This window comes from Amycolatopsis sp. NPDC059235 (genome assembly GCF_042754125.1).
In the GTDB taxonomy this organism is placed as follows: domain Bacteria; phylum Actinomycetota; class Actinomycetes; order Mycobacteriales; family Pseudonocardiaceae; genus Amycolatopsis; species Amycolatopsis albidoflava.
Genome location: NZ_JBHZAG010000039.1, coordinates 1 through 57671 on the forward strand (window position 1 = coordinate 1; position 57671 = coordinate 57671).

At 70.7% G+C, this 57671-nt stretch carries 49 protein-coding genes (1 of these 49 running past the window's edge); 13 read left to right on the forward strand and 36 right to left on the reverse strand.

The window, feature by feature from the left end; genetic code table 11:
- Positions 1-193 precede the first annotated feature (193 nt).
- Entirely contained in the window at positions 194-1222 is a 1029-nt protein-coding gene (locus tag ACFXI3_RS24355) for a quinone-dependent dihydroorotate dehydrogenase (protein ID WP_378402359.1), read from the forward strand.
- A 171-nt stretch (positions 1223-1393) separates the two neighbouring features.
- Here ACFXI3_RS24355 and ACFXI3_RS24360 read toward each other — a convergent pair whose 3' ends face one another.
- The 9 genes from ACFXI3_RS24360 to ACFXI3_RS24400 all read right to left on the reverse strand — a co-directional run bounded on the left by ACFXI3_RS24360 (position 1394) and on the right by ACFXI3_RS24400 (position 15056).
- On the reverse strand, positions 1394-2695 hold the full coding sequence (locus tag ACFXI3_RS24360) for a hypothetical protein (RefSeq protein WP_378402361.1): 1302 nt from the start codon (positions 2693-2695) through the stop codon (positions 1394-1396).
- Between the two features lie 530 nt (positions 2696-3225).
- On the reverse strand, positions 3226-4209 hold the full coding sequence (locus ACFXI3_RS24365) for a hypothetical protein (protein WP_344284767.1): 984 nt from the start codon (positions 4207-4209) through the stop codon (positions 3226-3228).
- A 35-nt stretch (positions 4210-4244) separates the two neighbouring features.
- Positions 4245-5093, reverse strand: a complete 849-nt coding sequence (locus tag ACFXI3_RS24370) for a PspA/IM30 family protein (protein WP_182893389.1) — start codon at positions 5091-5093, stop codon at positions 4245-4247.
- A 254-nt stretch (positions 5094-5347) separates the two neighbouring features.
- The gene (locus tag ACFXI3_RS24375) at positions 5348-5797 is read right to left on the reverse strand and encodes a helix-turn-helix domain-containing protein (RefSeq protein ID WP_162834710.1); all 450 of its coding nucleotides are present in this window, start codon (positions 5795-5797) and stop codon (positions 5348-5350) included.
- Positions 5798-5897: 100 nt separating this feature from the next.
- Complete coding sequence (locus tag ACFXI3_RS24380; RefSeq protein ID WP_378402364.1) at positions 5898-6362, reverse strand: CinA family protein; 465 nt, start codon at positions 6360-6362, stop codon at positions 5898-5900.
- Entirely contained in the window at positions 6362-7009 is a 648-nt protein-coding gene (pgsA, locus tag ACFXI3_RS24385; protein ID WP_344284753.1) for a CDP-diacylglycerol--glycerol-3-phosphate 3-phosphatidyltransferase, read from the reverse strand. Before pgsA ends, ACFXI3_RS24380 begins: the two co-directional genes overlap by 1 nt.
- Positions 7006-8454, reverse strand: coding sequence for a 30S ribosomal protein S12 methylthiotransferase RimO (rimO, locus tag ACFXI3_RS24390; RefSeq protein ID WP_378402366.1), 1449 nt, complete (start codon positions 8452-8454; stop codon positions 7006-7008). The genes pgsA and rimO overlap by 4 nt, the downstream gene beginning before the upstream one ends.
- A gap of 168 nt (positions 8455-8622) precedes the next feature.
- Complete coding sequence (locus ACFXI3_RS24395; protein WP_378402368.1) at positions 8623-12888, reverse strand: AAA family ATPase; 4266 nt, start codon at positions 12886-12888, stop codon at positions 8623-8625.
- Positions 12889-13007: 119 nt separating this feature from the next.
- Positions 13008-15056, reverse strand: coding sequence for an acyltransferase family protein (locus ACFXI3_RS24400; RefSeq protein ID WP_344284744.1), 2049 nt, complete (start codon positions 15054-15056; stop codon positions 13008-13010).
- Positions 15057-15214: 158 nt separating this feature from the next.
- On the opposite strand from ACFXI3_RS24400, the gene ACFXI3_RS24405 reads away from it, so the two are divergent.
- Complete coding sequence (locus ACFXI3_RS24405; protein ID WP_378402371.1) at positions 15215-15733, forward strand: amino-acid N-acetyltransferase; 519 nt, start codon at positions 15215-15217, stop codon at positions 15731-15733.
- Between the two features lie 4 nt (positions 15734-15737).
- Here the strand turns inward: ACFXI3_RS24405 and ACFXI3_RS24410 are convergent, their stop codons facing one another.
- Together ACFXI3_RS24410 and ACFXI3_RS24415 are read right to left on the reverse strand one after the other, a co-directional pair.
- Positions 15738-16145, reverse strand: a complete 408-nt coding sequence (locus ACFXI3_RS24410) for a hypothetical protein (protein WP_378402373.1) — start codon at positions 16143-16145, stop codon at positions 15738-15740.
- 44 nt (positions 16146-16189) lie between these two features.
- A complete protein-coding gene (locus tag ACFXI3_RS24415) occupies positions 16190-18538 on the reverse strand; it encodes a DNA translocase FtsK (RefSeq protein ID WP_378402375.1) in 2349 nt (782 codons plus the stop codon).
- On the opposite strand from ACFXI3_RS24415, the gene ACFXI3_RS24420 reads away from it, so the two are divergent.
- The 5 genes from ACFXI3_RS24420 to ACFXI3_RS24440 all read left to right on the forward strand — a co-directional run bounded on the left by ACFXI3_RS24420 (position 18528) and on the right by ACFXI3_RS24440 (position 22533).
- On the forward strand, positions 18528-18761 hold the full coding sequence (locus ACFXI3_RS24420) for a hypothetical protein (RefSeq protein ID WP_344284733.1): 234 nt from the start codon (positions 18528-18530) through the stop codon (positions 18759-18761). The two genes, ACFXI3_RS24415 and ACFXI3_RS24420, sit on opposite strands and share 11 nt — an antisense overlap.
- Before the next feature lie 127 nt (positions 18762-18888).
- Positions 18889-19539, forward strand: coding sequence for a hypothetical protein (locus ACFXI3_RS24425; protein WP_378402377.1), 651 nt, complete (start codon positions 18889-18891; stop codon positions 19537-19539).
- A gap of 536 nt (positions 19540-20075) precedes the next feature.
- Complete coding sequence (locus tag ACFXI3_RS24430; protein WP_344284727.1) at positions 20076-20885, forward strand: lysophospholipid acyltransferase family protein; 810 nt, start codon at positions 20076-20078, stop codon at positions 20883-20885.
- Between the two features lie 47 nt (positions 20886-20932).
- Positions 20933-21547 carry an NAD(P)H:quinone oxidoreductase gene (wrbA, locus tag ACFXI3_RS24435; protein ID WP_378402379.1) on the forward strand — a complete coding sequence of 205 codons (615 nt, stop codon included), beginning with the start codon at positions 20933-20935 and terminating at the stop codon, positions 21545-21547.
- Positions 21548-21588: 41 nt separating this feature from the next.
- Positions 21589-22533, forward strand: a complete 945-nt coding sequence (locus ACFXI3_RS24440; protein ID WP_378402381.1) for a DMT family transporter — start codon at positions 21589-21591, stop codon at positions 22531-22533.
- Between the two features lie 234 nt (positions 22534-22767).
- Here ACFXI3_RS24440 and ACFXI3_RS24445 read toward each other — a convergent pair whose 3' ends face one another.
- The 6 genes from ACFXI3_RS24445 to thyX all read right to left on the reverse strand — a co-directional run bounded on the left by ACFXI3_RS24445 (position 22768) and on the right by thyX (position 29739).
- Positions 22768-24465, reverse strand: a complete 1698-nt coding sequence (locus ACFXI3_RS24445) for a ribonuclease J (protein WP_344284718.1) — start codon at positions 24463-24465, stop codon at positions 22768-22770.
- The gene (dapA, locus tag ACFXI3_RS24450; protein WP_378402383.1) at positions 24462-25475 is read right to left on the reverse strand and encodes a 4-hydroxy-tetrahydrodipicolinate synthase; all 1014 of its coding nucleotides are present in this window, start codon (positions 25473-25475) and stop codon (positions 24462-24464) included. The genes ACFXI3_RS24445 and dapA overlap by 4 nt, the downstream gene beginning before the upstream one ends.
- A gap of 112 nt (positions 25476-25587) precedes the next feature.
- Positions 25588-27090 (reverse strand): serine/threonine-protein kinase, encoded by a 1503-nt coding sequence (locus ACFXI3_RS24455; protein ID WP_378402385.1) that lies wholly within the window; start codon positions 27088-27090, stop codon positions 25588-25590.
- A gap of 84 nt (positions 27091-27174) precedes the next feature.
- Positions 27175-28416 (reverse strand): Nramp family divalent metal transporter, encoded by a 1242-nt coding sequence (locus tag ACFXI3_RS24460; protein WP_378402387.1) that lies wholly within the window; start codon positions 28414-28416, stop codon positions 27175-27177.
- Between the two features lie 155 nt (positions 28417-28571).
- Complete coding sequence (locus ACFXI3_RS24465) at positions 28572-28970, reverse strand: ACT domain-containing protein (RefSeq protein WP_344284707.1); 399 nt, start codon at positions 28968-28970, stop codon at positions 28572-28574.
- 10 nt (positions 28971-28980) lie between these two features.
- Positions 28981-29739 carry an FAD-dependent thymidylate synthase gene (gene thyX, locus ACFXI3_RS24470; protein ID WP_378402389.1) on the reverse strand — a complete coding sequence of 253 codons (759 nt, stop codon included), beginning with the start codon at positions 29737-29739 and terminating at the stop codon, positions 28981-28983.
- Positions 29740-29823: 84 nt separating this feature from the next.
- On the opposite strand from thyX, the gene ACFXI3_RS24475 reads away from it, so the two are divergent.
- Both ACFXI3_RS24475 and ACFXI3_RS24480 read left to right on the forward strand, forming a co-directional pair.
- The gene (locus ACFXI3_RS24475; RefSeq protein WP_378402391.1) at positions 29824-30348 is read left to right on the forward strand and encodes a toxin-antitoxin system HicB family antitoxin; all 525 of its coding nucleotides are present in this window, start codon (positions 29824-29826) and stop codon (positions 30346-30348) included.
- A 311-nt stretch (positions 30349-30659) separates the two neighbouring features.
- Positions 30660-31535, forward strand: a complete 876-nt coding sequence (locus ACFXI3_RS24480; RefSeq protein WP_344285341.1) for a DUF4097 family beta strand repeat-containing protein — start codon at positions 30660-30662, stop codon at positions 31533-31535.
- A 572-nt stretch (positions 31536-32107) separates the two neighbouring features.
- Here ACFXI3_RS24480 and ACFXI3_RS24485 read toward each other — a convergent pair.
- Positions 32108-33322 (reverse strand): DNA glycosylase AlkZ-like family protein, encoded by a 1215-nt coding sequence (locus ACFXI3_RS24485; protein ID WP_344284698.1) that lies wholly within the window; start codon positions 33320-33322, stop codon positions 32108-32110.
- Positions 33323-33372: 50 nt separating this feature from the next.
- Between ACFXI3_RS24485 and ACFXI3_RS24490 the strand changes: the two genes are divergently transcribed.
- Positions 33373-33927 carry a GNAT family N-acetyltransferase gene (locus ACFXI3_RS24490; RefSeq protein ID WP_378402393.1) on the forward strand — a complete coding sequence of 185 codons (555 nt, stop codon included), beginning with the start codon at positions 33373-33375 and terminating at the stop codon, positions 33925-33927.
- On the opposite strand, the gene ACFXI3_RS24495 is transcribed toward ACFXI3_RS24490, so the two are convergent.
- Complete coding sequence (locus ACFXI3_RS24495) at positions 33917-34393, reverse strand: GtrA family protein (protein WP_378402395.1); 477 nt, start codon at positions 34391-34393, stop codon at positions 33917-33919. The genes ACFXI3_RS24490 and ACFXI3_RS24495 overlap by 11 nt on opposite strands.
- Positions 34394-34545: 152 nt before the next feature.
- On the opposite strand from ACFXI3_RS24495, the gene ACFXI3_RS24500 reads away from it, so the two are divergent.
- Positions 34546-35061, forward strand: a complete 516-nt coding sequence (locus ACFXI3_RS24500; RefSeq protein WP_344284689.1) for a hypothetical protein — start codon at positions 34546-34548, stop codon at positions 35059-35061.
- Positions 35062-35197: 136 nt separating this feature from the next.
- Here ACFXI3_RS24500 and ACFXI3_RS24505 read toward each other — a convergent pair whose 3' ends face one another.
- From ACFXI3_RS24505 to ACFXI3_RS24565, 13 genes are all read right to left on the reverse strand, one after another.
- Positions 35198-35647 carry a tetratricopeptide repeat protein gene (locus ACFXI3_RS24505; protein ID WP_344284686.1) on the reverse strand — a complete coding sequence of 150 codons (450 nt, stop codon included), beginning with the start codon at positions 35645-35647 and terminating at the stop codon, positions 35198-35200.
- Entirely contained in the window at positions 35644-36393 is a 750-nt protein-coding gene (dapB, locus tag ACFXI3_RS24510) for a 4-hydroxy-tetrahydrodipicolinate reductase (RefSeq protein ID WP_344284683.1), read from the reverse strand. Before dapB ends, ACFXI3_RS24505 begins: the two co-directional genes overlap by 4 nt.
- Positions 36390-37754, reverse strand: a complete 1365-nt coding sequence (locus tag ACFXI3_RS24515; RefSeq protein ID WP_344284680.1) for a pitrilysin family protein — start codon at positions 37752-37754, stop codon at positions 36390-36392. The genes dapB and ACFXI3_RS24515 overlap by 4 nt, the downstream gene beginning before the upstream one ends.
- 86 nt (positions 37755-37840) lie before the next feature.
- A complete protein-coding gene (locus ACFXI3_RS24520; protein ID WP_378402399.1) occupies positions 37841-40090 on the reverse strand; it encodes a polyribonucleotide nucleotidyltransferase in 2250 nt (749 codons plus the stop codon).
- A gap of 238 nt (positions 40091-40328) precedes the next feature.
- Positions 40329-40598 (reverse strand): 30S ribosomal protein S15, encoded by a 270-nt coding sequence (gene rpsO, locus ACFXI3_RS24525; RefSeq protein WP_037812514.1) that lies wholly within the window; start codon positions 40596-40598, stop codon positions 40329-40331.
- A 164-nt stretch (positions 40599-40762) separates the two neighbouring features.
- Entirely contained in the window at positions 40763-41242 is a 480-nt protein-coding gene (gene thpR / locus ACFXI3_RS24530) for an RNA 2',3'-cyclic phosphodiesterase (RefSeq protein WP_378402401.1), read from the reverse strand.
- A 3-nt stretch (positions 41243-41245) separates the two neighbouring features.
- Positions 41246-41722 carry a helix-turn-helix transcriptional regulator gene (locus tag ACFXI3_RS24535; RefSeq protein ID WP_344284669.1) on the reverse strand — a complete coding sequence of 159 codons (477 nt, stop codon included), beginning with the start codon at positions 41720-41722 and terminating at the stop codon, positions 41246-41248.
- A gap of 159 nt (positions 41723-41881) precedes the next feature.
- Positions 41882-42847 (reverse strand): bifunctional riboflavin kinase/FAD synthetase, encoded by a 966-nt coding sequence (locus ACFXI3_RS24540; protein WP_344284666.1) that lies wholly within the window; start codon positions 42845-42847, stop codon positions 41882-41884.
- Positions 42848-42888: 41 nt separating this feature from the next.
- The gene (gene truB / locus ACFXI3_RS24545; RefSeq protein WP_378402404.1) at positions 42889-43806 is read right to left on the reverse strand and encodes a tRNA pseudouridine(55) synthase TruB; all 918 of its coding nucleotides are present in this window, start codon (positions 43804-43806) and stop codon (positions 42889-42891) included.
- A 683-nt stretch (positions 43807-44489) separates the two neighbouring features.
- On the reverse strand, positions 44490-45809 hold the full coding sequence (locus tag ACFXI3_RS24550; protein WP_344284661.1) for an MFS transporter: 1320 nt from the start codon (positions 45807-45809) through the stop codon (positions 44490-44492).
- Positions 45810-45921: 112 nt separating this feature from the next.
- Entirely contained in the window at positions 45922-46743 is an 822-nt protein-coding gene (locus ACFXI3_RS24555) for a PhzF family phenazine biosynthesis protein (RefSeq protein WP_378402406.1), read from the reverse strand.
- 57 nt (positions 46744-46800) lie between these two features.
- Positions 46801-48138, reverse strand: a complete 1338-nt coding sequence (locus ACFXI3_RS24560) for an MATE family efflux transporter (RefSeq protein WP_344284655.1) — start codon at positions 48136-48138, stop codon at positions 46801-46803.
- Between the two features lie 780 nt (positions 48139-48918).
- Entirely contained in the window at positions 48919-49929 is a 1011-nt protein-coding gene (locus tag ACFXI3_RS24565; protein ID WP_378402408.1) for a bifunctional oligoribonuclease/PAP phosphatase NrnA, read from the reverse strand.
- Between the two features lie 25 nt (positions 49930-49954).
- Between ACFXI3_RS24565 and ACFXI3_RS24570 the strand changes: the two genes are divergently transcribed.
- Together ACFXI3_RS24570 and ACFXI3_RS24575 are read left to right on the forward strand one after the other, a co-directional pair.
- Positions 49955-50989 (forward strand): TRM11 family SAM-dependent methyltransferase, encoded by a 1035-nt coding sequence (locus ACFXI3_RS24570; RefSeq protein ID WP_378402410.1) that lies wholly within the window; start codon positions 49955-49957, stop codon positions 50987-50989.
- A 165-nt stretch (positions 50990-51154) separates the two neighbouring features.
- A complete protein-coding gene (locus ACFXI3_RS24575; RefSeq protein WP_378402412.1) occupies positions 51155-54142 on the forward strand; it encodes a hypothetical protein in 2988 nt (995 codons plus the stop codon).
- A gap of 98 nt (positions 54143-54240) precedes the next feature.
- On the opposite strand, the gene ACFXI3_RS24580 is transcribed toward ACFXI3_RS24575, so the two are convergent.
- The 4 genes from ACFXI3_RS24580 to infB form a co-directional block, all read right to left on the reverse strand.
- Entirely contained in the window at positions 54241-55074 is an 834-nt protein-coding gene (locus ACFXI3_RS24580; RefSeq protein WP_344284641.1) for an alpha/beta hydrolase-fold protein, read from the reverse strand.
- A gap of 4 nt (positions 55075-55078) precedes the next feature.
- Positions 55079-55552: a 30S ribosome-binding factor RbfA gene (gene rbfA, locus ACFXI3_RS24585; RefSeq protein WP_344284638.1), complete on the reverse strand. Its 474-nt coding sequence runs from the start codon at positions 55550-55552 to the stop codon at positions 55079-55081.
- 34 nt (positions 55553-55586) lie between these two features.
- The gene (locus ACFXI3_RS24590; RefSeq protein WP_037812533.1) at positions 55587-55880 is read right to left on the reverse strand and encodes a DUF503 domain-containing protein; all 294 of its coding nucleotides are present in this window, start codon (positions 55878-55880) and stop codon (positions 55587-55589) included.
- 66 nt (positions 55881-55946) lie between these two features.
- Positions 55947-57671, reverse strand: the 3' portion of a protein-coding gene (gene infB, locus ACFXI3_RS24595) for a translation initiation factor IF-2 (RefSeq protein ID WP_344284633.1). 1242 nt of this gene lie beyond the right edge of the window; the window shows 1725 of its 2967 coding nt (coding positions 1243-2967); its start codon lies off the right edge, out of view; its stop codon occupies positions 55947-55949.

Consider the following 57671-nt stretch of genomic DNA (forward strand, 5'->3'; position numbering starts at 1 on the left):
GTGCTTGTCAAGGCATCTTTCCCGCCTTGACAAGCACCCCCAGACCGTCAGCACAATCAAGCTTCGGGGTGCCCCACGCAACCAAGGACCGATGTCGCCGCCAGGCGACGAGCAGTAACCCCGGACGCGACCCCCGCCACAAGAACCGAAGCCACCCCAGCCAACCCACCCCCGATACGGCAGCATGGGCAACGTGCTCTTCGACAGGATCGTCCGCCCAGCGATGTACCGGCTCGCCTACCACGACCCCGAGGTAGTCCACGAACGCACAGTCACCCTCCTGAGCCGAGCCGGAACCGCCCTCCGCCCCATCTCGAAGGCGTACCGAACGAACGATCCCACCGAAGTCCTAGGCCTAACCTTCCCCAACAAAATCGGCCTAGCCGCAGGCATGGACAAAAACGGCCGAGCCCTCAACGCCTGGCCGGCCCTGGGCTTCGGCTTCATCGAAGTAGGCACAGTCACCCGCCACCCCCAGCCGGGCAACCCCAAACCCCGCCTCTTCAGCCTCCCCGCCACCGACGCGGTCATCAACCGCATGGGCTTCAACAACGACGGAGCCCAAGCCCTGGCCGACCGCCTCGCCGCGCACGGAAAACCCGCGGTACCGCTGGGAATCAGCATCGGCAAATCGAAGGTGACACCGCTGGACGAGGCCGTCGAGGACTACCGCTACTCCCTCCGCGCGCTGCACCCCTTCGCCGACTACTTCGCGATCAACGTCAGCTCCCCGAACACCCCCGGCCTCCGTGCGCTGCAAGACAAATCCGCACTCGCCGAGCTGCTCGCCGAACTCCGCAAGACCGGCACTGAACTGGGCGGCAACACGCCCCTGCTGGTGAAAGTCGCCCCCGATCTCACCGACGACGCGCTCGCCGAACTCCTCGAAGTCTGCCTGGACCACGGCGTAGCCGGCATCATCGCGACCAACACCACCCTCTCCCGCGCCGGCATCGCGCCCGCCGAAGCCGCGCTCGCCTCGGAAGCCGGCGGTCTCTCCGGCCGCCCGCTGACCGAACGCTCGGCGGAAGTCGTGCGCTTCGTCCACGAAAAGACCGAGGGCAAGCTGCCGATCATCGGTGTCGGCGGCATCCTCGGCCCGGACGACGCCCGGCGCATGCTCGACGCCGGCGCGAGCCTCGTCCAGCTCTACACCGGCTTCGCCCTGCACGGCCCCGGCCTGGTCCGCCGCGTCGGCCGGGGGCTCGCGGCGGGTCGGTAGCGGGGCCTGGACTCAACGGTCGGACGGCGAAGTCTGGGCTCAGGCACACAAACCGGGTCTCCTCCACCGGCGAGCGCCCGCTCGGGAGAACCAGACGTGTGGCCTTCCCGGCCTGCTCGTCGCCAGTCGGGCGAGCCCGAGTCCGACTGTGCGCACTCGGGCCCGTCCGCCTCAGCCGGGGAACCGCGGCCCGCCAGTGCTCACGAACCGCAGATAGCCCCGCCAGGACGCGTACCGGTCCAGACCTTCCCCGCCAACCGCGGCCGCTGGTTCGCACAGCACCGCGAGCGGCGAACTCCCGTCCTCCAACTCCACCCGGCCCACCACGAACGGCGCCGCCAACCCGGCCGCGAAACGGCCGAACGCCGCCGGAGACAACCGCCAGCGTTCGCCGTCCACGCCGGCCGAGCCGGAGACCACTCCGGGCTGCGGCGGCGTGACACCGTCGAGCAGCACCAGCCGATACCGCTCAGCAGTCCGGACCAGACCGCCGAACCGCGCCCCGTGCAGTTCGTCGTGCAGCGGCTGCCCGCACAGGTGCGCACCGAACACCACGACGTCGACGCTCTCGCTCGGGTACGGATCCGGCGACTGCTCCCCGGTCAGCACCGAAGCCAGGTCGATGCCGATCTGGTCCTCGAACGCTCGCGTCACCACCGTGATCCCGTACGGCCGCCGGTCGCCCGGCACGGTCACCGCAGCCAGGTCGAGGGCGTTCAGGGTCGAGTCCAGAACGCCGACGGTCGGGAGGAGCAGCGCGTCCAGATCGGCCAGCAGCGAGCCGGCTCCAAGGGCGTTTCCGGCCCCGTAAAACGCGCTGACGTCCACCGGGACCAAGACTGCACCGGAAGCCTCCAGAGAGGCAGCAGCGACGTCGAACGCCCTCCTCGCGGGCAGCGGGAGACTGGCTTCGGCGGGAATGCCGAGGCGCGGGTGCTCTCCGGTGCCGAGGCGGACGTCCGCTGGCCATTCGCGGGCAGCCGGGTCCAGGCCGCCGAGCATCGCCGCGACGGCTCGCTGGGCGGTCGTGAGTCGCTGGGCGGACACCGAAACGGTCGTTCCCGGGATCAGTCCGGGCGTCGGTTTGAGGGTGAGCACCCCGGGCGGGGCGGCGATCTCTCGCGCGGAGGAATTCAGTGCCAGGTCGACGATCTCGAGACCCACCGCCGCGTTTTCCGGGTCCGCGACGGCGGTTCCGAGGACCACCGCGCCGGCGTCGGTCAGGCGGGCGAGCTCGGGCGGGGCGTCGGCGTCGACCGCGCAGACGGTTCCGGCCAGCGGGAGGTCTTCGCCCGCGTGAACGCGTTCGTCGACGGTTTTCGCTTCGACGAGCACTTCCTCCATGGTGCGCACCGAAGCCCAGAGCCCGGGGCGGTCGGCTTTCGCCAGCCGCTCGAACGCGGTGCGGACCCGCTCGTGCGAGCTGGGCGGGGGGACGGGAACAGGATCAGGTTCCGGCGGGAGCGTAGTCACGAGGGCGTCCTTTCCTCGGCGGGATCGGAGGAGTCCACTGTGTACGTCCGGCGCCGCGAACCTCAGCCCGTGACGCCGGGCCTGGCGGGTGCCAACACCGACCTCATGGGAAAAACGTTAAACCGCAGACGTTTCCGTCACCAGCAGGATCGGATTACGCGATTGTTGCGGTGTGCGGGGGAAACTCACGCACCGTCGCGGCCGGACTGTCCGGTTGCGCCGACCGGAATCCCAAACTCGGCCATCAGGACGGCGTTTCCGCCCGGCCGCGGCGATTCCCGGAGTCGCCGCGAAGCTGGGCACCCGGACCACATTCACCCCTGGATCGGGCGTTTCGCAGCGGATTACCGCGCCACACGACCCTGGCGACATGGCCAGCGCAGGCTGGTTTTCACCGTCAGCGCCAGCCCGGTGAGCCGGTCCGTCGTGTCGGTCAGTGCCTCTCGCGACGTGACCATGCCGTCACCGCTCGACCAGCCGCGGCGATTCCCGGAATCGCGCCGCACGACCCGGCAAACGGGCCAGGCTGGTCAGCCCAGGTCCTTCAACGCCAGCGCCAACCCCGCGAGCCGGTCCGTCGCGTCCGTCAGCGCCTCCCGCGACGTCACCATCCCGTCGCTGCTCGCCGCCACCGCACGACCGGCCGCGGCGACCAGGCCGCCGTAGCCTTCGATTCCGTCGTCGAGCTGTTCGCGCAGTTTCGCCACCGCGGCCTGCAACGCCGAACGTTCGCGTTCCGGCGCGGAATTGCGGCCCCGTTCGATCGCCTGGATCCGGTCGGCCAGGCCGCGCAGCGCACGGGCGGCCTCGTCGGCCGTCGCGCGGGCGTCGGCGACCGAGACTTCCGGAACCGCGGTGGTGCCCAGCGAAGTCGGCACGGAAAGCTGCTTCAAGAGTTCGCGCAGCGAAGCCTCGGACTCGGCCAGCCGCTCCATCGGCTCGCGCGCGGCCGAAGCGGCGGCGGGCAGCGGCGGCGGGCCGCTGGGCGCGGCGGGAAGTTCGACCTTCTTCAGCTCTCGCAACCGCATCCCGGTGCGGACGCTGAACGTGCCGAACACCAGCGTCGCGAAACCGGAGAACACCGCCTGCCCGATCTCCGGGCCGGCCACCGCTCCGCCCAGCAGGCCGGTGGCGGTGAGCACGGTGAGGATCCCGAGCAGGATCGTGACCAGCACCCACAACGTGAGCACGCGCGAGGTGCGGCGGATCCGGCGCTGGTGCTTCGCGCTCGGTTCGTTCCAGCGCTGCCATTTGGCCCGCACCTCGGCGACCGCGGGCACCTGCCCGGCGACCGAAGAGAACGCCGCGGACGCGGCCGCGCTCGACGGGCGGCGCGGCACCGGCGGCGGCGAGACCGGACCGCGCTGACTCTGCTGCGGCTTCCCGCCGGCTTCCTCGGCCGGCGGGAAGTACCGCTGCAGTTTTTCCTGAGCGCGCTGGGCGTAGTCGGGCAACCGCTCGATGTGCTTCTCGAGCTTGGCGTTGAACTCGCTGAAGTCCCGCCGCTTGGCCATCCGCGCTACCCCCTGCGCCGCTCGTGCCCGGCCGGTCAGGCCGGGTTCTTGCCCTGTTCGGCCTGCACGCGGGCCTGGATCTCCCGCTGGATGTCGCCCGACGCGGCGGCCGGCTTGGCCGCGGCCGCGCCCGCTCCGCCGTCGGTGACCTGGGCGACCGAGTCGCCGCGCATCGACGCGCGGATCTGCTCCAGCCGCGAGTGGCCCGCCATCTGCGTGGCCGACTCCTGGACCTCCATCATGCGGCCCTGCACCGAGTTCTGCGCCAGCTCCGCCGAGCCCAGCGCGGTGGTGTAGCGCTTCTCGATCTTGTCCCGGACCTCTTCCAGCGACGGCGTGTTGCCCGGCGCGGCCAGCTGGCTCATCTGGTTCAGCGACGCGGAGACCTGCTCCTGCATCTTCGCCTGCTCCAGCTGCGAGAGCAGCTTGGTGCGCTCGGCCAGCTTCTGCTGCAGCATCGTCGCGTTGCGCTCGACGGCCTGCTTGGCCTGCGTGGCCGCCTGCAGCGACTGGTCGTGCAGCGTCTTGAGGTCTTCGATGCTCTGCTCGGCGGTGACCAGCTGCGCGGCGAAGCTCTCCGCCGCGGTCTCGAACTGGGTCGCCTTCGCCTCGTCGCCCTTGCCGCGGGCCTCGTCGGCCAGCACGAGCGCCTGGCGCGTCGAGGCCTGCAGCTTCTCGACCTCGCCGAGCTGGCGGTTGAGCTTCATCTCCAGCTGCCGCTGGTTGCCGATCACGGAGGCGGCCTGCTGCGTCAGCGCCTGGTGATTGCGCTGCGCCTCCTCGATGGCCTGCTGGATCTGTACCTTCGGGTCGGCGTGCTCGTCGATCTTCGACGAGAACGCCGCCATCATGTACTTCCAGAACTTCACGAACGGGTTGGCCATCTCCTCCGCCTGCCTTCTTGCGTCCCACGGGCCCTGATTGCTTCGGGGCGGGGCGTCGCTCCCCTAGTCGCACAACGTACCGACCCCGGCGTTGGGTTCCATCGTGTCAGGTCGGCCTCCGCCGTTCCAGGCGACCCCGGGGGAATTCAGGGTCAGCCCTGACCGGCGGTCGGGACCGGCCCGGAAGGGGAACCCCGCGCACGCCGACGGCCCCGGGGAGATCCCCGGGGCCGTGCAGCGAAACAGCGCGGGCGTTACGCCGCGATCGTGGACGCCAGCTTCGGCGCGCCGATCGTGGTCCGCAACGTCGTGTTCATCCGCGGAGCGGGCTGAAGCCGCAGGTCGGAGAGGTCGTCGCCGATCAGCTCCGACACCAGGCGGCCGCCTTCGAACCCGGCCTCGCCGCGGTCGGGCACCGTCTGGCTCGGTGCGGTCTCCACCTCTTCCACCGGTGCGACCTCGACCTTGTCGAGGGCCGAAACGTCCGCGGCGACCTTGTGCAGCAGCTCGCCCAGCGGCAGTTCCAGCGCCTCGCAAATGGACGCCAGCAGCTCGCTGGAAGCTTCCTTCTGGCCGCGCTCGACCTCGGACAGGTAGCCGAGGCTCACCCGGGCGGCGCGGGAGATGTCACGCAGCGTCCGACGCTGGTTGGTGCGGGCATGACGGAGCCGATCACCGATCGCCTCGCGCAACAGCACGGTCATCACGCGCCTCCCTTCCCGAACTGGTGCCTCCTACGTTACCCAGAGCGGTGCCCCGAGTGCAGGACTTGACACGTACGTACGCCAAGGGCGAACGCCGTTTTCAGTCTAGTTGTTCCCCGAGCAGCGCGAACGCGGCGCGCACCGACGCGGTCCGAATCGTGTCCCGGTCACCGGACTCGGCCAGTTCACGCACCGTGTTCACGCCCGGTCCGCTGAGCCCGACGTACACCGTTCCCGGGGCCACGCCGTCCTGCGGATCCGGCCCCGCGACACCGGTCAGGCCGAGACCCCAGGTCGCCCCGCAGCGCTCCCGCGCGCCCCTGGCCAGCTGTGCGGCGACCTCGGGGTGCACCGCTCCGTGTTCGGCCAGCAACTGGTTGTCGACGCCGGCGAGCGCGGCCTTCAGCTCTGTGGCGTAGACCACCAGTCCGCCGCGCAGCACCGCGCTCGCGCCCGGCACCTGGGCGAGCGTCGCGCAGACGAGACCGGCCGTGAGCGACTCCGCCGCCGCCACGGTTTCCCCCCGGCGGGTGAGGGTCGCGACCAGTTCGCGCGCTTCGGTCATCACGTGCCCATCGCGCGCCGGCCCGCGGCGCGCAGCCGGATCGCGCGGACCAGGTAGTCGACGCCGGTGATCACCGTCAGCGCCACCGCGATCCCCATCAGCGCCCAGCGCACCGGGTCCGCTCCGGCCGGGAGCGGCAGCAGATAGGTCACGATCGCGAGGATCTGCGCCATCGTCTTCGCCTTGCCGCCGCGGCTGGCCGGGATCACGCCGTGCCGGATCACCCAGAACCGCAGCAGCGTCACGCCGATCTCGCGCACCGCGATCACGATGGTGACCCACCAGCCCAGCTCCCCCAGCGCGCTGAGCCCGATCAGCGCGGCGCCGATGAGCGCCTTGTCCGCGATCGGGTCGGCGATCTTGCCGAAGTCGGTGATGAGCCCGTAGCGGCGGGCGACCCAGCCGTCGACCTGGTCGGTCGCGGACGCGATGGCGAACAGCCCGGTGGCGATCGCGCGCCACGTGGTGTCCTCGCCGTGGCCGGTGAACAGCGCCACGACGAACAGCGGGACCAGGACGAGCCGCGAGATGGTGAGCAGGTTCGCCAGGTTCAGCGTCGGGACCGGGGTGGCTTCGGGCAGCTGTGCCCCGCCCTCGGAAGCGGCGCGGGGCACGCCCTCGCCCGCCCCGCTGGGCGCGGCACTCACCGGCCGGCGTCCGGCGCCGGGCGGACGACCAGGTCGACGCCGGCGGAGTCGACGACCTCGCAGCGGACGATGTCGCCCACCGCGAGCGGCTTGGTGTCCTCGTCCTCGAGGATGACGCACTCGCCGTCGACCTCGGGGGCCTGGTGCCCGGCGCGGCCGACCGCGTCGTCGCCGTCGGTGCCGTCGTGCTCGACCAGGACGTCCACGAAGGTGCCGATCCGGTCCTCGGCGCGCTGCGCGGTCAGCTCCTCGACCAGCGCCGAGATGCGCGCGACGCGCTCGGCGACCACGGCCGGGTCGAGCTTGCCGTCGAAGGTCTCCGCCTCGGTGCCGTCCTCGTCGGAGTAGCCGAACACGCCGACCGCGTCGAGCCGGGCGCCGGTGAGGAACCGCTCCAGCTCGGCCAGGTCGTCCTCGGTTTCGCCGGGGAAGCCGACGATCACGTTGGTGCGGATGCCCGCCTCGGGCGAGTACTCGCGGATTTGCTCGGTGAGCGCGAGGAAGGAATCGGTGGACCCGAACCGGCGCATCCGGCGCAGCACCTGCTCGCTGGAGTGCTGGAAGGACAGGTCGAAGTAGTCCGCGACGCCCGGCGTGGTCGCGATGGCCTGCACCAGCTGCGGCCGCGTTTCGGCGGGCTGCAGGTAGGACACGCGGACGCGCTCGATGCCGTCGATCTCGGCAAGGCGCGGCAGCAGGAGTTCGAGCGCGCGGGTGCCGTCGCGGCCGAAGTCCTTGCCGTACGAGGTGGAGTTCTCGCTGACCAGGAACAGTTCCTTCGCGCCGTTCTCGGCGAGCCAGGCCGCCTCGGCGACGATCTCGTCGGGCTGGCGGGACACGAACGACCCGCGGAACGACGGGATCGCGCAGAACGAGCAGCGCCGGTCGCAGCCGGAGGCGATCTTCAGCGCGGCGACCGGGGAATCGTCCAGCCGCGTGCGCAGGACGCGCGGGCCCCAGCCGTGCTGCGCGTGCCCGGGCACCTCGACCTCGGCCGTCGCGGCGGGCCGCTGCACCGGGCTGATCGGCAGCAGCTTGCGGCGGTCGGACGGGGTGTGCGCGGCGATCGCGCGGCCGGCGACCACGTCGTCCAGGCGCGAGGACAGGTCGGCGTAGTGGTCGAAGCCGAGCACGGCGTCGGCCTCGGGCAGGCTGTCGGCGAGTTCGTTGCCGTAGCGCTCGGCCATGCAGCCGACCGCGACGACCTTGCGGCCGGTGTCGGCCGCGGCGAGCAGCGTGTCGACCGAGTCCTTCTTGGCCGATTCGACGAACCCGCACGTGTTGACCACGACGACGTCGGAGTCCTCCGGTTCGGCGGCCAGTTCCCAGCCGCCCGCGGCCAGCCGGCCCGCCAGCTCCTCGGAATCGACCTCGTTGCGGGCGCAGCCCAAGGTCACGAGGGAGACACGGCGGGCGCGAGCGGAATCAGCGGCTGGAGAAGGCACGACGTTCAGGGTAGCCGTCGCATTCGGACCGCCCCGCGACGGCGTCGCCCAGTGCGGTGACACGGTCTCCTCCGGCCGGGGTTCGCCGTCCGTGAAGGGCTCCTTGAGGGAATCAGATTCCCTCAAGGAGCCCTTCACGGACCTGCGGGGCTTGAGCACCCGAGCGGGTCACTCCGCTGTGGACACGTCCGGAACCGTCAGCAGCGTCAGCTCGGCGTCGTCGAGCGCTTCCAGGTCGACGTCCGGGCCGGCCAGCCGCATCGCCTGCGCGCGGATCGCGCGTTCGAGCAGGCCACGGGCCGAACGGCCATTCGCGAACCCGGTGCCGCGGTCGAGGCCCGCCATGAATCCGGGCAGCGCTTCGGCGAGCCCGGCGTCGAGACGGTAGCCCTGTTTGCCCGCCATGGCGGTGAAGATCGCGGCCAGCTGGGCGTTGTCGTAGTCGGCGAAGTGCACGGTGGCGCCGAAGCGGGACCGGAGGCCCGCGTTGGCGTCGAGGAAGCGGTCCATGTCCGCCGGGTAGCCCGCCGCGATCACGATCAGGTCCTCGCGGTGGTTCTCCATCTGCACCAGCAGTTCCGCGACCGCCTCGCTGCCGAAGTCGGTCCCGTTGGAGTAGGTCTGGACCAGGTTGTACGCCTCGTCGATGAACAGCAGCCCGCCGATCGCCCGCTCGCACACCTCGCGGGTTTTCGGCGCGGTCTGGCCGATGTACTCGCCCACCAGGTCCGGCCGCGCGACCTCCACGAGGTGCCCGGACGGCAGCACGCCCAGCTCGCGGTACAGCTGCCCCATCAGGCGCGCGACGGTCGTCTTCGCCGTGCCCGGGTTGCCGGTGAACACCAGGTGCCTGCTGCGCGCCCCGACCGGCAGCCCGGCCTTGCGGCGGCGCGCGTCCAGCCGCGTTTCCGCGACCAGCGCGCGGACCTGCGACTTCACCTCGTCCAGGCCGATCATCCCGTCGAGTTCGGCCAGCAGGTCGTCCAGCCCCCGGCGCGGTCCGGCGTCGTCGCTGACCGCGACCCCGGCTTCGCCCGGCAAGTCCGCGGCCACCAGGACGGCCAGCTGATCCGACGGTGTGTCCGGCGCGGCGGCGAGGCGGCTGGACTGTCCGCTGATCGCGGCTTCGAGCAGGCCGCGCGCGGACCGGCCGTTCGCGAACCCGCGGCCGCGCGGGATGCGGCGGATCGCCTCGGGCAGCGCCGCGGAAAGGTCGGCGGACAGCTCGTAGCCCTGGCTCTTCGCCATCACCGCGAAAATCCCGGCGAGTTCGTCGTTGGAGTAGTCCGGGAACTCGATCCGGCCGGAGAACCGCGACCGCAGCCCGGGGTTGGACTCGAGGAACTCGTCCATCTGCTTGGGATAGCCCGCGACGAAGACCACCAGGTCCTCGCGATGGTTTTCCATCTGCACCAGCAGTTCGGTGACGGCTTCCTTGCCGTAGTCGTCGTTGTCGTCGCGCACGAGGTTGTACGCCTCGTCGATGAACAGCACGCCGCCCGCGGCCCGTTCGCACACCTCGCGGGTCTTCGGCGCGGTCTGACCGGTGAACTCGGCGACGAGATCGCCGCGGCCGACCTCGACCAGGTGGCCGGACGGAAGCACGCCCAGCTCGCGGTAGATCTGCCCGACCAGCCGCGACACCGTCGTCTTCGCCGTGCCGGGGTTGCCGGTGAAGAGCAGATGGCGACTGCGGACGGCGACCTTCATGCCCGCGTCCCGCCGCCGCGCGTCGACGGCCATTTCGTCCACCATCGACCGCACGCGCTGCTTCACCGAGTCGAGCCCGATCATCGCGTCCAGCTCGGCCAGCAGCTCCGGGAGACTGCGCCGCGGTCCGGAATCGTCCACCGCGCCCACGCCGGACTCGCCGGGACCGGGCAGGTCGGCGGCGACGAGCGTGACCAGGTCCGCGCCGCCGTCGGTGGTCAACCGGGTCGACTGCTTGCCGATCGCCGCTTCCAGCAGCACGCGCGCGGACCGGCCGTTCGCGAAGCCGCGGCCGCGCGGGATCCGCCGCACCGCTTCCGGCAGCGCCGCGAGCAGGTCCGCGGACAGCTCGTAGCCCTGGCCCTTCGCCATCGCGCGGAAGATCTGCGCCAGCTCGTCGTTGGAGTAGTCCGGGAATTCGATCGTGCCGGCGAACCGCGAGCGCAGGCCGGAGTTGGATTCCAGGAAGGCGTCCATCTCCTTGGGGTAACCGGCCGCGAAGACCACCAGGTCCTCGCGGTGGTTTTCCATCTGCACCAGCAATTCCGCGACCGCTTCCCGGCCGAAGTCGTCGTCCTTGTCGTTGACCAGGTTGTACGCCTCGTCGAGGAACAGCACGCCACCGACGGCCCGCTGGACCGCCGCGCGGGTCTTCAGCGAGGTCTGGCCCACGTACTCGCCGACCAGGTCGGTGCGGGTCACCTCGACGACGTGGCCCTTGGGCAGCGCGCCGAGCGCCCGGTAGATCTTGCCGAGCAGCCGGGCGACCGTCGTCTTCGCCGTGCCCGGATTCCCGGTCAGCAGCAGGTGACGGCTGCGCACGGCGACCTTCATGCCCGCTTCCCGGCGCCGCGCGTCGATCGTCATCTCCGACGTCAGCGAGCGGACCCGCTCCTTGACCGCGTCGAGGCCGATCATCCCGTCCAGCTCGGCGAGCAGCTCCTCGATCGAGGATCCGCCGCGCTGTCCCGCCGCGGCCACGAGCGGCTCGATGTCCGGATGGCCGATTTCGATCCGGCTGCCCGGCGTCGCGCCGCGGCTGATCGCCTGCCGCGAGGCCGCGTCCAGCAGCGCTTCCACCGTGCGGGCGCTGGGTTCCTTGGCCAGCGCGGCGAGCCGATCGCGGACGTCGCCCGGCAGGCCGAACGAGCGTTCCCGGGCGAGGACGTCCAGCAGCGCGGCGGCTTCCGCGGGCCGGTCGAACCGGGGCAGCCGGTACTGCAGCATGGTCTGCACCAGGTCGGGGGCCTCGGTGCTGAGCTGTTCGAGCACCTTTTCGGTGCCGTCCAGGATGATCAGGCGGCAGCTGTCCTGGTCGCGGGCGTAATTGCGCAGCATGCGGACCGTCGCGGCGAGGTCCTTCTCGAAGAGGGCGTCGACGCGCTCGGCCAGCAGCAGCGCGGAGCCGCCGTTCTCGATGTCGTTGATCGTCGCGGGCACCGAGCGCTCGACCGGGTCGTCGGCGTACTCGGCGAGCAGCGCGGCGCAGTCGAAGAACTCGGCGGTGTCGAACCCGACTTCAGCCTCGGTCAGCGACGCCTTCATCGCCCGGGTGAACCGGCGCTGGCCGGTGTTCGCCTCCCCCACCAGCAGGATGAACGGGTTCGGCTGTTTGGTGCCCGCCGTCATCCGGGCCGCTTCGCGCTTCTCCCACTCGGCGTAGGCGGTTTGCCATTCCTCGTACGCCTTTTCGTAGCGGGACTGCTCCTTGCGCTGCCACATCCGGTTGCCCGCGGCCAGCAGGTCGAGCGTGACCGACCGGCTGTGCCGCGCCATGTCGCCGAGCACGTTGTTGCCGGAGCCGTCCGAACCCGGCCGCTCCGGTTCGGGCGGCGGCGGCTCGCCGGGGCCGTTCGCGGTGCCGTGCCGGGTGGCGTCCGCCCAGGCGACGACGCGGGTGGCGCGCGCGACGAACTCGGCCATCGACTCGGTCCCGGCGACGAACATCCCGGTCTGGCCCAGGCTCTCCACCCGGATCTGCGGCGGCTGGGCGGGATTCGGCGCCGGGGCGCTCGCGGGGACCGGCGGCGGGGCGACCGGCAGCGGCCCCGAGGGCGCGGCGGGCGGCTGCGGTCCGGAAGGCGCGGGCGCGGCGGGCGGCGGCTGCGCCGGTACCTGGCCGGACCACGGGCCGCCCTGCGGCGCGGGCGGGAACCCGGGCTGCGGCGGGCGGTAGCCCTGCGGAGGCGAGGGCGGGCCGTTGTAGCCGCCCGGATTCCCTTGCGGCGCAGGCGGTCCGGAGAACCCGCCCGGGTTGCCCTGCGGTGTGGGATAGCCGCCCGGAGTGCCCTGCAGCCCGGGGTAACCGCCGGGATTCCCCTGCGGCGAGGGCGGACCGGCATAGCCTGGATTGCCCTGCGGTCCGGCGAATCCGCCCGGGTTGCCCTGCTGGCCGGGGTACGGCGGCCGGGGGCCTCCGCCGCCGCCCTGGCCCGGGTAGCCCTGCTGGCCGCCCGGGTACTGCTGCGGCGCGCCGTAACCGCCCGGGGCGGGCACGCCGGGAGCGGGAGTGCCCGGCGGCGGCACGAGCCGGGCGGCGCCGCGGTAGCCGGGATCCGACGGGGGCTGCGTGTACTGCCAGTTCCCGTCCGGCAGCCGCCGCTGCCACGCCTGGCCGGGGACGAGCAGCCATCCGACGCCGTCCGGGCCGGTCAGCGCGGCCGTCCGGCCCGCCGCCGCCTCGGACTGTGCGGCCTGGAATGCGTCCCACCCTGCGCGCGTCAAAAAAACCAGCTCCCCCTCAGGTGCCCGTGCGGCAAGCCCGCCGCCGCCCCATTGTGCCCAACCCGGGACGCTCCGCGACGGCTAGTCGCCAAAGTCGCGCGTTCGCCCCTCGCGCGCGATCACCACTGCAGAGCTTGTTTCAGCTGTTTGACCGCGATCGGCGCGAGTGTCGTGTTGAAGGTCGCGGACGGGTGGTTGTCGTCCATGTAGACGAGCACGTTCCCGACCACCGCGCGGCAGCGCTTCTGGTCGCAGTAGTAGTCGGTGAAGTCCAGGAACGACACGTTGTCCGGGATGTCCTCGACCCGCTCCCACGACGGCGCCGGGGCCACCGCGGCGGGACGGGGCACCGAGCACGACGCGTCGGTCGGGCTCTTCTGCGCGACGCAGCTGGCCATGTTGAACGCGTAACGCGGGTTGTCGCGCACGGCCACGACCGGGATGTTCGCGTCGTTCAACGCGGACCAGACGTCGACGAAGCCCTTCGGCGTCGACTCGTTCGGCCCCGGTTTGGAGTTGACCGTGCCGAGCATGACGACCGCGTCCGGGCGGGTGTCGAGCAGTTCGTCGGTGGCGGCCTTGTTCCAGTCGATGCAGCCCTTGTCCCCCGGCATCAGCTCGGAGCCCGACGAGTACGGGCACGCGCCCTTCAGCATGGTCGTGACCTGCCAGCCGTCGGAGACGACCGCGGGCCGGAAGGCGGCGAGGTACTGCTGGATGTGCGAGTCGCCGACGAGCACGATCCGCTTGGTCGGCGGCCCTTCCGGGCCCTCCGTGCAGATCTCCAGGTCCTTGTTGCGCGGCGACTTCGCGCACTGGTCCGGCGAAATGCGGGCCCAGTCGTCGGCGAGCTTCACCGTCGGCGGCACGATCGACGGCGACGGCGCGCCGCGGTAGACGAAGCCTTGCGCGTGCGCGACCGCGCCCGGGTGGTCCGGGTCGCCGATGGCGATCTCGTAGTTGGCCCGCGCGCTGCTCACGCCCTGCCAGACGCCGCTCGCGACGAGCACCGGGGCCAGCGCGAGCACGCCGAACCGGTAGGCGCCCCAGTGTTTCGCGGTGCCGATCTTCGACAGCCGGATCGGGTTCTCGATCAGGTGGTAGGTCAGGATCGAGAGCAGGAACGACACGCCGACGACGAACGTGCCGCCGAGCAGGCCGACCGCCGGCCGGTCGCGGATGATCAGATAGAAGACCAGCACCGGCCAGTGCCACAGGTACAGCGAGAAGCTGAGGTTGCCGACGTAGCCGAGGAATTTCGAGCTGAGCCAGCGGTCCGCGCCGAGCACGCTGCCGGTCTGCCCGGCCACCAGCACCAGGCCCGCCGAGACGGTCGGCCACAGCGCGATCCAGCCGGGGAACACGCTGTCGACCTCGAGCAGGACCCCGCACAGAACCAGCCCCGCGACGCCGACCCAGCCGAGCACGATGCGCAGCAGCCGCGGCAGCGTGACCTGGTCGAGGAACATCGCCATCAGGCCGCCCAGCGCGAATTCCCACACCCGGGTGAGGCCGTGGAAGTAGGCCAGCGGCTGGTCGGCCTTGGTGAGGTAGACCGAGTACGCGAGCGAGGCGGCGAACAGGACGATCAGCAGCAGGTTCACCGTGCCGCGCAGCGACCAGCCGAGCCGGCGCACGAGCAGGCCGAGCCCGACGAACAGCAGCGGCCACACCAGGTAGAACTGGCCCTGGATGGACAGCGACCAGAAGTGCTGCACCAGGCTCGCGCTGTTGTGCTGGGCGAAGTAATCCACCGAATCGGCCGCGAGCTGCCAGTTCTCGTAGAACAGCGCCGACGCGACGACCTCGCGGATGGTCTGGAACCAGCGGTCCTGCGGCAGCAGCAGCTGCGACACGACCACGACGGTCAGCAGCACGGTCATCGCGGCCGGGAAGAGCCGCTTGATCATCCGGCCCCAGGTGGCGCGCAGCTCGATCCGGCCGCGCAGCAGCGCCCGGTAGAGCTGGCCGGTGATGAGGAACCCGGAGACCAGGAAGAACACGTCGACGCCGCCGGAGATCCGGTCGAACCACACGTGGTAGACCACGACCAGCACCGAGGCCAGCGCCCGCACTCCCTGCAGCTCAGGCCGGAACCGGGCTTGCGCGCTCGGCCCGGCGGGAGGGTTGCCTGGACGTTCCGGGGCCACCACGGTACTGCCGGACATGCAGGTTCCTCCCGAGGGCCGGTAGCAGGCCGAAAGCCGCCGACTACTGGTCATGTGCGCTCACTAGCTATACGTGACGGCGCGCGCCGTCACGCATCCGGGGTCCCCCGATGGAGCCGCTCGGCGCACCCGGTCCTCGCGGTAGTTATCTTGACCGGGTGCCCGATTCCCGCCCTCCGTCCGTCCGCCGCGCGCGGATCGCCGACGTCCGCAAGATCAAGGCCCTCGTCGACTCCGACGCGGGCCGCGTGCTCCTCGAGAAGGATCTGGTCACGCTTTACGAGGCGGTGCAGGAGTTCTGGGTCGCGATCGACGACGAGAACGGCACCGAGGACGTGCTGGGCGCCGCCGCGCTGCACGTGCTGTGGGAGGACATCGGCGAACTGCGCACCGTGGTGGTCGACAAAGCGGCGCGCGGCCGCGGGATCGGGCGCGCGCTGGTCGGCAGGCTCGTCGAAGAGGCCCGTGAGCTGGGGCTGAAGCGGCTGTTCGTGCTCACGTTCGAGACGTCGTTCTTCTCCGGGCACGGGTTCGTCGAGATCGACGGCGCCCCGGTGTCGCACGAGGTGTACGCGGAGATGCGGCGCTCGCTCGACCCCGGCGTCGCGGAATTCCTCGACCTGCCCTACGTCAAGCCGAACACGCTGGGGAACTCGCGCATGCTGCTGGAGTTCTGAGCGCTCACGAGAACCGGACGAGAATCCGGTTCCCCGACCCGTCCACCGCCTCGAGCTTCACCGTCGTGCCCGCGAAAGACGTCGCGTCCGGGCCCTGGCGGCCGGTGTGCAGCTGGACGGACGTGTGCTCGCCGCGCCCCGGCTCGGTCAGGACCAGCGCCACTACCGCCTCCCCCGCCACGAAGCACTGCCTGCCCGGCTTGCAGCGCGAATCCGAGACCAGCTGGCGGTAGCGCACCGTCAAGTCACGGCCGGAAACCTGCACCTCCTGGCCGGGCGTGAGCGCCACGTTCCCGCCCAGTTCGGCGGCAGGCGGTCGCGACGGCGTCTGCGCGACGGCGACCGTGCCGCCCGCGCACCCGGCCAGCGCGGCGGCCGTCCCGATACCCAGTGCGAGCTTCTTGAGGTCCATGCCCAGGGGACGAGACCGGGGCACTGCCAGGTTGCACGCGCGGCTCAGAAGTCTTCGTCCTCGCCGCCGGCGGGCGACCCGCCCGCGTCGGAGCCGCCGCGGATCATGAACAGCACCGACTCCAGCTCGTCGGGCTTGATCAGCACGTCGCGGGCCTTCGAACCCTCCGACGGGCCGACGATGCCGCGGCTTTCCAGCAGGTCCATCAGCCGTCCGGCCTTGGCGAACCCGACGCGGAGCTTGCGCTGCAGCATCGAGGTGGACCCGAACTGCGACGTGACGATGAGTTCGGCGGCCTGCAGCAGGACGTCGAGGTCGTCGCCGATGTCCGGGTCGATTTCCTTCTTCTCGCCCGCCTTGGCGCTGGTGACGCCCTCGTTGTAGTCCGGCTGCGCCTGTTCCTTGGCGAAGTTGACGACCGCGGCGATTTCTTCGTCGCCGACGAACGCGCCCTGGATGCGGACCGGTTTCCCGGCCCCCATCGGCAGGTAGAGCGCGTCGCCCATGCCGATCAGCTTCTCCGCGCCCGGCTGGTCGAGGATGACCCGCGAGTCGGTGAGCGACGACGTGGCGAACGCGAGCCGCGAGGGCACGTTCGTCTTGATCAGGCCGGTGACGACGTCGACCGAGGGCCGCTGCGTCGCGAGCACCAGGTGGATGCCCGCGGCGCGGGCCTTCTGGGTGATCCGGACGATGGCGTCCTCGACGTCGCGCGGGGCGGTCATCATCAGGTCGGCCAGCTCGTCGACGATCGCCATGATGTACGGGTACGGCTGGTACTCGCGTTCGCTGCCCGGCGGCGCGGTGATGTCGCCGGAGCGCACCTTGGAGTTGAAGTCGTCGATGTGGCGGACCCGGTTGGCCTGCATGTCCTGGTAGCGCTGCTCCATCTCCTCGACGAGCCAGGCCAGCGCGGCGGCGGCTTTCTTCGGCTGCGTGATGATGGGCGTGATCAGGTGCGGGATGCCCTCGTACGGGGTCAGCTCGACCATCTTCGGGTCGATCAGGATCATCCGGCATTCGGCGGGCGTCGCGCGGGCCAGCAGCGACACCAGCATCGAGTTCACGAAGCTCGACTTGCCGGAACCGGTGGAACCGGCCACCAGCAGGTGCGGCATCTTCGTGAGGTTCGCCGTGACGAACTCGCCCTCGATGTCCTTGCCGAGCCCGATCAGCATCGGGTGGTTGTCCTTGACCGTGGTCGGCGCGCGCAGCACGTCGCCGAGGCGCACCATCTCGCGGTCGGAGTTGGGCACCTCGATGCCGACCGCGGACTTGCCCGGGATCGGCGCGAGCAGCCGGACGTTGTCGGTGGCCACCGCGTAGGCGATGTTCTTGGTCAGCGCGGTGATCTTCTCGACCTTCACGCCCGGGCCGAGCTCGACCTCGTACCGGGTGACCGTCGGGCCCCGGGTGAAGCCGGTGACCTGCGCGTCGACGTTGAACTGGTCGAGGACGCCGGTGATCGCCTCGATCATCTGGTCGTTGGCCTTGCTGCGGGACTTCGGCGCGTCGCCGAGCTTCAGCAGGTCCGGCGGCGGGAGCGCGTAGTCGCCCTCGACCGTGCGCGTGACCGACAGCGCGGGTTCCGGGGCCTTCTTCGGCTTCTTCTCCGGCACCTCGGCGGGCGGCGCGACCGGCTTCGGCGGCCGGATCGGCGTGGCGGGCTCGGCGAGCGCGGCGTCGATGTCGAGCTGCTCGCCGTCCTTGTCGGCGCTGGCCTGCCGCCGCCGCGACGGCTTCCGCAGCCGGACGGACTTCGGGTCGGCCTCGGGTTCTTCGTTGTCGTGCTCGTCTTCGTGCTGGCCGCCGCCCTCGTACTCGGCCAGCTCCTGCTCGTCGAGGCCCCAGGTACGCAGGCGGTGCGGGATGTCGCGGACCGGCGTGCCGGTGAACACGAGCACGCCGAACAGCAGCGCGAGAATCAGCAGCGGCACCGCGACCCAGGTGGTGACGCCCTTGGTGAGCAGCCCGCCGGAGAACGCGCCGAGGATGCCGCCCGCGTACATCCGGCCGTCGTTGGTGTCCGGGAGCGCGGTGAAGATGTGCAGCATCCCGAGCACGGACAACACGACCAGCACGGTGCCGATGACCATCCGCGGCCGCGTTTCCGGCTGCGGCTCGGACCGCATCAACGCGACGGCGACCACGAGCAGCACCAGCGGCAGCGTCACCGCCCCTGCGCCGAGCACTGTCCGGGTGGCGATCTCGACACCCGCCCCGATCGGCCCGGCAGCCCGCCACCAGACCCCGACCGCGGCGACGATGGCCAGCGCGATCAGCCCGAGAGCAAGCCCGTCACGACGGTGTTCCGCTTCGAGTTCCCGCGTGCGCCCCACGGTCCGGGCCAGCGAGCCGATTCCCTTGGCGGCGAGGTTCCAGGTGCTGCGCACACCCCGCCCGAACGCGCCGTTCTTGCGCCGGGGGGCTGGCCGCCGGGCACTGGACGTCCGCGGCCGGGAGCTGCTCCTGCCCCTGGCCGAGCCTTTGGACGACCTGCTCGAGGCAGCCGTCCGAGACTTCGCCGGAGTACGCGAACTACGCGCCGGTGCCTTCCCGCCGCTTCCCGCCGTGCTCCGCTTCCTCGTCGCCGACCCAGCCATGCCTCCACGGTAACGGGCGAGGACCGATAGTCACATGTGCCACTCGCAGCGCACCCGAAACAATCGTCTCTAAGTCACAGTGGATCTTGTGGAAGCATCGGCGGGGTCCCTCGCCATTCCCCGGAAGCCGAGGTCCCTTGATGCCGAGCCCTGCCGAGGTCGTGCGCGCGCTTGCCGACCGGACCGCTTTCGCCGCTGCACCTCGGGGTACGGGGCGGTACCACTACCGCCGGACGTCCGGGTGGCATCAGCACACCGACCGGACTACCGCTGGGCAGATTCTGTCGGCCAGCACTGAGTTCTTCGACCGCGAGGACTGGATCGCCGCGGACGGTTCCGGACGGTCGCTGATTACGCAGGGCAGCGCGGTCGTCCGGCCCAGCGGCTATTTCCCGCCCGGCGGACTGATGGGGGACTTTCTGGTCGCGACGGATCTCTCGTCGGTGACTGCTGCGATGAGTCGCCGGATGAGTCCTGCTGGAGCGGCCAAGGCTTTCAGCACGGTTTGGCTGGTGCAGGTGGTGCCGCCGCAGTTGCAGCGGTCGTTGCTGCTGTGGCTGGCCGAGCGGCCGGGGCTGGTTGTGGAGGACGCGGACCTGCCGGGGGTTGTCGTGAGCGTTCCGGATTCGGCGTTCGCTCCTACGCGGCAACTGGTGTTCGATCCGGAGACCGGGATGCTGCTGCAGACCCGGGATGTCGAGGACGACGGGGCGACTATCGGGGGCTGCAGTCGCTGGTTGGACACCGGGTACGCGGAATCCACCGAGTCGCGTCCGGTTGAGGCTTCCTGACCTGGGACAAGCGCTTAATCGCCGCCCCCGCGTTCGTCGTCTGCGCCTCTTTCGGACATTCATGCCGAACAGCGGCAACAACGCGGCCGCTCCAGGATCCGCCGCTCCAGCGACTTCTAGTCCAGCGTCCCCGCCGACCGGCTCTTCCGCGCCAGCGAGCGTCGCGGCGGCACCGACCACCAGTGCGTTGGCGGCGGACTCCTACTTGAAGAAGTCCGTGGGCCAGAACGCGCAAGCCCGGCATGCACACGCTGGTGCTCGACTTCACTGTCCAGATGCCCGCTGCCGATGGCGACCAGTCCGACATCTACGCCTTCGACAACGACGTTCTCAACGGCCGGCAACGGATTCCTGAACGGCAGCCTCGGCTGGGAGTGGAACTACTGACCACCGCTCCAAGCAAGCTCCAGCGGTCAAGCACCTCCGGCGGCCAGAGACGTCCTGAGCAGCCACGACAGCCTCCCGAGCCCCCACCGCCCCCGCCTCAGCGAGAACCGCGTTGTCCCAGGTGGATTCACCCGTGAAATGCTCTGCTCATGTTCGCGCTGCAACAGGACGAGGCTCCGCGCCGTGCCCCCGCGATCTGGCGGACGATGCTCAACATCGACCGGGGGCTGGTGAACCTCGTCGGGCGGCTCACCGTGACCGGCTCAGTGCCGAGGGAGCTCCGGGGCAAGCCGCTGCTCATGACGGCCAATCACATCGGCGTGTTCGACGCCTTCGTGCTCATGGCGGCCTGCAAGCGGATCGGCATCAATCCCCGGTTCATGCTCGCCGGCGGGATTCTCGACGCTCCGGTGATCGGCCCGGCGCTCAAAGTCAGCGGGCATTTGCGCGTGGACCGGGCGAAGGCGGCGACGGCGATCGGGCAGTTCGCGGAGGCGGCGGAGGCATTGCGGACTACGCGCGAGCCGATCGTCGTGTATCCGGAGGGGCGGATCAGTCACGATCCGGGGCTGTGGCCGGAGCGCGGCAAGACGGGGGCGGCGCGGCTCGCGCTCGCGGCGGGGGTGCCGGTGATTCCGATCAGCCAGTGGGGCGCGCACGAGGCCGTGTACTGGGGCACGGAGACCGTCAACGGGCCCGCGGATCTGCTGCCGCTGGCGAAATCCGGGTTGAGCGCGCCGTTGCGGCGGCCTCGGTTCAAAGTGCATTTCGGGACTCCGGTGGACCTGTCCGACGTCGAGCCGGAGCGGCCGGGCGCGGGCGTTCGCGCGCACGCCAAGATCATGCAGGCCATCACCGACGGCCTGGTCCCCTTGCGCCGCCACGAACCCATCCGGCCCCGCTTCTACGACCCGACCCGGCCGACCGACACGGTCAGCCCCTGGAAGCCCCAGCGCTGAGTCCGGATCGTGGGACACGCCAGCGTGCCCGGCTAGGGTCGCGAAGTGTGAGCACCCGCATTCTGGTCGTCTACTACAGCGCTACCGGCAACACCGCCGCCCTCGCCAGCGCGCTTGCCGAAGGGGCAGGCGAAATCGGGGCGGAGGTACGCGTTCGCACCGTGGCCGAGACCGCGCCGCCGGAAGCGATCGCGAGCAATCGGCGGTGGCAGGCCTGGATTGACGACGGGCCGCACCACGAACTCGCCTCGCTGGCCGATCTCGAGTGGGCGGACGGGCTCGCGCTCGGCAGCCCGACCCGGTTCGGCGGGCCCGCCGCGCAACTGAAGTCCTTTGTGGACACCACGGGCGGCCTGTGGGCGCAAGGGAAACTGGCCGACAAGGTGGCGACGTCGTTCACCTCGGCGTCCACCGCGCACGGCGGCCTCGAAGCAACCGTGCTGGCAATCAACAACATCTTCTACCACTGGGGCGCGATCGTCGTCCCCCTCGGCTACGCCGATCCGCACCTGATGGAGTCCGGCAACCCGTACGGCGGCTCGTTCGTCTCGCGCAAATCCGCGGCGCCGGACGACACCGCGCTGCGGGCGCTGCGGATTCAGGGGCGACGGCTGGCGACGATCACGACACACGTCGCGACGGGCCTGAAAACCGGGGAATAACTCAGTTTCGCCGGCTCGTTCCGCTCCGTAGTGTCCCGCGCGTGACCACCGAACTCCCTGTCCTGGAACCACCCCGGGTGATCCACCGGGGCCGCGGCCTCTCGCTCGTGCTGCTCGCCGCGGTCTTCTTCAGCACGTCCGGAACGCTCGCCAAACCGGTGATGGAAGCGGGCATGACGCCGGAACAGGTGGCGGTGCTGCGGATCGGGACGGCGGGAGTCCTGCTGCTGATCGGCACCGCGCTCTTCGCCCCGCACACACTGCGGGTCCGGCGCGGGGAATGGCCGATGCTGCTGGCGTACGGCGCGCTCGGCGTCGCCGGCACGCAGCTGCTGTATTTCATCGCCGCCGAACGGATCCCGGTCGGCATCGCGATCCTGCTGGAGTTCCTGTCGCCGGTGCTGATCGCGTTGTGGGTGCGCGTGGTGCGGCGGAAGCGGCTGCCGCGCATGCTGTGGTTCGGGATGGCGGTGGCGATGATCGGGTTGGCGCTGGTCGCGCAGGTCTGGCAGGGGCTGCGGCTCGACGCGATCGGCGTGCTGGCCGGGACCGGCGCAGCGTTGTGTTCGGCCGGGTACTTCCTGCTCGGCGAACGCGCGGTCGCCGACCGCGAACCGCTCGGGCTGGTCACCTGGGGCATGGTGATCGGCGGGGTGCTCGTGAGCATCACCGCTCCGCCGTGGACGCTGCCGCTGGGCATGGCGAGCCAGACCGTCCCGTTCGGACCGTGGGCTCCCCCGCTGTGGCTGCTGCTGATCTGCCTCGTGGTGCTGTCGACGGCGATCCCTTACGTCGCGGGGATCTCCGCGCTGCGCCACCTGCCCGCCTCGGTGGCGAGCGTCGTCGGGCTGCTCGAACCCGTCGCGGCGGCGGCGTTCGCTTGGGCGCTGCTCGGCGAAGCGCTCGCTTGGCCGCAGGCGGTCGGCGCCGCACTGCTGCTCGGCGGCGCGTACCTGGTCCAACGACAGACCGCCGCGGTGGCCTGACTCCCCCCGCGGGTGGAGACGGGAACCAACCTCGGGCGGGATGTGTCCTATCCGCGAGCCCGCCACACTGGAGCGAGCCGCACGAGACGCCTGGGGGATCTCATGGACAACCGAATGGACAGCCGACCGAGCAGAGCGCAGCAGCGCAGAGCCCGCAACGCGCTCGCCCGCCAGGCAGCGATCGTCATGATGGCGTTGCTGCTGGCGGGCGCGCGCCGCTGAATCAGAGCCGGCTCAGACCGGGATGACCGTCGGCACGATCATCGGCCGCCTGCGGTAGGTGTCGGCGACCCACCGGCCGACGACCCGGCGCACCGCCTGCGCGATGCGGTGGGTGTCGGTGATGCCCTCGGCTTCCGTCCGCGCCAGCTCCATTTCCACGAGCGGCACGACGGCGTCGAGGGCCTTCGGGTCGTCGGAGAAGCCGCGGCCGGAGATCGTCGGGCTGCTCATCGCGCGGCCGGTGTTGGAATCGACCGCCATGGTGATCGCGATGAAGCCGCCCTCGCCGAGCACGAGCCGGTCGGACAGCGTCGACTCGCCGACGTCGCCGACGGACAGCCCGTCCACGTACACGTGCCCGACCTCGACGCGGCCGGTGCGCGAGGCCTTGCCGTCGACGAGGTCCACGACCACGCCGTCCTCGGCGATCACCACGTTGTCCGGCGCGACGCCGGTGCGGATCGCGAGCTCTCCGTTGGCGCGCAAGTGTTTCCACTCGCCGTGCACCGGCATCACGTTGCTCGGCCGGACCGCGTTGTACAGGTAGAGCAGCTCGCCCGCGGACGCGTGGCCGGACACGTGCACCTTCGCGTTGCCCTGGTGCACGACGTTCGCGCCGAGCCGGGTCAGCCCGTTGACGACGCCGAACACCGCGGTCTCGTTGCCCGGGATCATCGAGCTGGCCAGCACGACGGTGTCGCCCGCGCGGATCGAGATCTGCCGGTGCTCGCCGCGCGCCATCCGCGACAGCGCGGACAGCGGCTCGCCTTGCGAACCCGTCGACACGAACAGCACCTTGCTCTCCGGCAGGTTGCTGGCCTGGTCCAGGTCCACCAGCAGGCCGTCCGGCACGTTCAGCAGGCCCAGTTCGGCCGCGATGCCCATGTTCCGGACCATCGACCGGCCCACGAACGCCACGCGGCGGCCGTGCCGGACAGCCGCGTCCAGCACCTGCTGCACGCGGTGCACGTGGCTGGCGAAGCAGGCGACGATGACGCGCTGGTCGACCTTGCGGATCACGTCGTCGACCACCGGGCCGATGTCGCGCTCGGGCATGACGAACCCGGGCACCTCGGCGTTGGTGGAGTCGACGCAGAACAGGTCCACGCCCTCGTCACCCAGGCGCGAGAAGCCCGCGAGGTCGGTGAGCCGCCCGTCGAGCGGCAGCTGGTCGAGCTTGATGTCGCCGGTGTGCAGCACGACGCCGGCCGGCGTGCGGATGGCGACCGCGAGCGCGTCCGGGATCGAGTGGTTCACCGCGAAGAACTCGAGGTCGAACGCGCCTACCTTGCGCCGCTCCCCCTCGCGCACCTCGATCAGCTTCGGCCGCTGGCGGTGCTCCTTGGCCTTGGCCGCGAGCAGCGCGTTGGTGAACCGCGAACCGTAGATCGGCACGTCCGGGCGCAGCCGGAGCAGGAACGGGACGGCTCCGATGTGGTCCTCGTGCCCGTGGGTGAGCACGAGGCCGTCGATGTCGTCGAGCCGGTCCTCGATCGCGCGGAAGTCCGGCAGGATCAGGTCGACGCCCGGCTGGTCGTCCTCGGGGAAGAGGACGCCGCAGTCGACGATCAGGAGCCTGCCGTCGTATTCGAAGACGGTCATGTTGCGCCCGACCTCGCCGATGCCGCCGAGCGCGACGACGCGCAGGGCTCCCTCGGGAAGTGCGGGCGGGAGGTGCGTCGGGCCGGGTCCGGCGGGAAGTGAGGTCACCGGGGCATTGTCCCAACGCTGGTGTGCGAGGTGGGGGCGGTGTAGGCCGCCTGCGAATCTGCTTGTGCCACCCGTGCACCATGCCAGTCCGAGGCCGCGCTGTCCTCCAGCGGCACGCCGCCCTGGGCGAGATCGGCCGCGATCTGCTCGAGCTGGTCGTCGAACGGGGCAACGATCGGCAGCCGCGGGTCGCCGATGTCGAACCCGCGCAGGCGCAGCGAAGCCTTGCTGAACGCGACGCCGCCGACGCGCGACATCGCCCGCAGCACCGGCAGCATCGCGCGGTGGTTCGTGCGCGCGGTGGACGTGTCGCCCGCCTCGTAGGCCTCGATCATCGCGCGGATCCGGCCCGCCACGACGTGCCCGATCACGCTGACCACGCCGACCGCGCCGACCGACAGCCACGGCAGGTTCAGGCCGTCGTCGCCGGAGTAGTAGGCGAGGTGGGTGTTCGCGATGACCTCGGAGCCGGCGATCAGGTCGCCCTTCGCGTCCTTCACCGCGACGATCCGCGGGTTCTCGGCCAGCCGCTGCAGCGTGTCGACCTCGATCGGCACGATCGAGCGCGGCGGGATGTCGTAGAGCATGACCGGCAGCTCGGTGGCGTCCGCGACCGTGGTGAAGTGCGCGTACAGCCCGGCCTGGCTCGGCCGCGAGTAGTACGGCGTGACCACGAGCAGGCCGTGCGCGCCCGCTTCGGCGGCGGCCTGGGCCTGCTCGATGCTGTGCGCGGTGTTGTTGGTCCCCGCCCCCGCCACGACGGTCGCGCGGTCGCCGACCGCCTCGACGACGGCGCGGATCAGCGCGGCCTTCTCCTGGTCGGTCGTGGTCGGGCTCTCGCCGGTGGTGCCGTTGACGACGAGGCCGTCGTTGCCGAGGTCCACAAGGTACTCGGCCAGTTCCTGGGCCCGCTTCACGTCCAGCGCCCCGGCCCGGTCGAAGGGGGTCGCCATCGCGGTGAGCACGCGGCCGAACGGACGTCCGGGCGCGGCGGCAGGTGAGGTGGACATGGCCACGACGGTACCTCCTCAGGCCGCCGAACCCGGCCTCGACCTGGTGTGCCACCGGGAACTTCGGAGAATTTCCGCCGCCGCGCCGCTCGCGGCGGAACTTCTCGCGCGGCTACTTGACCTTGGCGGTGATCTGCGCCGGGATCTGGTCGTTGCTGGTGCGCGACAGGACACAGTAGATCTTGCGGTTGGGACCGCTGCTGCTGTCGTTGTCCGGCTGCACCTGCCACGCCTGCTGGGTCGGCACGATCGCCCGGTACGACAGGCCCGCGCGCTGCTGCTGCGGCACCACCGCGGAGTGGAACGCGGCCGCGCAGCGCGCCTCGGCGGCCCGGCTGATGTCCTCCAGCCCGGGATACGGGGCGACGACCGCGTCGCTGTCGCTCCAGCTCTCCAGCGGCAGCGGGTCGGCGACGTCGTAGACCTCGAGCGTGTGGTTCTTCTTGCAGTCGACGTTGTTGTCCGAGCTGATCACCACGCCCGGCTGGACCACCGCGTTGTAGCAGATCTGGTACGAGGAGATCTGGGTCTTGAGGTAGCCGTCCGGGCCGTAGCTGACGGTCTCGGCCTGCTGCGCGTCCTTCTTCGGCGACCACACCGGCTTGCCGAGGAAGAACCCGCCGGCCAGCGCCGCGACCACCAGCAGCGCGATCGCGCCCGCCCACAGGCCGCGGCGGCTCTTGCCTTCCGGCTTCGCGGCCATCCGGGTCGGCTGCCCGCCCACCCGGGTTTCCTGCTGCGGCATCACGGCGGTCGCCGGACGTTGCGTCGGGCCGGTGGCGTGGGCGAGCTGCGCCCGGGCCTGCGTCGCGGTGAGGCGGGCTTCCGGATTCGCCACCAGCAGGCCGAGGATGACCGCGCCGAGCGGGCCCTGCACGCGGGTCAGGTATGGCACTTCGGTCATGATCGCGTGCAGCGTGGCGGCCGTGGTGGGCCGTTCGAACGCGACGATGCCCTCCACCGCGAAGTACAGCGTCGCGCCGAGCGACCACAGGTCCGATTCCGGCATCGCCTCGCGGCCCTCGACCCGCTCCGGGGCCATGAACGCGGGCGAGCCGACGATCATCCCGCTCGTGGTGAGCCGCGGGTCGTCGATGGCGTGCGCGATGCCGAAGTCGGTGAGCTTCACCCGGCCGTCCGGCGCGACCATGATGTTGGCCGGTTTGACGTCGCGGTGCACGATCCCGGCGGCGTGCGCGGCCTGCAGCGCGGACAGCACCCGCTCCCCGATCATCGCGGCCTGCTGCTCGGGCATCGGGCCGTGCGCACGCACCAGGTCGGCGAGCGTGGGCGCTTCGACCAGCTCCATCACGATCCAGGTGGTGCCCTGGTCGGTGACCACGTCGTACACCGTGACGACGGCCGGGTCGTTGAGCCGCCCGCCTGCCCGCACCTCGCGCAGGATCCGCTCGGAGAACACCGCGGCGCCTTCAGCTTCCGGGAGCCGCAATTCCTTGATCGCGACCTGCCGACCGATCACCTGGTCCTGCGCGCGCCACACGATGCCCATGCCGCCGCGGCCCAGTTCGCCGAGCAGCAGGTAGCGGCCGGCCACCACGCGGCCGGCGGGAGCCGTGCGGTTCGGGTCGTGCGGGCGGGTCTGTTCGTCGGTCACGGGGTCGGGCTCCTCGGTCGGCTTCGCGCAGATGCTAGTCGGACCGTCCGGCAGCCCTGCCGGTTCCGTCCGGTTAGGACTGTCTCAGCCGCCGAAGGTGAGTACGATCAGCACGACGTTGAGCAGGATGATCACCGCGGCGACGACCCAGGCGAGCACCGTGGTGCTCCGGCGGTTGACGTCCGCGCCCATCAGCCCGCGGTCGGCGGTGAGCCGGATCAGCGGCACGAGCGCGAACGGGATGCCGAAGGACAGCACCACCTGCGACACCACCAGCGCCGCGCTCGGATCGGCGCCCAGCGCCAGCACGACGATCGCCGGAGTGAGCGTGGCGAGCCGGCGCGCGACGATCGGGATCCTCTTGCGCAGCAAGCCTTGCATGATCATCGCGCCCGCATACGCACCCACCGACGTCGAGGCCAATCCGGACGCGAGAAGCCCGATCGCGAACAGCAGCGCGACGCCCGGCCCGAGCGCGGCGGCGACTGCCCCGTGCGCGCCTTCGATGGTGTCGACGCCTTGCTGGCCTTGGAGATTCGTCGCCGCCACGAGCAGCATGCCGAGGTTCACCGCGCCGGCGAGCAGCATCGCGAACCCGACGTCGTAGCGGGTGGCTCGCAGCAGGCGTCGGCGACGCGCGGGTTCCGGTTTGCCGTGCCGGTCGCGGACCAGTCCGGAGTGGAGATACACCGCGTGCGGCATGACCGTCGCGCCGAGCATCGCGGCCGCGATCAGGACGCTGTCGCCGCCGCTGAACCGCGGCACCAGGCCGTGCGCGATCCCGGCGGCGGACGGCGGCTCGATGAACAGGCTCGCCAGGAACCCGACCGCGATCACCACCAGCAGGCCGGTCACGACGCGTTCGAACGGCCGCTGGCCGCCGCGGTCCTGCACCGCGAGCAGCACCAGGGACACCAGCCCGGTGATCAGCCCGCCCGCGACGAGCGGAAGCCCGAAAAGGAGATTGAGCGCGATCGCGCCGCCGACGACTTCGGCCAGATCGGTGGCGATCGCGACGATCTCGGCCTGCGCCCAGTACGCGAGCCGCGCGCGGCTGGACAGCCGGTCGCGCAGCGCTTCCGGCAGCGACTGGCCGGTGACGAGACCGAGCTTCGCCGACAGGTACTGCACGAGGACGGCCATCAGGTTCGCCGCGACGATCACCCACACCAGCAGGTAGCCGTAGCGCGCGCCGGCGCTGACGTTGGCCGCCACGTTGCCCGGGTCGACGTACGCGATCGCGGCGACGAACGCGGGCCCGAGCAGCGCCCAGCCGGCCCGCAGCCGGGCCACGCCGCGCGGACGTGCCGCTTCCGCCACCGCCATGTGCGCCCACTCCCTGATATCGGTCGCCCCAACTCAAAGTTTAGGCATGCCGAACTTTGCGGGGCAAGGGTGTGCTGCGCCACGTCGCGCCGACGGTCCGTGAAGGGCTCCTTGAGGGAATCTGATTCCCTCAAGGAGCCCTTCACGGACCTTTGTCAGGCGGGAAGGAGCACTTCGTGGCCGGCTTCGCGGAAGGCGGCTACCGCGCGGTCGAGGTCGTCCGAGCGCACCAGGATGTGGTCGGTGTCGAAAGTGGACAGCGAGAACAGCGCGACGCCCGCCGCTGCCAGCTCCGACGCGAGCGCGGAGATGATGCCGGTGAGCGTGAATTCCAGCGGCCCGCGCACGGTGAACAGCCGCCAGCCGTCCTCGACCGTGCCGCCCTCGGGTTCGCGGCCGGTCGGGCAGATCACCGACAGCTCGTCGGGCGTGCGGGTCACCGACACGAGCGCGGGCTCGCCGGGTTCCAGCAGTTCGGCGGGCACGGAGGCATCGGCGGGCAGCCGCACGACCGAGTAGGAGCCGGGGCGGAGGTCGATCGTCAGGTGTTTCATCAGTGCGTTGTCAGCCTTCCAGCACTTTCGGGCTCGAGGCGATCTCGGTGCCGTCGGGCAGGGTCGAAATCGTGAAGTCGGCGAACACGTTGGCCGCCGCCTTGTGCAACTGCCGCAGGCATTCGATGGCCAGCGAACGGATCTCGACATCCGCGTGTTCGGTGGCGCGCATCGCGATGAAATGCCGCCACGCGCGGTAATTCCCGGTGACGACGATGCGGGTTTCGGTGGCGTTCGGCAACACGGCGCGGGCCGCCTGGCGCGCCTGCTTGCGGCGCAGGGTCGCGCTCGGCGTGTCCGCGAACTTCTCCTCCAGCCCGGCGAGCAGCTCGTCGTACGCGGCGGCGCTGGCTTGCGTGGCTTTGACGAATTTCTCGTGCAGCACCGGGTCTTGCGCGATGACGCCCGGCTCGACGAACTCGGCCTCGCTCTCGGGAACGTAGCGCCGCGACAGCTGGGAGTAGGAGAAATGCCGGTGCCGGATCAGCTCGTGGGTGAGCGAGCGGGAGATCCCGGACAGGTAGAAGGTGACCGACCCGTGCTCCAGCACGGCCAGGTGGCCGACGTCGATGACGTGCTCGAGGTAGCCGGCGTTGGTCGCGGTCGCCGGGTTCGGCTTCTCCCAGGATTGGTAGCAGGCGCGTCCGGCGAACTCGGCGAGCGCTTCGCCTCCGTCGGCGTCGGTGGACCAGGGCACGTCCTCGGGCGGGAAGAACTCGGTTTTCGCGATCAGCTGCACCTTGGGCGGCACCGGTCTCGCTCCCCTCATGTCGGCTCCGCCAGCCTAACCCGGCGGCACCGGTGACATCACCGCGCCTTGACGTGACGTCATCGATGACGCCATAGTGGTGTCATGGACTTGACGCCGTATATCGCGAACCTTCGCGAAGACCTCGCGAACACGGCCTCCGCCGGGGACGAGCAGACCCGGCGGGCGGCCGCACTGCTGTCGTCTGCTCTGGAGCCGGCTGTCCGGCTCACTTTGATGAACGCGCTGTCCGACCTCGCGGCCGAGGTGACCGCCGCGTTGCCCGGCCAGGTCGTGGACGTCCGCCTGGACGGCCGGGACGTGCGCGTGGTCGTGACCGGCGGCGAGGAGCGTTCTTCTTCCGCGCCTCCCCCGCCGCCGCCTCCCGCCCCGCCGATCGACGGCGGCGACATCTCGCGGATCACCCTGCGGCTGGTCGAGCAGATCAAAGGCCAGGCCGAACAGGCGGCGGCCGCGCAGGGCGTTTCGCTGAACACGTTCGTGGCGCAGGCCGTGCAGGGGGCGCTCGGCCAGGCGCAGCAGCACCAGCAACGGCACCAGAGCTGGCAGGACAGCGGCAGCGGCGGGGGCCGCACCGAGACCAAGCTGCACGGCTGGGTCGAAGGCTAGAAGGGGGCACCACCATGGGCGAGAACCGGGAAGACCAGGGGAAGAACACCGAAGACCGGGTTGGGGAACCTGGCTTCGGGACGGCGGGCGCGGAACCCGTGTCCAGCAGCGCTGCCGACGCCGCGGCGGGCGAAACCTCCGCAGGCGAAGACACCGCTTCGAGGACATCGGCCGCGTCGGAGAAGGCGGACAACGAGTCCGACGCCGGGACCGCTTCGAGCGAGACCGCAGCCGCATCGGCCAGCGCGGAGTCCACTTCGGACAGTTCAGCGGCCGGGACCGGCTCGGACTCCGCGGAACCGGGTCCGTACGTGCGGCTGCAGGACTTCGAGGCGGACGGTCCGGTGGAGCTGGACCTGGGCGTCACGATCGGGCGGGTCGAGGTCGTGCTCGGGCGGGAGTCCGGGGTGACCGTGCGGCTTCAGCACGACGCGGGCGAGCAGCCGTCGTGGGTGAATGGCGTCAGCAGTCTGCTGTCGTGGGTCGGAGAGAAGTTCGGGGACCAGTTCGGCGGCATGCCGGAGTTCTCGGTCGCCGACGCGGTGCGGCAGGCGCGGATCGAGAAGACCGGCAACCGGGTCGTCGTGCGGGCCGCGAAGGCTTGGCAGCTGCGGAACGTTCCGGTGTCGGTGACGGTCCACGCGCCGGCCGGGTCGCATCTCGAGGTGCGCGCGGGCTCGGCGGACGTCAAGGTGAGCGGCGCCGCGGGCCGTGCGGACATCCTCACCGGGTCCGGCGAAGTGTCGCTGGAACGCGCGGACGGCGCGGCCACCATCCGGACCGGCACGGGTGCCGTGAAGCTCGGCCCGACTCTGGCCGGTCTGCAACTGCGGAGCGGAAGCGGGTCGGTCGAGGCGGCGTCGATCGCCGGACCGGCGACGCTCGGCACCGGCACCGGCAACGTCTGGCTGGGCGCGGTCGAGGGCGACGTGATGGCCCGCACCGGCAGCGGCGACCTGTCGGTGGCCGACGCGGCTTCCGGATCGCTCGAGCTGATCACCGGCTCGGGAGAGGTACGAGTCGGGATCCGGGGCGGCGTTAGAGCGGAAGTCGAACTGGCATCGGCGGCCGGCCGGGTTTCGAGCGAGCTGGACGTCTCGGACACGCCGCCGGAGGGCGCGGTCGCGCTGAAAGTCCGCGCCCGCACCGGAACCGGCAACGCGGTGGTGACCCGCGCGGCCGGCTGACGGCGGGAACATCCCGTCCGCTCAGGCCGACACACCCGTCGCACCACACCCCGGGTGCGCCGAGCGGACGGATGCAAGGGGGAGGCGGCGGGCCGCACCGGAGACGTTCCGGGTGGCCCGCCGCTTCGTGCTGTCCGGGGAATGCCTTGTCCGCCAAGGCTTCCGGCTGGAAGCGCGCGTGGATGGGTTTCGTCAGTGCGGGTATTTCCTGGCACGCCAAGACTTTTCCGTCGTTGCCGAGCCGAACACGGGATTCGGTGGCCAGTTCGATCTGAGGTCGGCGGAATTCCCTTGCAAGCACAGTTCCCGGGGTGCAAAGGCCTGCCGATCGCCATCCAGTCGGGCCGAGCTGAGCGCGATGGTCCCGGAATTGTCTCCGAGCCGTCTCACCGAACGCGCTCCCGGTCGCTGCCTGCGAGCCGTCCCTAGCCAACTCGAACCTGCGCGCGGTCCAGTGTCCGCGAGCCTTCCCGCCCAGCCTGAACGCACTCCCCAACCACTGTCCGCGAGCCTTGCCCAGCCAAGCCGCCAGCGGTCCTCCCCGCGACGTTCTCAGCTCACCCGTCTCCCCCTCACTTCACCGCGCGCCGCAACGCCCGGGCCAGATCACCCCGCTCCCCCACCACAACTCCGTCCAGCCCCTGCCATTCCGCCATCGTCCGCAACTCCCCGGCCAGCTCCGCCGCCACCCGCGACTGGTCGACGCCGGGTTCGGCGAACGCGCCCTGCACCCGCAGCACCCCGGCCGCCCGGTCGGATTTCAGGTCCACGCGTCCCGACAGCGCACCGTCCAGCAGGAACGGAAACACGTAATACCCATGCACCCGCTTCGGTTCCGGCACGTAAATCTCGATGCGGTACCGGAACCCGAACAACCGCTCCGTCCGCGCGCGCTCCCAGATCAGCGGATCGAACGGGCACAGCAAAGCCCGCCCGGACACTGCCCTCGGCGTGCGCGCTTCGACATGCCGGTAGGCGACCGCGCGCCAATCGTCCACCTGAACCGGCTCCAGGACGCCTTCCTCGACCAGCTCTTGAACGGCTTGCCGCGAGACGGCCGGGCCAAGGCGGTAGTAGTCGCGCAGGTCGGTTTCCGTTGCCACGCCCAGCGCCCGCGCCGAACGGTCGATCAGGCCGCGAGCGCCTTCCTCCGCGGAAACCTTGCGCGACAAGATTTCCGGCGGCACCACTCGCTCCGTCAGGTCGTACAGCCGCTCGAACGATCGCCGCGTGCCGGTGCTCAGCTGGCCGACGCCGAACAGGTACTCGCACGCCTTCTTCACCACCGAGCGTTCCCACCACGCCCCCGGCCCGCGCCGGACTGCCTCGGTTTCCAGCGCCTTCTCAATTGCCCCGGCTCCGATCGGGCCCTGTTCCTTGACGATCGCCAGCACGTCGTCGAGCAGGCCGGGCACCGTGTCGACGACCCGCGTGTAGTTCCGCCACCAGCCGTCCCGTTTCGCGCCGGACTTCAGCAGCGGCCAGTCTTCGATCGGCAGCAGGCTCGCCTCGTGCGCCCACGATTCGACCAGCAGCCGCGGCCGTTTCGCGCGGTGGCTCCACGCGGCGTCGTCCACCAGCGCCGGGTCGTATCCGCCCAGGCGCGAGAACAGCGGCATGTAGTGCGCGCGCACGGCGACGTTGACCGAGTCCAGCTGCAGCAGCTGGACCCGCGACAGCACCTTGGCGAGGTGCCGCCGGGTCGGGGCGGAGGAAGGCCGGGGGTCGGCGAACCCCTGCGCGGCCAAAGCGGTGCGGCGGGCGGCGGAAAGGCTGATCGTCTGCATGATTCCGCCATGGTGCCAGCCACCCCCGACAGTTTCGGTACATTGCCCGCGTGAGTACCGCCGAAGTCCGTCCCGCGAATCCGTCCGACGCCGCGGAGATCGCCCGCATCCAGCGGCTGACCTGGCGGGCGGCCTACGCCGACCTTCTGGGCGCCGAGGCCATCGACGAGTTCGAGAAAGCCGACCTCGAGGGCACCTGGGCGGAGACGATCGAGTATCCCGATTCCCGCGTCTACCTGGCCACCGAGGGCTCGTTCACGGTCGGCTACTGCGTCGCCGGCCCGGCCCCGCAGGACGAAGCCGCCGCGGCCGACGGGTCGCCGCCGGAGGACGCGCCCGGATTGATCGCGTCCCTGGTGGTCGAACCCCGCTGGGGCCGTCGCGGGCACGCCGGGCGGTTGCTCGCGACCGCCGCCGCCGAGCTGCGCGCGAACGGCCTGAACCGCGGCATCACCTGGGTCGCGCAGTCCGACCACGCGACGCTCGGGTTCTACCGCCGCGCCGGCTGGTCCCCCGACGGCACCGTCCGCACCCTCGACACCGGCCGCGGAACGCTGCGCGAAGTCCGGCTCACCGGCACGTTGGAACTAGAACTCACACACTGACCGGCTCTTCGCGCTTCGCGAAAACCACCCAGCGCATCACCGAGTACATGAACACGCCCTCGCACGCCCCGGCGATCAGCCGTGACAGGTGGTATTCGACGCCCAGCGCGGTCAATCCGGCGCCCAGCCCGAGCAGGAACGCCGCGTAGTTCACCGCGATCGCCACCACATACAGCACCGCCTGACGGCCCACCGGCGCGTGCGAGCGGAAGTTCAGCGCGCGGTTCAACACGAAACTCAGCCCGAACGCGACCACGTACGCGACGCTGATCGAGAGCCACACCGGCCACTTGAGCCCGCCGTGGAAAAGCGTCAGCAGTAACAGATCGACGCCGAACGTGAAGCCGTTGATCACCGCGAAACCGAGGAAACTCGGCGCGACGATCCGGGACAGTCCGAACGGCAGGACGCGGACGACCGTCTCGCACAGCCGGGCGAAACGGTCCGCGATCGGCACCTCAGGCACGTCTTCGATCCTGGCAGCGGAAGGTGTCCGAGACCGGTCGGCCAGGTGATCTTCTGGGGTTGGCGCCAGGGGAAAGAGTGGGGTTAGCCCCCGTGATCTTTTCGTGATGGCTGCTAGCTTGGAGTGAGCGGCGACACGGAGGGGGTGACACGATGGGCTGGGTGCTCCTGACCCTCGGCGTCGCCTTCGGCTCGGCGATCGTGCCGCTGGTCAACGCCGAACTCTTCGTCATCGGCCTCTGCGCGAGCCAGCACAACGTCCACTGGCTGTGGCTGGGCGGCGCGGTCGCGGTCGGGCAGATCGCCGGGAAACTGCTGTACTACCTGGCCGCGCGCGGCTCGATCCGGCTGCCGAAGTTCCTGCACGACCGGCTGCACCGCGAACGCCCGCTCACCCCGCGACGGGTCCGCTGGCAGCTGCGCACCAAGGTGATCCGCAGCAAGATCGAGGCGCTGCGCGAACGCTGCCAGCGCCATCCGCACTGGATGACCGGCACCTACGGGATCAGCTCGCTCGTCGGACTGCCCCCGTTCATGGCGACGAGCGTGCTCGCCGGGATGGTCCGGATGCGGCTGTCGACGTTCCTCGCGGCGGGGCTGGCCGGGCGATGGGTGCGATTCAGTTTGCTGGCGGCTTCGCCCGCGATGTTCGCCGGGTGGCTGCAGTAAGCCAACTGCCGCAACGCTTTCGGCAGCCATCGTCGATGCCAAGGTCCGTGAGGGGAACCCTGACGAAATCAGAGTCCCTCAGGGTTCCCCTCACGGACTTTTCGCAGGAACGCAAAGCGCGCAGCCCGAGCGAGCGTTACTTGCGTTCTGCGGCTTCCAGCTCGATCGCCTTGCGCATGGTCGCCCGAGCCCGCCGCCGGTCGCCCGCGATGTCGTAGGCGTACGCCAGCCGGTACCAGGGACGCCAATTTTCCTGGTCCGCTTCGACTTCCGCGCGGCGCTCGTCGAACCACGCGTCCGCGGCGTCGCGGTCCACGCGGCCGGACGGGCGGCGCGGCAGGTCCGACACGTCCGGCAGGCCGCCCTCGGCGTCGAGCTGCCGCGACAGCCGCTGGATCTGCATGCCGGACCGCCACGTCACCACGACGATCCACACGCCCAGCAGCGGCAGCAGGAACACGCCGATGCCGAGCGCGATCCCGGCGGGCGTCCCGGTCGCGAGCAGCGCCACGGCCCGGTCCGCCAGCAGGACCAGGTACACCACCAGCGCCGCCGTCATCAGCAGCGCGACATTGCGGGCTTTCACAGGTCGAGCACGTTCTCCAGGCCGACCGTCAGGCCGGGGCGCGACACCACCGAACGCACGCCGAGCAGCACGCCCGGCATGAACGACGTGCGGTCCAGCGAATCGTGCCGGATGGTCAGGGTTTCGCCCTCGCCGCCGAACAGGATTTCCTCGTGCGCCACCAAACCCGGCAGGCGGACCGAGTGCACGTGGACGTCCTCGACCGAAGCGCCGCGCGCACCGTCCACTTCGGACGTCGTGGCGTCCGGGCCGGGAGCGACCCCAGCCTCGGCCCGAGCGGCGGCGATCATCCGCGCGGTGTGCGCGGCGGTGCCGGACGGGGCGTCGGCCTTGCGGTTGTGGTGCAGTTCGATGATCTCCGCCGAGGCGTAGAACTTCGCCGCCTGTGCCGCGAACCGCATCGCCAGCACCGCGCCCAGCGCGAAGTTCGGCGCGATCAAAACGCCCAGCTGCGGCTTGTCCGCGAGCAGCCCGCGCAGTTCGGTCAGCCGCTCTTCGCTGAAGCCAGTGGTGCCGACGACCGCGTGCAGGTCGTGCGCGATCAGCCAGCGCAGGTTGTCCATCACCGCGTCCGGGTGCGTGAAGTCCACGACCACCTGGGCGCTTTCCAGCGGGGCGAAATCGTCGCCCGCGTCCAGCGCGGCCACCAGTTCCTGGTCCGCGGCGCCTTCCACGGCTTTCACCACGGTCGCACCCATGCGGCCGCGTGCGCCCAGCACGCCGACGCGGATCGGGGACTCGGTCATGACGCGATCACCTCGTGCAGATCGTCCGGCAGGTCGTCGGCGTGAGCGTACGGCCCCACCACCGCCGCGGACGACACCCCGCCGGGACGCCGCAGCAGAGTGCGAGCGAGCGCACACACCTCTTCGGTCGTGACCGCGTCGATCCGCGCGATCGTGTCGTCGACGCCCAGGTACCGGGCGTAGTTCAGCTCGTTCTTGCCGATCCGGGACATCCGCGACGACGTGTCCTCCAGACCCAGCACGAGCCCGCCGCGCAACTGCCCCTTGGCGCGCGCGACCTCGGCGTCGGACAGCCCGTCCGCGGCGACCGAGTCGAGCACCTCGCGGATCACGCCCGCGACCTGGCCCAGCCGCTCCGGCTGGCAGCCCGCGTACACCGACATGTGCCCGAGATCGGCGTAGCTCGCCACCGACGAATACACCTGATACGCGAGGCCCCGGCGTTCGCGGATCTCCTGGAACAGCCGGGAACTCATGCCTCCGCCGAGCGCGGCGTTGAGCACCGACAGGGTGAACCGGCGCTCGTCGTGGCGCGGCAATGCGCGGAAGCCGAGCATCACGTGGGCCTGTTCGGTGTCGTCCGGGTGCAGAGCCAGCTTCGGCACGGTCTTCAGCCGCGCACGGCCGGATCGCGGCGCGACCGGGGTCGCGGCGCCGGTGAGACGTTCTTTCAGCGCGCGCTTGACCAGTCGCAGGACCTGGCCGTGTTCGACGTTTCCGGCGACTGCCAGCACCATTCGCGGCAGCGTGTAGCGGCGGCGGTAGAAGCCGCGCAGGGCGGACGGCGACATTTCGGTGATGGACTTTTCCGTGCCCAGCACCGGACGGCCCAGCGGGTGGTCGCCGATGATCGCGCCCACAAACGTTTCGTGCAGCAGATCTTCGGGATCGTCGTCGCGCATCGCGATCTCTTCGAGGACGACGCTGCGTTCCATGTCCATGTCGCGGTCCGTGCACTGTGCTTCGAAAACCACGTCGGTGACGAGGTCGAGGGCGAGCGGCAGGTCTGCGTCCAGGACTTGGGCGTAGTAGCAGGTGTGTTCTTTCGCGGTGAAGGCGTTGAATTCGCCGCCTACCGCGTCGATCTCTTCCGCGATCTGAGTGGCGTCGCGGTTGGTGGTTCCCTTGAACAGCAGGTGTTCCAGGTAGTGCGCGGCGCCTGCGACAGCGAGCGGCTCGTCGCGCGAACCTACGCCGACCCAGAGTCCGACCGTCGCCGAACGAGACGCGGGGACGTGCTCGGTGATCACCCGCAAGCCGCCGGGCAGCACACTCCGCTTGACTACCGCACCGTCCGAAGTGGACTCGAGCGTACGGGTGGTGCCGACGGGCTGCTCGTGCCCGGAAACCTGCCGTGCCAATGCAATCCTTTGCTCACATGCGGTGAAGGCCCCCTCCCCAGCCGGAGAGGGGGCCTTCACGGACCAAGCTTGTGCGGGGCGAAACCCTACTTGGCTTCGGCGGTCTCGGCCGGAGCGGCGTCGTCTTCAGCAGGCTTCGCCGCGTCTTCTTCCTTGACCACGATCAGGCTGATCTTGCCGCGGTTGTCGATGTCGGCGATCTCGACGCGGATCTTGTCGCCGACGTTCACGACGTCCTCGACCTTCGCGATCCGCTTGCCGTTGCCCAGCTTCGAGATGTGCACGAGGCCGTCCTTGCCCGGCAGCAGCGAGACGAACGCGCCGAACGCGGCCGTCTTCACCACGGTGCCCAGGAAGCGCTCGCCGACCTTCGGCAGCTGCGGGTTGGCGATGGCGTTGATCTTGCCGATCGCCGCCTCCGCCGACGGGCCGTCGGCCGCGCCCACGTAGATCGTGCCGTCGTCCTCGATCGAGATGTCGGCGCCGGTCTCCTCGGTGATCGAGTTGATCATCTTGCCCTTCGGCCCGATGACCTCGCCGATCTTGTCGACCGGAATCTTCACCGACGTGACGCGCGGGGCGTACGGGCTCATCTCGTCCGGGCCGTCGATCGCCTCGGCGATGACCTCCAGGATGGTGAGGCGAGCGTCCTTCGCCTGCTTCAGCGCGGCCGCGAGCACCTCGGACGGGATGCCGTCCAGCTTGGTGTCCAGCTGCAGCGCGGTGATGATGTCCTTCGTGCCGGCGACCTTGAAGTCCATGTCGCCCAGCGCGTCCTCGGCGCCCAGGATGTCGGTGAGAGCCACGTAACGGGTCTCGCCGTCCACCTCGTCGGACACCAGGCCCATGGCGATGCCCGCGACCGGAGCCTTCAGCGGCACGCCGGCGTTGAACAGGCCCATCGTGGACGCGCAGACCGAGCCCATCGAGGTGGAACCGTTGGAGCCCAGCGCCTCGGAGACCTGGCGGATCGCGTACGGGAACTCGTCCCGCTTCGGCAGCACCGGAACCAGGGCGCGCTCGGCGAGCATGCCGTGGCCGATCTCGCGCCGCTTCGGCGAACCGACGCGGCCGGTCTCGCCGGTGGAGAACGGCGGGAAGTTGTAGTGGTGCAGGTAGCGCTTCGTCGTCTCCGGGGAGAGCGAGTCGATCTGCTGCTCCATGCGGAGCATGTTCAGCGTGGTGACGCCCAGGATCTGGGTCTCGCCGCGCTCGAACAGCGCCGAACCGTGCGCCCGCGGGATCACGGCGACCTCGGCCGAGAGCTGGCGGATGTCGGTCAGGCCGCGGCCGTCCATCCGGATCTTCTCGGTGAGGACGCGGGTGCGCATGATCTTCTTGGTCAGCGCCTTGAACGCACCGCCGACCTCCTTGTCGCGGCCCTCGAAGGCTTCGCCCTCGCCGAGGCCGAGCTTCTCCAGGACAGTGGCCTTGACCTCGTCGGTCGCGGCGTCGCGCTCCTGCTTGCCGGCGATCTGCAGCGCCTTGGCGAGCTCGTCGGACGCGATCGCGGCGACGGCCTCGTAGATGTCCGGCTGGTAGGCCGGGTACACCGGGAAGTCGCCGGTCGGCTTGGCGGCGTCGGCGGCCAGGCGCTGCTGCGCCTCGCACAGCACGCGGATGAACGGCTTCGCGGCCTCGAGGCCCTGCGCGACGGTGGTCTCGTCCGGCGCGGTGCCGCCGTCGGCGATCAGGTCGAGCGTGTGCTCGGTGCCCTCGGCCTCGACCATCATGATCGCGACGTCGTCACCGACGATGCGGCCGGCCACGACCATGTTGAAGGTGGCCTTCTCGAGCTGCGGCCAGGTCGGGAACGCGACCCACTGGCCCTCGATCAGCGCGACGCGCACGCCGCCGACCGGGCCGGAGAACGGCAGGCCGGCGATCTGGGTGGAAGCCGACGCGGCGTTGATCGCCAGCACGTCGTACGGGTCGTCCGGGTTGAGGCTCTGGACGGTGATGACGACCTGGATCTCGTTGCGGAGGCCGTCGGCGAAGGACGGGCGCAGCGGGCGGTCGATCAGGCGGGCGGTGAGGATCGCGTCGGTCGACGGGCGGCCCTCGCGGCGGAAGAACGCGCCCGGGATGCGGCCGGCGGCGTACATCCGCTCCTCGACGTCCACGGTCAGCGGGAAGAAGTCGAAGTGCTCCTTCGGGTGCTTCGACGCCGTGGTCGCCGACAGCAGCATGGTCTCTTCGTCCAGGTAGGCGACGACGGAGCCGGCGGCCTGCTTGGCGAGCCGGCCGGTCTCGAACCGGACAGTGCGGGTGCCGAACCGGCCGTTGTCCAGAACGGCTTCGGTCTCGAACACGGTGACTCCGGTGGAGTCGGTCATATGGTCAATCTCCTCTTTGGTTCCATCGCAGCAGCGCGAGTCTCCCACTGTGGGACCCGGTTCGCCCGAGGACGCTCGAGGAGGTGTGAGGCCGGTCTTCGATCGAAGCCCCCGGGTCCGTTGCCCGGGAACCACTACCGAGGACCGGCGAGATCGTTCCTCCAGCGCGCTCGCGCCGTGTAGGGGGTGTGCTTGCGGCGAGGGGGAGCGGCCGAAGCCGCTCCCCCTCGTCAGCACGCTATCGGCGCAGGCCGAGACGCTTGATCAGGTCCCGGTACCGCGCCACGTCCACCTTTTCCGTGTAGTTCAGCAGCCGGCGGCGACGGCCGACCAGCAGCAGGAGACCGCGACGGGAGTGGTGGTCGTGCTTGTGCGTCTTCAGGTGTTCGGTGAGGCCGATGATCCGCTTGGTCAGCAGCGCGACCTGGGCCTCGGGGGATCCGGTGTCCGAGTCGTGCAGCCCGTACTCGGCGAGGATCGTCTTCTTCTCATCGGTGGACAGCGCCACTGGTGGTGCTCCTTGTGCATCTAGTGCCGTGAGGCCCGTACCGCGCCACGCGGCCGGGTGAGACGGTCACGGCCGCCACGGACTGCAGCCGGACCCGGTTGCTGAGGTTACCAGCCGGTTGAACTGCGGCTTCAGGCGCGTACGGCTAGCTGGGCAGCACCGCCTCACCCGCGCCGCAGAGGCCAAGTCCGCAGCGTGCGGTAAGGGCTGCCACCGCCCATCAGCTCTACCCGGTCCGCGGTCCAGACGCGGCTGCGGAAACCCGCGAGCCGTTCCGTCCAGTCGGTGGGCGGCTGCGTGCGCGGGCACCGCGCCAGCGTCAGGTGCGGCCGGTAAGGACGGTCTTCGTCGTCGGCGCCCGCGGCTGCGGCGAGATCGGCGAGGTCCTCCCCCGCCACTCCCAACCACAGCACTCCCGGAAATGTTCCCGAACCCCGGAGCCGGACGTCAACGGATTTTCGGCCGTCCAGCGCCCGGTCGAGGAAGGAGGCACGTTCGGCGGGGTCGACCTCGCCGTAAAAGGCCAGCGTGACGTGCCATCCGGCCGGGTCTGACCAGCGCAGCAGCCGGTCCCGGGAACCGAGGGCACCGTCGATTTCCGCCGCGACGTCGGCGGGCGGGCGCAGCGCGGAGAACAACCGCATCGGCTACTGGCCCGAGGCTCCCGCGCGGCGGAGCAGGTCGGCGATCGCCGGGTAGTCGTCGTCGAGCAGCTTCGCCGCCTCGGCGAGGTTCTCGTCCTCGGCGACGTCGCGGATGCCCGCGAGCAGGATCTTCTCGTCCGAGTTGACCGGGATGTTGTCGCGGCCGACGGTGGGCCGCGAATCGCGCACGTCCTCCAGGGCGGCCTGCATCGCGTCGCGGTCGCCCGCGGCGACCTCGGGCACCAGGATCTTGCGTTCGAGCATGATCATCCGCGCCAGCACGACCGGATTGCCGATCTTCGCCCGCCGCCCGCTCATCACCTGGCTCAGCATCGGCGCGCTGATCCCCAGCACCTCGGCCAGGAACGCCTGCGACACGTCGAAGGCCACGACCAGCCTGCGCACCCGATCGCCCAGCGGCTCCCCGTACCACTCCCGCTGCAGCGCGATGTTCCGCTGGACGATCTTGTGGTCCTCCACCTAGCTCCGCTCCCCTAGCGCTGTCGTCCCGCGGCCGCCAGCCGGAGGACTTGCTCCCCCGGCCCGGCGCCGCCGGCCCATCTTGCCACTCCGGATGCCCCCGGCGGGCCGGAACGCCCGATCCGTCCCGGGCCCGGCCCGTCCCGGGACGAGGTCCGCTCAGCTGTCGGAGCCGAGCGCTTCCCTGGTCCGGGCCACGTCCTCGTCGATCTTCTTCACGAGATCGGCCGACGCGCCGAACCGTGCTTGATCCCGCAACCGGGTGACGAAGTCCAGTGCGACGTGCTGGCCGTAGAAGTCCTCGTCGACGTCCAGCACGAACGCCTCGACGGTGCGTTCGCGGCCGGAGAACGTCGGGTTCGTGCCCACCGACACCGCCGCGCGCAGCCGCCGGTCCGGGTCCGACAGCCGGCTGAACCAGGCCGTGTAGACGCCGTCCGCCGGCACGGCGGCGAATCTCGCGGTGGACAGGTTGGCCGTCGGATAGCCGAGGTCGTGGCCCCGGCCGTCGCCGCGGACGACGATGCCCTCCAGCCGGTGCGGGCGGCCGAGCGCGTCGGACGCGGCCACCACGTCGCCGGCGTCGATGCACGAGCGCACGTAGGTGGAGGAGAAGGTGATGTCGTTGGCGCCGCGATCGTCGTCGAGCGAACGGCCCTGCAGCTCCGCGCCGTAGGCGACGAACCCGAAGCGGCGGCCGAGTTCGCGCAGCAGCGCGACGTTGCCCGCGGCCTTGGCCCCGAAGGTGAAGTTGTCGCCGACCAGCACCGCGCCCGCGTGCAGCCGGTCGACCAGCACCTCGTGCACGAACTCGTGCGGGCTGAGCCGGGACAGCTCCAGGGTGAAGGGCAGCACGCAGAAAACGTCCACGCCGAGTCCTTCGACCAGCTGGGCCTTGCGCCGCAACGTGGTCAGCTGCGCGGGATGGCTTCCCGGGCGCAGCACCTCGGACGGATGCGGGTCGAAGGTGACCACCACGCTGGGCACACCGCGTTCGGCGGCTGTCGCCACGGTGCGCTTGATCAGTTCCTGGTGCCCGCGGTGCACGCCGTCGAACACGCCGATGGTGACCACGCACCGTCCCCAGCCGCCCGGGAGGTCCCCGAGCCCACGCCACCGCTGCACTGTTGTCAACTCTCCCCGAGCAAGGTGCCTTTGCCCCCACCCTATGCGGGCAGGAGGACCACCACCGAGCGGGTCACTCCCTCGGTGTCGGAGGCCAGCGCGAGCACGTGGCCGTCCGGCGCGAACAGGCCGTAGGTGCCCTCGATTCCGCCCGCCGGGATGCGCCTGCCGTACTGGACCGCCTTGGCCGTGGCCGCGTCGAGATCCCGGCGCGGAAACGCCGCGGCGACGGCGGCGTCGAGGTCCAGGGAGAGTTCCGGTTTTTCTTCGAGCTGGTCGAGCGTGCGCGCGCGGGCGAGCGTGAACGGCCCGACTGTGGTGCGGCGCAAGGCTTTCAGGTGCCCGCCGACCCCGAGCCCGGCGCCGAGATCCCGGGCGAGCGCGCGGACGTAGGTGCCGGACGAGCATTCGACGATGGCGTCGAGTTCGATCCGGTCGTCCTCGCGACGGAGCCCCAGAACGTCGAACCGGTGCACGGTCACCGGCCGGGGCGGGAGGACGACGTCTTCTCCCGCGCGCACCCGGGCGTAGGCGCGCTTGCCGTCGATCTTGACGGCGGACACGGCGCTGGGCACCTGCTGGATGTCGCCGGTCAGCTTGGCGATGCCGTCGGCGATCTGCTCGTCAGTGACGGCGGCGAGGGTTTCCGGCGCGGCATCGGTGTCAAGCGGTTCGCCCTCGGCGTCGTCGGTGGTGGTGGACCGGCCGAGCGACAGGGTGGCGAGATAAGTCTTGCGGTCGAGGGCGAGGTGGCCGAGCAGTTTGGTGGCGCGCTCGATGCCGAGCACCAGTACGCCGGTCGCCATCGGGTCGAGCGTGCCGGCGTGGCCGACCTTGCGGGTGCCCATGATCCGCCGCGCCCGCGCGACCACGTCGTGCGACGTCATACCCGCCGGTTTGTCGACGATGAGCAATCCGGGCGGAGGAGCGGGACGACGCGGTTCTTTCGGGCGAGACACGGCGGAAACCCTACCTAGCCGGGGTTTCGCGGGCGGCGCCCGGTTCGGGCGGGGGCTGGGGCGGCTGGGGTTGGCGGGTCGGGTGGGGGTTGGGGCGGCCGGGATGACGGAAGCGGCTTGGGCGGCGGGGTTTGGGCGGTGGTTCGGTTCAGCGAGTGTTCTGAGCGGTTGCCAGGTTTGGGGTTGGCGGGTCGGGCGGGGCCGGGATGACGGAAGCGGCTTGGGCGACGGGGTTGGCTGGCGGTTCGGGGTTCGATTCGGCGAGTGTTCTGTTCTGGACGGTTGCCCGGTTTGGATGGCGGGATGGGATGGCGGGACTGGACGACCGGGCCGGGCACTCGATCCGGGCGAATGCCCTGGGCGGACGATCGAGTGGGGCGGCTGGCTCGAGCAGTCGTCCAGGGCGAGTGCCCTGGACGGTCGCCCCGCTTCGACAACCGCTCTGGACAACCGGTCTGGACGGCCGTCCCGGGCGAACGCCCGAGATCGCCGAACCGACCGGTTCAAGCAGCCGACCCCGAGCGACCGCTCCGGACAGCCAACCGACACCGACGATCGGCCTGGGCAACTGGCCAGGGCGAGCGTCCTGGACGAATGCCCCAGGCGGTCGGGCCGGTCAGGTCGGCTGCCTGAATCGACTTGCCGAGGGCGGCTGGCTGAACGGATCGGCAGAGGCGACTGGATCAGGCGGCAGCCACGGCCTCTTCCGGTGCGTGGTCCCAGCGGTGCCTCCGGATCTGGACCGGGACTTCCTCCCCGCGTGCCTCCGCGGCGAACACGTGGGCGCGGGCCCGCCGCCACCACACGAGCATCTTGGTGGCGCCGAATGCCAGCACGGCCACCACGACCAGCAGCGCGATCCGGAAGTTGCCGCCGGTCGCCTGGAGCAGGATGCCGATTAGCAGGGCGGTGACCGTCGTCGCGAGGAAGCCGCCGACGTTCACCACTCCGGTTGCGGTTCCGACGCGCGACAGCGGGTTGTAGTCGCGGGCGATGGCGAAGCCGATCATCGACGCCGGGCCGCCCAGGGTGAGGAAGGCGAACGCCGGGACGAGGACGCCCACCGGGACGTGGCCGTTCCAGCCGAGCAGCACTGCCCACACGATCGCGGCACCGCTGAGGTAGCCGACGACCAGCGGAACTCGCAGTGCCGGGGAGCGGCCGATCAACGCGCCCAGCAGCGGGCCGCCCGCCATCGAGCCGAACACGAACACCGTCAGCAGCGCGCTCGCGGTCGCGGCGGGCAAACCCTCGCCCTGTACGAGGAACGGCATGCCCCACAACAGGGTCAGGACGTTCGGCGCGAACATCGTCGAGAAGTGCACCCAGAAACCCAGCCGGGTGCCGGGGGTTCGCCAAGCCAGCTTGACCTGTGTGGCCAGCTCCGCCGGGCGCACGGGTTCGCGCTTGCGTTCCGGCACGCCTTCCGGGGTGTCGCGGACGCGCAGCAGGACCGGCACCGAGTACAGGACCGTCACGGCACCGACGACGAGGAAGGTGACTGTCCATCCTGGACCGTCGAGGAGCAGGGTGAGCGGGACGGTCGCGGCGAGGTTGCCGATGTAGCCGACGCACGAGGTGAAGGACGCGAGCAGCGCGTACCGGTGGGCTGGGAAGTGCGCGGCGACGAGGCGCAGGACGCTGACGAAGGTGAGCGCGTCGCCGAGGCCGAGGACGCCGCGGGCCACGAGGCCGAGCGCGTAGGTGTCGGCGATGCCGAGCAGCAGCTGCCCGGAGCCCAGGATCAGGACGGCGGCGGTGAGCACGCGGCGCGGGCCGTAGCGATCGACCAGCACGCCGGTCGGGATCTGCATGGCCGCGTAGACGCCGACCTGCAAGACGGTGAAAATGCCGAGCGCGGCGGATCCGACGCCGAAGCGTTCGGCCGCTTTCAGCCCGGCGACGCCGAACGAGGTGCGGTGGAAGACGGCGAGCAGGTACACCGTGACCGCGGTGAGCCAGATGAGCCAGGACCGGACAGGGGCGCGGCCGGCGGGCGTCAAGAGTTCCTCCAGAGAGCAGGCGAGCGTCGGACAGAGGAGGACGACGACGCTGCCGCCTCGATAGTTGTATCGCCTCAGCAACTCCGATACATAGCCGTAACCGGGGTGTGTTTCACCACAGATCCACTTCGCCTCGAATGCCGACGACCGTTTCGCCGCCGACCCAGACGTCGTCGCCGTCCCGTTCGACGTGCACCCGCCCGCGCCGGCCGAGCCGCGTGCCCTGTGCCGCGACGTACGACTCGGGCGCGATGCCCTCGCCGATCAGCCACTGGCCGAGCGCCGCGTTGAGGCTGCCGGTGACCGGGTCCTCGACGACGTCGCTGAACGCGCGGACCTCGAATGCCGTGTCGGAGCCATCCGGCTGCGCACCGGCGACGCCCACCTTGAACGAGCCGAGAGCGCCGAAGTCCGGCTCGATCGCGAGGACGGTCGCCGCGTCGCGCAGCAGCAACGCGACCCAGCCGGGACCGTTGTCCGCCCAGCGCGCGTCGAGGACGTCGGCGTCGCCGAGGTGCAGACCGCGTTTCACCGCGGCGAGGTCGGCGTCGTCCACCGGGCCGCCCCGACGGAGCGGAGGCGCGGCGAACGCCAGCCGGTCGCCGTCGCGACGCACCCGGACCAGGCCGGCCCCGCATTCCTGCACGAGGTGCCCGGCTTTCGGCTCTCGCCCGGCGGCCAGCCACGCCCGCGCCGACCCGAGCGTCGGATGCCCGGCGAACGGCAGCTCGCCGTGCGGGGTGAAGATCCGCACGCGGTAGTCGGCGGCCGGGTCGGACGGCTCCAGCAGGAACGTGGTCTCGCTGAGGTTCGTCCACCGGGCGAACGCGGCCATCCGCTCGTCGGGCAACTCGTCCGCGCCGTGCACGACAGCGAGCGCGTTGCCTCGGGTGAGCTCGTCGGTGAAGACGTCGACCTGGGTGAACTTCGGCATGCGCCCGCCCTCGCATCCGCCGGGCGACGGCGGCGAGCGGGTTTCGCCGTTATGCCATCACGCCTCCCTTACCGCGCCGACCACGGCCCACCGCCCGGACCGCCACCGCGCCACGACCGCCGCCAGCCGGAACACCATGAACAGCGACAAGCCGGTCCAGATCCCGCTCAATCCCCAGCCCAGCGCCAGCGACAGCCAGATCAGCGGCAGGAACCCGAGCCCGGCGCTGACGAGCGTCGCGGTGCGGAGGAAGGCGGCGTCGCCCGCACCGAGGAGTACGCCGTCGAGCGCGAACACCACACCCGCGATCGGTTGCAGCGCCACGAAGAACCACCACGCGTGCGGGATTTCGCCGAGCACTCCCGGGTCGGACGTGAACGCGTGCGGCAGGACGCTCCACAACGCCGCGAACAGCACGCACAGGAAACAGCCGAGGACGAGGCCGTATCCGGTGATCTGGTTGGCCACCCCGCGCGCCTGCCGCGCCGCTCCCGCGCCGAGCGCCGCGCCGACGAGCGATTGCGCGGCGATCGCGACCGAATCGAGCACCAGGGACAGGAACGTCCAGAGCTGCAGGACCACCTGGTGCGCCCCGACCGCCTCGGTCGACGTGCGCGCGGCCACCGCGGCGGCGGACACGAAGCACGCCTGGAAAGCGAAACTGCGCAACACCAGGTCCCGGCCGAGACCCAGTTGTGCCCGCATCACCGCGAAATCCGGCCGCAACGGCACCTTTTCCCGCACCAGCGCGGCGACGAACATCGACGCGGACACGACCTGCGCGACGACGTTCGCGATCGCCGAGCCCTCCAGCCCGAGACCGGCGACGTACACCAGCACCGGGCACAGCACGGCCGAGATTCCGTTGCCCGCCAAGACATAACGCAGCGGACGGGTGGCGTCCTGCACGCCGCGCATCCAGCCGTTGCCCGCCATCGTGATGAGGATCAGCGGCGCGCCGAACAACGCGATCCGCAGCCACGACACGGCCGCCGCGGCGATCTCGTCGCTGCCGGAAAGCGCGCGGGCGATCGGCTCGGCCAGCAGTTGTCCCGCGACGAGCAGCACCAGCCCGACCAGCACACCGAGCCAGGTGGCCTGCACGCCTTCGCGGACCGCGTCGGCGCGCCTGCCCGCGCCGTGCAGCCGCGCGGTGCGCGAGGTGGTGCCGTACGACAGGAAGGTGAGCTGAGTGGAGACCTGCGACAACACCACGCCGCCCAGCGCGAGGCCAGCGAGCGGAAGCGCGCCGAGATGGCCGACGACGGCGGTGTCGACCAGAACGTAGAGCGGCTCGGCGGCGAGCACGCCGAGCGCGGGCACGGCGAGCCCGAACACTCGGCGGGGCGGGATGCGGTCACCGCTGACGGCGGTGGTCGTGGCGTTTTCGGACACGAGGATGAGAGTAGCCACCGGGTCCGACAAATCCGGCGGGGCGGAGGGCGGAGGTTCGCTGAGGTGGGTGACGGGGGTGGGAGATTTGCTTGTGGGGCAAGGGAATTCTTGTTTGGTTGCGGCGGATTCCCGGGATGCGGGAGGGTTGATCGGGTGGTTCGGGTTGGGCTGCGGGCATGCTGGACGGGCATGCATGGGAGCACGGCCGATCGAGCGCGTCTCGGGCAGAGCGGACGTTCGATTGGCTCCGCTTCGGCTGCGAGCACGGGCGGGCATATCAGGGGCGGGCGGCCGATCGGCAGCGTCTCGGGCGGGGACGTTCGGATGGCTCGTCCTCGGCTGCGGGTGCGCCGGACGGACACGCCTTGGAGCGCGGCGAACCGGCCAAGTCTCGCCTGGGGCGGACATTTGGCTGGCCCGGCTTTGGCTGCGGACATGCCGGGCGGGCGCGGCTGACCGGCCGATTCTCGGGCGTGGCGGAGTTTCAGCTAGCGCGGCTTCGGCTGCCGGCGTACGGGACCGGTGCGCCCGGGAGCACGGTCAACCGGACCGTCTCTCGTGCAACGCGAACGTTCGGCTGGCTCGGCGCCGGCCGCGGACATGCCGAACAGGCGCACCCGGAGCACGGCCAAACGACCGCGTCTCGGAGCAACGTGGCAAGTCGGCGGACGGCACCCGGGTTTCCCGCGGTCGGCTATCGCAGGCCGCGGGGGTACAGATGCGTGTCGGGAGACCGCCTCCAGGAGCACTGGCGAACCCGCACCAGTCGCCCGCCCGGGGTCAGGAAGCTCGCAGCAGCGGCGCCCTCCCCAGCGCCTCGCGCAGCCGGTCCAGTACCTCCTCGGCGGGACCCTCCGCTGTGCACCCCGCGGCCATCCGGTGGCCTCCCCCGCCGAACTCCGCGGCGGCGGCCGATACGTCGATGTCGCCGGCGGAGCGCAGCGAGACCGTCCACACTGGACCTGGCCCGGCCTCCTTCAGCACTGCCGCGACCCCGGCCTCCCGCGTCGCGCGCACGACGTCGATCACCGACTCGACCTCTTCGAGTCGTACCGTCGCCGCGGCCGCCGCGCGGACTACCGTGTGGACGAAGCCGAATCCTTGTGCCGCTTCGGGTTCCAGCCGCGCTTCAGAGAGGACCGTCGACAGCATCGGCAGCCACGCGAACGGGTGATCGTCGACGATTCGGCGGGCTACCTCGCCCGGGTCCGCCCCGGCTTCGAGGAGGCGCGCCGCGATCCGGTGCGTTTCGGGGCTTGCCCGGCGGAAGCCGCTCGTGTCGGTGACCACCCCGGCGTACAGGCAGCGTGCGGCGGCCGCGTCCAGTTCGACGCCCATCGCCTCAATGATCCGCGTGACCAGGATCGCCGTCGCTTCCGCGGTCTCGTCCACGACGTGGTGAGTGCCGTAGCGGCCGTTCGTCGCGTGGTGGTCGACGACCAGGACCGGAGCGCCCGCATCGCGGACCGCGGCGACTCGCGGAGCGAGTCTGCCCAGGCGGGCCAGGGTCGGGGTGTCCAGCGCGACCAGCAGGCCGTCGGTCGGAGGGAGGGCGTCGACGGGGGTGATCAGGCCGTCGACGTCCAGCCAGGCCAGTGTTTCCGGGGCCTCGTCCGGCTCGCTGAAGGCGACCCGCACGCGCGCGCCGCCGCGATGCAGCACGTGGCCTAGGGCCAGCGCACTGCCGAGGGCATCGGCGTCGGGGCGCACGTGTCCGAGCAGCGTCACGTCGGTGGCCCCGGCCAGCAGTGCGGCGGCGGCCTCGATGTCCTGTACCAGGGAAGCTGTCACGAAGTGTCACGCTACGCTCTGCGGGATGCCTGAGTACGTGATCCTCGTTCTACCTTCCGCCAACCGCGTGTACGCCGCGTCGTCGCCGGCGCTGCTGCGCGCCGAGCTGGCGGCCTTCGGCGCTGGTCTTTCCGCCGAGGTGTCGGCGATCGAAGAGATCGAGCTCGGCGGCGTCGGGTACGTGAAATTCGCCTGCGCGGCCCCTCTCGGTGAGCGAGACCTGGCGCTGCTGTCGAACCTGTCCTCGCTCTACGCCCTGTTTGAACTGGGCGACGGCGTGCTGCGGCCGGTCGCCGTGCACCCGCTGGCGAAGGCGGACTCGGACCTGCTGACCATCCAGAAGTACCCGGGCAAGACCAACGAGCAGTTCACCAAACTGCTGCTCAACCTCACCCTGCTGGCGACCGCACGGCCCGCGGACTGGCCGGACCGCGAACTGCACCTGCTCGACCCGCTGTGCGGCCGCGGAACCACGCTCAACCAGGCCGTGATGTACGGCTTCGACGCCACCGGCCTGGACGTCGACGAGCGCGACTTCGAAGCGTACGAACAGTTCGTGAAGACGTGGCTGCGCACGAAGCGCGTGAAGCACACCGCGGAGGCCGGGCAGCTGCGACGCAGCAAGGTGCGCCTCGGCCGTCGGCTGGACATCGAGTACGCGTTCGACAAGGACGACTACAAGGCCGGCCGCATCCGCCGGCTCAGCTACCTCAACGCGGACACCCTGACCGCCGACGAGGTCCTTCGCCCGGCGTCCGTGGACCTCATCGTGACCGACGCGCCGTACGGCGTGCAGCACGGCAGCCACCGCGACACCGGCCTGGCCCGCAGCCCGCGAGACCTCCTCGCGGCGGCGGTCCCGGTGTGGAACCGCGTGCTGCGGCCGGGCGGGGCGATGGGGATCTCGTGGAACACGCACGTGCTGCCGCGCGAGGAACTGGTGGCGATCCTGGAACGGGCGGGGCTGGCGGTGCGGACCGGCGGACCGTACGAGGAGCTGGCGCACCGGGTGGACCAGGCGATCGTGCGCGATCTTGTGGTGGCCGGAAAGCCGGCCTGAATTCGCGGCCGGAACCGTCGTTACCGCGCGCAGGCCACATTCACCGGATAGTGTGAAAACCGGATAGCACGAGCGAATCACTGCTGCGCTTTGAGCGCTCAGAGTTGACCGTTCATCGCATCAACCCTCCTGTGGCGCATTTCGTACGGCAGGGTCGGCCTTGAAATGGACACGACACCAGAGCGAATCCCGCCCTTGGCGACCGAGGCAGTCGAATTGGCGACGCGCCTTCCCCGCCAGCTGGAAATTGCCCCGTTGAGCGAGGCTGGTCAGCCCGACGAGTCCTTGCCCTACCTGACTTCCTATTGCCGTCGCCCCCACGATCGCAGACTCGCGGCCATCGTCGAGGCCGCCGCGCGCGGGACGAGCGGAATCGTCACCCTCGTTGGCGGACCGGCAACGGGAAAGAAACGCGCGTTATGGGAAGCCATGCACGGCAAGGCCGATGACCGGCCTTTTCTGCTCTACGGCTGGAAAATCTGGCCCGGCCTCAGTCCGCGCACCCCGGAGGAGCTGCTGGCGAGCGCGAAAGGATTTCAGGAAAAAACTGTCGTGTGGATTCCGTCCGCGGAGCGCTACCTTTCCCCGGAAAAGAACGGAATAGGCAATGAAGTCGCCGAATGCCTGCGGAATCTGCTGCATGACACCAGGTGTGCGCCGGTTCTGATTCTCGCGAGCCTGACCCCGGAGCGCTGGCAGGACCTCACCGCTCCGTCGGCCGGGGGCGCCGACCGGTCGCACGTCCATTTGCTGCTGCGAGGCACCAGCATCACGGTGCCCGACACCTTCACCGAAACCGAGGTCAGCCGGGCGCTCGCCTCCCTCGACCCGCGGGTGTCCGAAGCGGCGGCGAACGCGCCGAACGGCCAGGTGATCCAGACCGTCGTCGCCGGACCGGCGCTGCGCACGCACTGTCAGCGGATCAGCCCGTTCGCCAGGGCGACGCTGGATTTCGTCATCGAGGCCCGGCACGCGGGCCACGGCCGATCGATGTCCCGGACGCTCCTGCGACGGGGCGCGCAAGCCTTTCTCGACGGCCCGGACACCGACGAGTGGTTCGACAAGGCGTTGAAAGAACTGACGACGCCAGTACGCGGGGGCGCCGCCGTGCTGGTCACAGAGCCGAAGGCAGACGCCTTTCGGCTCGCCGCGTGTCTCGATCGGCTGTACGTGGCGGAGGTGCCGAGGCGGGTCCTTCCGCGGGCGAGCCTGTGGCCGGTGTTGCGGGAAACCGTTGCGGGGCAAGACAGTCTCGACATCGCCCGGGAATGCGAACGCCGCCACTTGCTGGAGCTGAGCGCCCAGTTCTTCCTCAAGAGCGGCCTGCCGCAAGCGCGTCTCGAACTCGCCGCGATGCTGGCGAAGGCCGGACGGATCGAGGAGGCGGCCGCCCAGTACCGGTTGCTCACGCGGATCGGAGCCGAGGTCGAGGAGGCGATCAACCAGGGGGCGAACGTTCTCTTCGCGGACGGGCGCGAGACCGACGTCCTGGACTGGCTGGGTCCGCTCGCCGAAGCGGGAAACCGCTCGGCCGCCCTGCACGTCGAGGCCGCGCACACCCGCTGCGGCCAGCCGGATCTGGCGCTGGCGGTGCATCGCCGGCGTGCGGAGAACGGCGACCTGCGATCGGCGGCCTACGTGGCGGCGAGCATGGTCTCGCCCGAGATCCTGGTCGATTCCCGGGGCAGGCTGACTGCCGCCGCACTGAAGGAACAGCGGATCCGCCGCCGGAAAGAACTCGACCGAGCCGTGCGCTGGCTGACCGAGCTGGCCGGGCAGCTCGGGCGCGACCTGCTTCCCCTGATCACGGACCTGACCATGGACGCCTTCGGGATCGACGAGGCGCTGACGATGCTCTCCACGGAAGCGGCCGACTACGACCGGCACGACGCGTACCTGCTCGGGGCTCAAGCGCTCTCGGGCGCCGGGCGGGTCGAAGAAGCGCTGACCTGGGTGGAGTCGGCCCGGCGGCAGCGGGTCCCGGGCACCGCCTCCGTCGCGGCCCGGGTGAATCTGCGCGCCCGGCTGCTCGATGCCGCCCAGGAGTGCGCGCTCGAGTCCGCTGCCGAGGGGGACGTGGCTCCGCTGGTCGAGGTCGGCGACGCTTTCGCCGCCTCCGACCTCATCGAGCGGGCTCTCAAGTGCTACGACGACGCGGCAGCCCGGAAAGCGACCGAAGCACTCGCTGCCGCCGCGCTCGCCACGGCCCGGCGCGGCATGCTCGAAGAAACCTACAGTTACTGCCGTCGCGCGCACCTGGCCGGTTGCACGCCGGATCCGGCCGAAATCGTCCGGCTGCTCTGCGCCGCGCACAAGGTCACCGAGGCGCTGCAGTGGTACGCCGTCACCGTTCCGCTGGATCGGGGCGCGCTCGCCCCGATCGCCCGGCGCATCAAGGATTTCTCCGAGGCGGTGACGGTCGCCGAGGCCATTCGCGTCCGGAAGTGCGTTCCGCGCTGGCAAGCGCTGGCCTGGGTGGCCGACGAACTCGCCGGCACCGAGCCCGGCCGCACCGGCGGCGCCGATCGGACGACGGTCAGCGGAAACGGCCCGCATCGCGCGGCCTCCTCCCGGCTGGTGCTCGCGGGTCAGCTGTACAAGAAAGCCGCCGAGTCGGGGGCCGCGCGCGTCGAGGAACGTGCCGTCCACGTGCTGATGGACGCGCGCAACTTCACCGAGGCGGTCCAGCTGATCCGGTCCAACCACGAGATCGTCCCGCGGCGGCTGCGGGCGCTGCTGGCGGAAGCCCTCGCCGGGCGCGGCGCGCTGAAGGAGGCCGAGCAGCTGCTCGAAGAACTGCTCGACGAGGACGACTTCAGCGCCGCCGCCGGGGTCGCCCGCGGGTTCAATCTGGACGGGGAGTACGTCAAAGCGCAGGACATCGCCGAGCGCGGGACCAGCGGCGGGGACGTCGAATCCTATGTCCTCCTGGGCGATCTTCGCCGCGGCGCGGGCGATCAGACCAGGGTGCTCGATCTCTACTGTCTCGCGCTGGCCCACGGCCATCCCGGCGCGCGGATCCGGATCGAACGCATGCGCACGCGGGACGGCACCGCCTGGGAGCACGCGCAATTGCGGAAGTACGGCCTCGATCCGCACGGGCACATCGCGCCGGACTGGGAGATTCCGGCGCCCGGCGCGGACACCGAGTGAGCGCGAAGCACCGTCCCGCGCTCGTTCACTGGTCACAAGGGAAAGCCTGGTGTTACCAATTGCCTACACAACCCCGGCCACCCGAACCGGTGATCCCGCTACGCCAGCCGCGGCCCGACGAAACGCAGGACCTCGGGCAGGACGCCTCGCCAGTACTCCGACGTGTGCTCCCCCGGCGTGATGCGCGCGACCTCCGGCTTGGCGCTGCTGATCAGCTTCCGGTTGGCCGCCAGGAAGGGATCTCCGTCGCCGCACCACACGCCGAGGCCTCGGGTCGGGAGTTCGTCCACGTGCTGCAGGGGCTCGGCGGCCGTCCAGTCGTCCTGGGACGGGAAGATGTGCCGGGTGCGGGCGTCGGGCCAGGTGCGGAACAGGGCCGCGCTGCAGGTGGCCACGGTCCGCACGTCGCGGCGGCGCCGGGCCAGGTTCAGGGCTCCGAAGCCGCCCATGGAGATGCCGAGGACTCCGGTCATCGGGCGGAGGCCGGCCTCGGAGAGCCAGCCGGGGAGTTCGTCGGAGAGCATGCGGCGCGGGTCGTCGTCGCCGTCGGGGACCCAGTAGTGGCTGCCGTCGACCGCGACGACCGCGAACGGCCGGATGCCGGACCGCACCGCGGCGGTGAGGGCCGCGGGCAGGTCCAGGTCCATGAAGGTGCGGGCGTTCGACCCGCGGCCGTGCAGCGCGACGCAGACCGGGAGGCCGGTGCTGGGGACTCCGTCGGGCGTCATCAGCACCACGTCGACGTCCCGGCCGCGGGCCGCGGAGTGCCTGCGGTGGATCGTGATCGACGCCTTCAGGGGCGACGGGCTGGAGGCCGGGGCAGCCGAGGACGGCGCAGCCACCGGGGCGGAGCGCCCGGTGCAGGCGGAGACGAGCGCCGCGGCACTGCCGAACAGCAGGCCGCGTCGCGTGACACCGGGCTTTGACCGCATCGCTTCAGCCGCGCGTCTCCTCTTCTGCTTGCTCCTCGTCCTCTTCGGCACGAGGAGCCTTGTAAGGGTCCGCGTCGCCCGCGGGCTGCGCGCCGGTCGCCCGGCGCGCCACCTCGGCGTCCGACTCGCGGGCCTTCGCGAGCAGTTCTTCGATGCGGCGGGCGTCGTCCGGGACGCTGTCCGCGACGAAGGTGAGCGTCGGGGTGTAGCGGACGCCGGTGCCCTGTCCCACCTTGGTGCGCAGGACGCCGCGCGCGGCTTCCAGCGCGGCCGCGGCGCTCGCGAAGTCCGGCTCCGCGTCGAGGCTTTCGCCGAGCACTGTGTAGTACACCGTGGCGTCGTGCAGGTCCGCAGTGACGCGGGCGTCGGTGATGGTCACCGAGCCCAGTCGCGGGTCCTTGACGTCGTGTTCGATCGCCGAGGCCACGATCTGCGAGATCCGCTTGGCGAGCTTGCGTGCCCGAGCGGGATCGGCCATGGCTGAGGTCTCCTTCTCCGGGTTTCCGGGTGTTCTAGTCGTCCGGGCCGAGCAGCCGGCGGCGCGCGGAGAGCAGTTCGAACTCAGGCCGTCCGGCCGCGAACCGCTCGCACGCGTCGAGCACGTCCCGGATGTGCTCGCCGTCGGGGGCGACCGCGGCGACGCCGATGAGCGCGCGCCGATGCAGGTCCAGATGTCCCGCCTCGGCGACCGAGACGGAAAACCGCTTCCGCAGTTCGGCCACCACCGGCCGCACCACGGATCGTTTCTGCTTCAACGAATGCACGTCGTCGAGCAGCAGGTCGAGCTCCAAGGCTCCGACAAACATAGGCAGCGAAGTTGTGCCGCGAACGCGGTCCGGGGTGTGCACTCGGGCACACCCCGGACCGTTGGCTCACGCGCGGGGCTTCTCCCGCTGTTCGTAGGTCTCGATCACGTCGTCGACCTTGATGTCGCTGTACGAGCCCAGCGTGAGACCGCACTCGTACCCTTCCCGGACCTCGACCACGTCGTCCTTGAACCGGCGCAGCGAGTTGATCGGCAGGTTCTGCGCGATGACGTTGCCGTCGCGCAGGAGGCGGGCCTTGGCGTTGCGCCGGATCTCGCCGGACATGACCAGGCAACCCGCGATCGTGCCGATCTTGGAGGACTTGAAGACGTCCCGGACCTCGGCGCGGCCCAGTTCGACCTCTTCGTACTCCGGCTTGAGCATGCCCTTCAGAGCCTGCTCGATCTCCTCGATCGCCTGGTAGATGACCGTGTAGTAGCGCACGTCGACGCCCTCGCGGGTGGCCCGCTCGGTCGCCTTGCCCTGCGCCCGGACGTTGAACCCGAGGACGATCGCGTCGGACGCGGTCGCCAGGTCGATGTCCGATTCGGTCACGCCGCCGACGCCGCGGTGCACGACGTGCAGTTCGACGTCTTCGCCGACGTCCAGCTGCAGCAGCGCCGCTTCGAGCGCCTCGACGGTACCCGAGTTGTCGCCCTTGATGATCAGGTTGAGGCTGCTCGTCTCCTTCAAGGCGGAGTCGAGGTCCTCGAGGCTGACCCGCTTGCGGCGCGACGCGTTGAGCGCGTTGCGGGTGCGAGCGGAGCGGCGCTCGGCGATCTGCCGGGCGACGCGGTCCTCGTCGACCACCAGGAAGGTGTCGCCCGCTCCCGGCACCGAGGTGAACCCGATGACCTGGACCGGACGCGAGGGCAGCGCCTCGGTGACGTCCTCGTTGTGCTCGTCGACCATCCGGCGGACGCGGCCGTAGGCGTCGCCCGCCACGACCGAGTCGCCCACGCGCAGCGTGCCGCGCTGGACCAGGACGGTGGCCACCGGGCCGCGGCCGCGGTCGAGGTGCGCCTCGATCGCGACGCCCTGTGCCTCCATGTCCGGGTTGGCCCGGAGGTCCAGAGCGGCGTCCGCGGTCAGCAGGATCGCCTCGAGCAGCCCGTCGATGTTGATGTTCTCCCGTGCGGAGATCTCGACGAACATCGTGTCGCCGCCGTATTCCTCGGCGATGAGGTTGTACTCGGTGAGCTGCTGCCGGATCTTGTCCGGGTTCGCGCCCTCCTTGTCGATCTTGTTGATCGCGACCACGATCGGGGCCTTCGCGGCCTGCGCGTGGTTGATCGCCTCCACCGTCTGCGGCATGACGCCGTCGTCGGCCGCCACCACGATCACCGCGATGTCGGTCGAGTTCGCGCCTCGGGCACGCATGGCGGTGAACGCCTCGTGACCCGGGGTGTCGATGAAGGTGATCAGGCGCGGGTTGCCCTCGAGCTCGGTCTCGATCTGGTAAGCGCCGATGTGCTGGGTGATCCCGCCGGCCTCGCTCTCGCGGACCTTCGTCTTGCGGATCGTGTCCAGCAGCCGGGTCTTACCGTGGTCGACGTGACCCATGATGGTCACGACCGGCGGCCGGACCTGCAGGTCCTCCTCGCCGCCGGCGTCGTCGCCGTAGGTGATGTCGAAGGTCTCGAGCAGCTCGCGGTCCTCCTCCTCGGGGGAGACGACCTGGACGACGTAGTTCATCTCGCCGCCGAGCAGCTCGAGGATGTCGTCCGACACGGACTGCGTCGCGGTGACCATCTCGCCGAGGTGGAAGAGCACCTGCACCAGCGAAGCCGG

Bases quoted from the DNA above. Each gene is read 5' to 3' on its own strand.
- ACFXI3_RS24365 (WP_344284767.1), bottom strand. From the start codon at position 4,209: ATGGCCAAGCGGCGGGACTTCAGCGAGTTCAACGCCAAGCTCGAGAAG.
- ACFXI3_RS24370 (WP_182893389.1), bottom strand. From the start codon at position 5,093: ATGGCCAACCCGTTCGTGAAGTTCTGGAAGTACATGATGGCGGCGTTC.
- ACFXI3_RS24375 (WP_162834710.1), bottom strand. From the start codon at position 5,797: ATGACCGTGCTGTTGCGCGAGGCGATCGGTGATCGGCTCCGTCATGCC.
- ACFXI3_RS24380 (WP_378402364.1), bottom strand. From the start codon at position 6,362: ATGACCGAAGCGCGCGAACTGGTCGCGACCCTCACCCGCCGGGGGGAA.
- ACFXI3_RS24400 (WP_344284744.1), bottom strand. From the start codon at position 15,056: ATGTCCGGCAGTACCGTGGTGGCCCCGGAACGTCCAGGCAACCCTCCC.
- ACFXI3_RS24410 (WP_378402373.1), bottom strand. From the start codon at position 16,145: ATGGACCTCAAGAAGCTCGCACTGGGTATCGGGACGGCCGCCGCGCTG.
- ACFXI3_RS24425 (WP_378402377.1), top strand. From the start codon at position 18,889: ATGCCGAGCCCTGCCGAGGTCGTGCGCGCGCTTGCCGACCGGACCGCT.
- ACFXI3_RS24430 (WP_344284727.1), top strand. From the start codon at position 20,076: ATGTTCGCGCTGCAACAGGACGAGGCTCCGCGCCGTGCCCCCGCGATC.
- dapA (WP_378402383.1), bottom strand. From the start codon at position 25,475: ATGTCCACCTCACCTGCCGCCGCGCCCGGACGTCCGTTCGGCCGCGTG.
- ACFXI3_RS24460 (WP_378402387.1), bottom strand. From the start codon at position 28,416: ATGGCGGTGGCGGAAGCGGCACGTCCGCGCGGCGTGGCCCGGCTGCGG.
- ACFXI3_RS24465 (WP_344284707.1), bottom strand. From the start codon at position 28,970: ATGAAACACCTGACGATCGACCTCCGCCCCGGCTCCTACTCGGTCGTG.
- thyX (WP_378402389.1), bottom strand. From the start codon at position 29,739: ATGAGGGGAGCGAGACCGGTGCCGCCCAAGGTGCAGCTGATCGCGAAA.
- ACFXI3_RS24475 (WP_378402391.1), top strand. From the start codon at position 29,824: ATGGACTTGACGCCGTATATCGCGAACCTTCGCGAAGACCTCGCGAAC.
- ACFXI3_RS24485 (WP_344284698.1), bottom strand. From the start codon at position 33,322: ATGCAGACGATCAGCCTTTCCGCCGCCCGCCGCACCGCTTTGGCCGCG.
- ACFXI3_RS24500 (WP_344284689.1), top strand. From the start codon at position 34,546: ATGGGCTGGGTGCTCCTGACCCTCGGCGTCGCCTTCGGCTCGGCGATC.
- dapB (WP_344284683.1), bottom strand. From the start codon at position 36,393: ATGACCGAGTCCCCGATCCGCGTCGGCGTGCTGGGCGCACGCGGCCGC.
- ACFXI3_RS24520 (WP_378402399.1), bottom strand. From the start codon at position 40,090: ATGACCGACTCCACCGGAGTCACCGTGTTCGAGACCGAAGCCGTTCTG.
- thpR (WP_378402401.1), bottom strand. From the start codon at position 41,242: ATGCGGTTGTTCTCCGCGCTGCGCCCGCCCGCCGACGTCGCGGCGGAA.
- ACFXI3_RS24555 (WP_378402406.1), bottom strand. From the start codon at position 46,743: ATGCCGAAGTTCACCCAGGTCGACGTCTTCACCGACGAGCTCACCCGA.
- ACFXI3_RS24570 (WP_378402410.1), top strand. From the start codon at position 49,955: ATGCCTGAGTACGTGATCCTCGTTCTACCTTCCGCCAACCGCGTGTAC.
- ACFXI3_RS24575 (WP_378402412.1), top strand. From the start codon at position 51,155: ATGGACACGACACCAGAGCGAATCCCGCCCTTGGCGACCGAGGCAGTC.
- ACFXI3_RS24580 (WP_344284641.1), bottom strand. From the start codon at position 55,074: ATGCGGTCAAAGCCCGGTGTCACGCGACGCGGCCTGCTGTTCGGCAGT.
- rbfA (WP_344284638.1), bottom strand. From the start codon at position 55,552: ATGGCCGATCCCGCTCGGGCACGCAAGCTCGCCAAGCGGATCTCGCAG.
- ACFXI3_RS24590 (WP_037812533.1), bottom strand. From the start codon at position 55,880: ATGTTTGTCGGAGCCTTGGAGCTCGACCTGCTGCTCGACGACGTGCAT.